General features: G+C 69.5%; 44 protein-coding genes and 1 tRNA gene. 27 read left to right on the plus strand and 18 right to left on the minus strand.

Going from position 1 to position 43,109, the window contains the following annotated elements; all coding sequences use genetic code 11:
• Both QZ500_RS00535 and QZ500_RS00540 read left to right on the plus strand, forming a co-directional pair.
• A partial coding sequence (locus tag QZ500_RS00535; protein WP_295849569.1) for a DNA cytosine methyltransferase occupies positions 1–1,437 on the plus strand: 1,437 nt, incomplete at its 5' end.
• Complete coding sequence (locus tag QZ500_RS00540; RefSeq protein WP_295849571.1) at positions 1,434–1,670, plus strand: hypothetical protein; 237 nt, start codon at positions 1,434–1,436, stop codon at positions 1,668–1,670. The genes QZ500_RS00535 and QZ500_RS00540, both read left to right, overlap by 4 nt.
• Here QZ500_RS00540 and QZ500_RS00545 read toward each other — a convergent pair.
• From QZ500_RS00545 to cysS, 7 genes are all read right to left on the minus strand, one after another.
• The gene (locus QZ500_RS00545; RefSeq protein WP_295849573.1) at positions 1,608–2,765 is read right to left on the minus strand and encodes an integrase arm-type DNA-binding domain-containing protein; all 1,158 of its coding nucleotides are present in this window, start codon (positions 2,763–2,765) and stop codon (positions 1,608–1,610) included. The genes QZ500_RS00540 and QZ500_RS00545 overlap by 63 nt on opposite strands.
• A gap of 175 nt (positions 2,766–2,940) precedes the next feature.
• Positions 2,941–3,033, minus strand: a tRNA-Ser gene (locus QZ500_RS00550).
• Positions 3,034–3,068: 35 nt separating this feature from the next.
• A complete protein-coding gene (locus QZ500_RS00555) occupies positions 3,069–4,337 on the minus strand; it encodes an aspartate kinase (RefSeq protein WP_295849575.1) in 1,269 nt (422 codons plus the stop codon).
• Between the two features lie 41 nt (positions 4,338–4,378).
• Positions 4,379–5,410, minus strand: coding sequence for a tRNA lysidine(34) synthetase TilS (gene tilS / locus QZ500_RS00560; protein ID WP_295849577.1), 1,032 nt, complete (start codon positions 5,408–5,410; stop codon positions 4,379–4,381).
• Positions 5,411–5,495: 85 nt separating this feature from the next.
• Complete coding sequence (locus QZ500_RS00565) at positions 5,496–6,476, minus strand: acetyl-CoA carboxylase carboxyltransferase subunit alpha (protein ID WP_295849578.1); 981 nt, start codon at positions 6,474–6,476, stop codon at positions 5,496–5,498.
• A gap of 55 nt (positions 6,477–6,531) precedes the next feature.
• Positions 6,532–7,221 carry a DNA-3-methyladenine glycosylase 2 family protein gene (locus tag QZ500_RS00570; protein WP_295849580.1) on the minus strand — a complete coding sequence of 230 codons (690 nt, stop codon included), beginning with the start codon at positions 7,219–7,221 and terminating at the stop codon, positions 6,532–6,534.
• A 17-nt stretch (positions 7,222–7,238) separates the two neighbouring features.
• A complete protein-coding gene (gene cysS / locus QZ500_RS00575; protein ID WP_295849582.1) occupies positions 7,239–8,615 on the minus strand; it encodes a cysteine--tRNA ligase in 1,377 nt (458 codons plus the stop codon).
• Between the two features lie 220 nt (positions 8,616–8,835).
• Here cysS and QZ500_RS00580 point away from each other — a divergent pair, with 220 nt between their 5' ends.
• The 6 genes from QZ500_RS00580 to QZ500_RS00605 all read left to right on the plus strand — a co-directional run bounded on the left by QZ500_RS00580 (position 8,836) and on the right by QZ500_RS00605 (position 14,146).
• Positions 8,836–9,948 carry a tetratricopeptide repeat protein gene (locus QZ500_RS00580; RefSeq protein ID WP_295849584.1) on the plus strand — a complete coding sequence of 371 codons (1,113 nt, stop codon included), beginning with the start codon at positions 8,836–8,838 and terminating at the stop codon, positions 9,946–9,948.
• Between the two features lie 70 nt (positions 9,949–10,018).
• The gene (locus tag QZ500_RS00585) at positions 10,019–11,353 is read left to right on the plus strand and encodes a L,D-transpeptidase family protein (RefSeq protein ID WP_295849585.1); all 1,335 of its coding nucleotides are present in this window, start codon (positions 10,019–10,021) and stop codon (positions 11,351–11,353) included.
• A complete protein-coding gene (locus QZ500_RS00590; RefSeq protein ID WP_295849587.1) occupies positions 11,353–11,943 on the plus strand; it encodes a peptidylprolyl isomerase in 591 nt (196 codons plus the stop codon). The genes QZ500_RS00585 and QZ500_RS00590 overlap by 1 nt, the downstream gene beginning before the upstream one ends.
• Before the next feature lie 55 nt (positions 11,944–11,998).
• Complete coding sequence (locus QZ500_RS00595) at positions 11,999–12,505, plus strand: peptidylprolyl isomerase (RefSeq protein WP_295849588.1); 507 nt, start codon at positions 11,999–12,001, stop codon at positions 12,503–12,505.
• Positions 12,506–12,530: 25 nt separating this feature from the next.
• Positions 12,531–13,298 carry a UDP-2,3-diacylglucosamine diphosphatase gene (locus tag QZ500_RS00600; protein WP_295849590.1) on the plus strand — a complete coding sequence of 256 codons (768 nt, stop codon included), beginning with the start codon at positions 12,531–12,533 and terminating at the stop codon, positions 13,296–13,298.
• An 8-nt stretch (positions 13,299–13,306) separates the two neighbouring features.
• A complete protein-coding gene (locus QZ500_RS00605; protein ID WP_295849646.1) occupies positions 13,307–14,146 on the plus strand; it encodes a zinc-dependent peptidase in 840 nt (279 codons plus the stop codon).
• A gap of 36 nt (positions 14,147–14,182) precedes the next feature.
• On the opposite strand, the gene QZ500_RS00610 is transcribed toward QZ500_RS00605, so the two are convergent.
• Positions 14,183–14,836 (minus strand): TetR/AcrR family transcriptional regulator, encoded by a 654-nt coding sequence (locus tag QZ500_RS00610; protein WP_295849592.1) that lies wholly within the window; start codon positions 14,834–14,836, stop codon positions 14,183–14,185.
• Positions 14,837–14,959: 123 nt separating this feature from the next.
• Here QZ500_RS00610 and QZ500_RS00615 point away from each other — a divergent pair, with 123 nt between their 5' ends.
• Entirely contained in the window at positions 14,960–15,835 is an 876-nt protein-coding gene (locus QZ500_RS00615) for a metal-dependent hydrolase (protein WP_295849594.1), read from the plus strand.
• Positions 15,836–15,880: 45 nt separating this feature from the next.
• Here the strand turns inward: QZ500_RS00615 and QZ500_RS00620 are convergent, their stop codons facing one another.
• Both QZ500_RS00620 and QZ500_RS00625 read right to left on the minus strand, forming a co-directional pair.
• Positions 15,881–16,405 carry a C40 family peptidase gene (locus QZ500_RS00620; RefSeq protein WP_295849595.1) on the minus strand — a complete coding sequence of 175 codons (525 nt, stop codon included), beginning with the start codon at positions 16,403–16,405 and terminating at the stop codon, positions 15,881–15,883.
• Positions 16,389–17,171, minus strand: a complete 783-nt coding sequence (locus QZ500_RS00625) for an SDR family oxidoreductase (RefSeq protein WP_295849597.1) — start codon at positions 17,169–17,171, stop codon at positions 16,389–16,391. Before QZ500_RS00625 ends, QZ500_RS00620 begins: the two co-directional genes overlap by 17 nt.
• A 152-nt stretch (positions 17,172–17,323) precedes the next feature.
• Here QZ500_RS00625 and QZ500_RS00630 point away from each other — a divergent pair, with 152 nt between their 5' ends.
• From QZ500_RS00630 to QZ500_RS00660, 7 genes are all read left to right on the plus strand, one after another.
• The gene (locus QZ500_RS00630; RefSeq protein ID WP_295849599.1) at positions 17,324–19,030 is read left to right on the plus strand and encodes an electron transfer flavoprotein-ubiquinone oxidoreductase; all 1,707 of its coding nucleotides are present in this window, start codon (positions 17,324–17,326) and stop codon (positions 19,028–19,030) included.
• Positions 19,031–19,174: 144 nt separating this feature from the next.
• Positions 19,175–20,161 carry a TRAP transporter substrate-binding protein gene (locus tag QZ500_RS00635; protein ID WP_295849600.1) on the plus strand — a complete coding sequence of 329 codons (987 nt, stop codon included), beginning with the start codon at positions 19,175–19,177 and terminating at the stop codon, positions 20,159–20,161.
• 86 nt (positions 20,162–20,247) lie between these two features.
• On the plus strand, positions 20,248–20,760 hold the full coding sequence (locus QZ500_RS00640; RefSeq protein ID WP_295849602.1) for a TRAP transporter small permease: 513 nt from the start codon (positions 20,248–20,250) through the stop codon (positions 20,758–20,760).
• Complete coding sequence (locus tag QZ500_RS00645) at positions 20,757–22,049, plus strand: TRAP transporter large permease (RefSeq protein WP_295849604.1); 1,293 nt, start codon at positions 20,757–20,759, stop codon at positions 22,047–22,049. Before QZ500_RS00640 ends, QZ500_RS00645 begins: the two co-directional genes overlap by 4 nt.
• A 94-nt stretch (positions 22,050–22,143) precedes the next feature.
• Positions 22,144–24,255 carry an ATP-binding protein gene (locus tag QZ500_RS00650; protein ID WP_295849607.1) on the plus strand — a complete coding sequence of 704 codons (2,112 nt, stop codon included), beginning with the start codon at positions 22,144–22,146 and terminating at the stop codon, positions 24,253–24,255.
• Positions 24,245–24,934, plus strand: a complete 690-nt coding sequence (locus QZ500_RS00655) for an RluA family pseudouridine synthase (protein ID WP_295849609.1) — start codon at positions 24,245–24,247, stop codon at positions 24,932–24,934. Before QZ500_RS00650 ends, QZ500_RS00655 begins: the two co-directional genes overlap by 11 nt.
• Before the next feature lie 31 nt (positions 24,935–24,965).
• Positions 24,966–25,730, plus strand: coding sequence for an SDR family NAD(P)-dependent oxidoreductase (locus tag QZ500_RS00660; protein WP_295849611.1), 765 nt, complete (start codon positions 24,966–24,968; stop codon positions 25,728–25,730).
• A gap of 22 nt (positions 25,731–25,752) precedes the next feature.
• Here the strand turns inward: QZ500_RS00660 and QZ500_RS00665 are convergent, their stop codons facing one another.
• The 3 genes from QZ500_RS00665 to QZ500_RS00675 form a co-directional block, all read right to left on the minus strand.
• Positions 25,753–27,198 (minus strand): NAD-dependent succinate-semialdehyde dehydrogenase, encoded by a 1,446-nt coding sequence (locus QZ500_RS00665; RefSeq protein WP_295849613.1) that lies wholly within the window; start codon positions 27,196–27,198, stop codon positions 25,753–25,755.
• 79 nt (positions 27,199–27,277) lie between these two features.
• Positions 27,278–27,715, minus strand: a complete 438-nt coding sequence (locus QZ500_RS00670) for a universal stress protein (RefSeq protein ID WP_295849615.1) — start codon at positions 27,713–27,715, stop codon at positions 27,278–27,280.
• Between the two features lie 61 nt (positions 27,716–27,776).
• A complete protein-coding gene (locus tag QZ500_RS00675; protein ID WP_295849617.1) occupies positions 27,777–28,523 on the minus strand; it encodes a 2OG-Fe dioxygenase family protein in 747 nt (248 codons plus the stop codon).
• 110 nt (positions 28,524–28,633) lie between these two features.
• On the opposite strand from QZ500_RS00675, the gene QZ500_RS00680 reads away from it, so the two are divergent.
• From QZ500_RS00680 to QZ500_RS00695, 4 genes are all read left to right on the plus strand, one after another.
• Positions 28,634–30,070 (plus strand): NAD(P)/FAD-dependent oxidoreductase, encoded by a 1,437-nt coding sequence (locus tag QZ500_RS00680; RefSeq protein WP_295849619.1) that lies wholly within the window; start codon positions 28,634–28,636, stop codon positions 30,068–30,070.
• A gap of 82 nt (positions 30,071–30,152) precedes the next feature.
• A complete protein-coding gene (locus QZ500_RS00685; RefSeq protein ID WP_295849621.1) occupies positions 30,153–31,124 on the plus strand; it encodes a tripartite tricarboxylate transporter substrate binding protein in 972 nt (323 codons plus the stop codon).
• 13 nt (positions 31,125–31,137) lie between these two features.
• Positions 31,138–31,566, plus strand: coding sequence for a DUF2721 domain-containing protein (locus QZ500_RS00690; protein WP_295849623.1), 429 nt, complete (start codon positions 31,138–31,140; stop codon positions 31,564–31,566).
• A gap of 13 nt (positions 31,567–31,579) precedes the next feature.
• The gene (locus QZ500_RS00695; RefSeq protein ID WP_295849625.1) at positions 31,580–31,840 is read left to right on the plus strand and encodes a hypothetical protein; all 261 of its coding nucleotides are present in this window, start codon (positions 31,580–31,582) and stop codon (positions 31,838–31,840) included.
• A 32-nt stretch (positions 31,841–31,872) separates the two neighbouring features.
• On the opposite strand, the gene QZ500_RS00700 is transcribed toward QZ500_RS00695, so the two are convergent.
• The gene (locus QZ500_RS00700; protein ID WP_295849627.1) at positions 31,873–32,148 is read right to left on the minus strand and encodes a hypothetical protein; all 276 of its coding nucleotides are present in this window, start codon (positions 32,146–32,148) and stop codon (positions 31,873–31,875) included.
• A 180-nt stretch (positions 32,149–32,328) separates the two neighbouring features.
• On the opposite strand from QZ500_RS00700, the gene QZ500_RS00705 reads away from it, so the two are divergent.
• The 6 genes from QZ500_RS00705 (at position 32,329) to QZ500_RS00730 (ending at position 36,888) form a co-directional block, all read left to right on the plus strand.
• Positions 32,329–33,096: a GntR family transcriptional regulator gene (locus QZ500_RS00705; protein ID WP_295849628.1), complete on the plus strand. Its 768-nt coding sequence runs from the start codon at positions 32,329–32,331 to the stop codon at positions 33,094–33,096.
• Positions 33,093–33,908 carry a transporter substrate-binding domain-containing protein gene (locus QZ500_RS00710; protein WP_295849630.1) on the plus strand — a complete coding sequence of 272 codons (816 nt, stop codon included), beginning with the start codon at positions 33,093–33,095 and terminating at the stop codon, positions 33,906–33,908. The genes QZ500_RS00705 and QZ500_RS00710 overlap by 4 nt, the downstream gene beginning before the upstream one ends.
• Before the next feature lie 39 nt (positions 33,909–33,947).
• Positions 33,948–34,610 carry an amino acid ABC transporter permease gene (locus QZ500_RS00715; RefSeq protein WP_295849632.1) on the plus strand — a complete coding sequence of 221 codons (663 nt, stop codon included), beginning with the start codon at positions 33,948–33,950 and terminating at the stop codon, positions 34,608–34,610.
• Between the two features lie 3 nt (positions 34,611–34,613).
• Positions 34,614–35,267 (plus strand): amino acid ABC transporter permease, encoded by a 654-nt coding sequence (locus QZ500_RS00720; protein WP_295849633.1) that lies wholly within the window; start codon positions 34,614–34,616, stop codon positions 35,265–35,267.
• On the plus strand, positions 35,251–36,036 hold the full coding sequence (locus tag QZ500_RS00725; protein WP_295849635.1) for an amino acid ABC transporter ATP-binding protein: 786 nt from the start codon (positions 35,251–35,253) through the stop codon (positions 36,034–36,036). Before QZ500_RS00720 ends, QZ500_RS00725 begins: the two co-directional genes overlap by 17 nt.
• A gap of 243 nt (positions 36,037–36,279) precedes the next feature.
• Positions 36,280–36,888, plus strand: a complete 609-nt coding sequence (locus tag QZ500_RS00730; RefSeq protein ID WP_295849637.1) for a DUF1439 domain-containing protein — start codon at positions 36,280–36,282, stop codon at positions 36,886–36,888.
• A 19-nt stretch (positions 36,889–36,907) separates the two neighbouring features.
• Here the strand turns inward: QZ500_RS00730 and QZ500_RS00735 are convergent, their stop codons facing one another.
• From QZ500_RS00735 to QZ500_RS00745, 3 genes are all read right to left on the minus strand, one after another.
• The gene (locus QZ500_RS00735) at positions 36,908–37,270 is read right to left on the minus strand and encodes a DUF1304 domain-containing protein (protein ID WP_295849639.1); all 363 of its coding nucleotides are present in this window, start codon (positions 37,268–37,270) and stop codon (positions 36,908–36,910) included.
• 37 nt (positions 37,271–37,307) lie between these two features.
• Entirely contained in the window at positions 37,308–38,207 is a 900-nt protein-coding gene (locus QZ500_RS00740) for an ion transporter (protein WP_295849640.1), read from the minus strand.
• A gap of 76 nt (positions 38,208–38,283) precedes the next feature.
• Positions 38,284–39,975, minus strand: coding sequence for a long-chain fatty acid--CoA ligase (locus QZ500_RS00745; RefSeq protein ID WP_295849642.1), 1,692 nt, complete (start codon positions 39,973–39,975; stop codon positions 38,284–38,286).
• Positions 39,976–40,228: 253 nt separating this feature from the next.
• Between QZ500_RS00745 and QZ500_RS00750 the strand changes: the two genes are divergently transcribed.
• Positions 40,229–40,387, plus strand: coding sequence for a DUF3309 family protein (locus QZ500_RS00750; protein ID WP_295849643.1), 159 nt, complete (start codon positions 40,229–40,231; stop codon positions 40,385–40,387).
• A 97-nt stretch (positions 40,388–40,484) separates the two neighbouring features.
• Here the strand turns inward: QZ500_RS00750 and QZ500_RS00755 are convergent.
• Positions 40,485–43,109 (minus strand): DUF3418 domain-containing protein (locus tag QZ500_RS00755; RefSeq protein ID WP_295849645.1); only part of this gene is annotated, 2,625 nt, incomplete at its 5' end.

Raw genomic sequence — 43,109 nt, forward strand, 5'->3', positions numbered from 1 at the left:
ATCACGCTGGAGAACGTCAAGCAGATCCTGCAGTGGGGCCCGCTGATCGCCAAGCGCTGCAAGGCGACCGGCCGGGTGGTGCGCCTGGACGGCACCGTGGCCGCCGTCGGCGAGCGCGTGCCGGTCGCCCAGCAGCACCTGGTGCCGGACCCGCGGCACGCCGGCCGCTCCTGGCGGCGCTTCGTCGCCGCGCTGCAGGCGCTCGGCTACGCCGTCGACTGGCGCGTGCTGTGTGCGGCCGACTACGGCGCGCCGACCACCCGGCAACGGCTGTTCATGGTCGCCCGGTGCGACGACGCGCCGATCGTCTGGCCCGAGCCGACCCACCATGCGAAGCCGGCGAAGGGTCAGCAGCGCTGGCGGTCGGCGGCCGAGTGCATCGACTGGAGCATCGAGGGCCGCAGCATCTTCGAGCGCGAGAAGCCCCTGGCCGATGCCACCCTGCGGCGGATCGCGCACGGCATGAAGCGCTACGTACTCGACAACGCCGACCCGTTCATCGTGCCGGTGACGCACAGCGGCGGCGTGCGAGTGCGCGACATCCGCGAACCGCTCCGCACGGTCACCACCGCACAGCGCGGCGAGTTCATGATGGCCGCGCCGGTCATGGTGCAGGCCGGCCACGGCCAGGGCACGCCCGAGGCGCCGCGCTGGAGCCACGGCGCGAAGGACATCCGCCAGCCGGTCGGCACGGTGACGGCCAGCGGCGGAGGCCAGGCGGTGGCAGTCGGCTCGCTGGTGCAGATGGGCTATGGCGAGCGGCCCGGCCAGGCACCCCGCGCGCTCGATGTCGGCCAGCCGCTCGGCACTGTTGTCGGCGCCGGCAAGTTCGCCGCCGTCACGGCATTCGTGGAACAGGCGAACGGCGGATTTAACGCGACGCCGGCGCGCGATGCGCGCGAACCGCTGTCCACCTCGACTGCCAGCGGCTCCCAGCAACGACTGGTGACGGCCCACCTGGCGACGCTGCGGCGGAACTGCATCGGGCGCGGCCTGGATGAGCCTGTGCCCACCTCGACGGCCGGTGCAGAGCACCACGCCCTGGTGGAATACCACCTGTCGCCGGACCATGAAGCGAGCGCGCTACGCTGCGCTGCCTTCCTGATCCGCTACTACGGCCAGGGCGGGCAGATCGGCGACCTGTCGGAGCCGATGGCGACCAGCACGACGAAGGACCGCCTCGCGCTGGTCACGGTGTGGCTGCAAGGCTCGCCCTACGTGGTGGTGGACATCTGCCTGCGCATGCTGACGCCGCGCGAGCTGTACAACGCCAACGGGTTCCCGGCCTCCTACATCATCGACCGCGGCCACGACGGGCGAGTTTTCAGCAAGTCCACCCAGGTGCGCATGTGCGGCAACGCGGTACCGCCCCCTCTCGGCCGGGCGGTCATCGCGGCGAACTGGAACAGCCGGCCGGCACTGCGGGAGGCTGCATGACAGAAGCAAAAAAGACCATCGAACCAACCACGCCCGACGTGGTGATCCACCGGCAGGAGCTGTGCAAGGCGCTGGGCGTCGTCAGCGACACACTGCGCCGCTGGATGGCCGCCGGCAAACTGCCGGAACCCGATATCCGCATGAGCCAGAAGACGGTCGGCTGGCGGCTTTCAACCCTTCGCGCGGCCGGCATCAACATCGTCGAGCCAGTCCGCCCAGGCTTGCAGCATTGATCGGCGCTCGGGCAGGTACGCGGCGCGGTTGTAGGCCGCCCGCGTCTTGTCGTCCGGCGCATGGGCGAGCTGCCGCTCGATCGCGTCGGGGTTGTAACCGCGCTCGTTCGCCCAGGTCGAGCCAACAGAGCGCCATCCGTGGCCCGTCATGCGGCCTTTGAATCCCATCCGGTGCAGCAGATAGAGCACCGCGTTTTCCGACATCGGGCGGTCGTTCCGGTGGTCCGCCGGAAACACGTAGTCGCTGCGCGATCGCGCCCTCATCTTCTCTAGCACGGCGAGCGCCTGGCGCGATAGCGGCACGAGGTGGTCGCGGCGCCGCTTCATCTTCCCTTCCGGGATTCGCCACAAGTCCCCCTCGATCTCGCTCCAGACCATATTGCGCAGCTCGACGGTGCGCACCCAGGTCAGAGCCAGGAGCCGGCAGGCCAAGACTGACTGCAGGTCGGGCGACTCCAGCCCGATCCGCTGCATGAACTCGGGCACCTCGGACAGCTCGAGGGCCGCGTGGCTCTCGACCTTCGCGCGACCGAACGCCTTTTCGGTGCGGATCGTCTGCGCGGGGTTGTCGGCGCGGTGGCCCTGCTCGACCGCCCAATCGAATACCTGCGACGCCCACACGCGCGCCCGCCGAACGTAGACATGCAGGCCGGCCGCGTCCATGCGATTCAGCGGGCGCAGTAGGTCATCGCGCGTGATCGTGTCGATGGGCATGCCGCCCAGGTCGGGCTCGATGTGCATGGCGAGTCCGCGCACCGCGTTAAGTCGGTAGCCGGCGCTGATGTCCTTCCGGCCCTCCCAATACGCCGACGCGCATTCCTGAAACGTGGGCACCTTGCGCGCCACCTTGGGCCGCGGGTCGATGCCGTCGAGCAACTTTCGCCGCAGCTCGTCGCGCTTCTGCCGCGCCTCGGCAAGGGTGAGCAGCGGGTACGGGCCGAAGGTGGCCGTCTGCGGCTTTCCGTCAAGCCGGTAGGCCATGCGCCAGGTTTTCGTGGTGGCCGTGACGTGCAGGAATAGGCCGTGGCCGTCGAAAGACTTGCCTGGTTGGGCTTTGCGGCAAGCCGCGTCGGTAAGGGTGTTTGTTGTAGGCATAGGCGGTAGGTTTGCAGCCCTTGCCTACATCGGCACCTACACGACAGCCACGGGAAATGGTGGCGAAATGTCGGAAACGGTGGTGGAACGTCGATCCGGCACGCTGCTAACCCGTTGATTTTGCAACGCCCATACGCAAAAAAGCCCCGAATGTCGGGGCTTTTCTGGGTACTACTGGCGGAAACGGAGGGATTCGAACCCTCGATGAGGCTCTACACCCCATACTCCCTTAGCAGGGGAGCACCTTCGGCCACTCGGTCACGTTTCCAGCAGCTGGCAATTATGCCATCAAGAATGGCCGGTTCAGAGCTTCGGCTGGTCCAAATCGAACGCGCGGTGCAGCGCGCGCACGGCCAGCTCCATGTACTTCTCGTCGATCACCACCGAGGTCTTGATCTCGGAAGTGGAGATCATCTGGATGTTGATCCCCTCCTCGCTCAGCACGCGGAACATCTTGCTCGCGACCCCGACGTGGCTGCGCATGCCGATGCCGACGATGCTGACCTTGCAGATCTTCGCGTCGCCAACCACTTCCGACGCGCCCAGGCTCGGCAGGACCTTGTCCTTGAGCAGGTCGATCGTCTTCGCATAGTCGTTGCGATGCACCGTGAAGCTGAAGTCGGTCGCGCCGTCCTTGCTCAGGTTCTGGATGATGACGTCCACCTCGATGTTGGCGTCGGCCACCGCACCCAGGATCTGGTAGGCGATGCCGGGCTTGTCGGGCACGCCCAGGACGGAAATCTTCGCTTCGTCGCGGTTGAACGCGATGCCGGATACGACGGCTTGTTCCATGTGTTCGTCTTCCTCGAAAGTGATCAGGGTGCCGGACGCGGCTTCCTCGGCGATGTCGATGTCCCAGGGCGTGAAGCTCGACAGCACCCGCAGCGGGACCTTGTACTTGCCGGCGAATTCCACCGACCGGATCTGCAGCACCTTGGAGCCGAGCGAGGCCATTTCGAGCATTTCCTCGAAGCTGACCTTGTCGAGCCGGCGCGCCTCGGGCACGACGCGCGGGTCGGTTGTGTATACGCCGTCCACGTCGGTGTAGATCAGGCACTCGGCCGCCTTCATGGCGGCCGCCACGGCGACTGCCGAGGTGTCGCTGCCGCCCCGGCCGAGCGTGGTGATGTGGCCGTGCTCGTCGATGCCCTGGAAGCCGGTGACGATCACCACCTTGCCGGCTTCCAAGTCCTTGCGGACCCGCAGGTCGTCGATCGATTCGATGCGTGCCTTGGTGTAGGCGCTGTTGGTGCGGATCGGCACCTGCCAGCCGGCGTAGCTCACCGACTCCAGGCCTTCGGTCTGCAGCGCGATCGCGAGCAGTGCCGACGAGGCCTGCTCGCCGGTGGAGGCGAGCATGTCGAGTTCGCGGCTGTACGCGTCGCCCGGCTTGGCCGGCGCGAGTTCCTTGGCGAGGCCGAGGAGCCGGTTGGTTTCGCCGCTCATGGCGCTCGGCACCACCACCATCTGGTGGCCGGCGCGCGCCCACTTGGCGACCCGCTTGGCGACGTTGCGGATGCGCTCGGTGGAGCCCATCGACGTGCCGCCGTATTTGTGAACGATCAATGCCATCGGAAGGAAGGAAAAGCAGGAGAGCGCAAGAAGCGCGCGCGTCAGGCGCGGGGCGCGACGGGACCGTCGTTTTGGGGCGCCGGGTCTTCCTGTGCAGGAGGGGAAGCCAAAACCGCGGGATTGTACCAACCGAGCCGGTCGCCCTCGCGATGCACCATGCCCACGCCGACCTTGATCGCGATGCGGTGGCCGCGGGTCGTGCAGGCGGCGATCTGGCGTTGCAATTCGGCGAGCTGAACCGTGTCGGGCGTGGTGCCGTGCGCCTCCCGCAGCCAGCGGCGCACGACCATCGCCTGTCGGGGAGCGGAGAGCCGCTGCAGCGCCTGAAGAATCGGAGGCGAGCCGACATGGGCCAGATCGGCCGCGGCCACCTCGTCGAGCACGGCCTGCGCCTCCGCCGCATGGCGCGCACTGCGGGCGAACGTGGCGCGGAACTGCGGCAGCGCGGCGGCGAGCGCCGGCAGCACCTGCGCGCGGATGCGGTTGCGGGTGAAACGGGTGTCGACGTTGCTCGGATCCTCGATCCAGTGCAGGCCCCGCGCCTCTGCCCATGCACGCACCCGATTGCCCGGCACGTCGATCAGCGGCCGGTGGTAGTCGATGCCGTCGCGCTGCCAGTGGCGCCGCATGCCCGCCAGTCCGGCGATGCCGCCGCCCCGCGACAGGGCCAGCAGCACCGTTTCGACCTGGTCGTCGGCATGCTGGGCCAACGCTATGCTTTTAATAGCTGGATGCGCAGGCTGCTCTTGCGCAAACCGGTCAAAAGCATCATAACGCGCCCGCCGCGCCGCATCTTCCGGGCTGGCGCCCGGCTGGGCCCGGGCATCGACATGCAACACCTGCAGCGGCACACCGAGCATCGCGCAGGTCTGCTCGCATCGCGCCACGAACCGGTCGGCGGCCGCCTGCAGGCCGTGGTGCACATGCACCGCCTGCACCTGCCCGGGCCAGCGGGCAGCGCAGGCCGCGAGCAGCGCGGTCGAGTCCGCACCGCCGCTGAAGGCCACGGCCAGCGGCAACGCGGGCGAAAAGGCCGCGATCGCCCGGTCGACGGGGTCTACGGGATGGGGCATCGGTGTGGATGGCAAGGTCCTGGAACGACAACGCCCGCGGGCCCGGAGCACGCGGGCGCGAAGAACCGGCCGGGGTCGCAGCGCCTTACTTGCTGCTTTCGGCCTTCACGTCGTTGAACCGGCCATAGCTCTGCAGACGCGCATAGCGACGGTCCAGCAGTTCGGCGGTCTTCAGGTCCGACACCTGGCGGAACGCCTCGCCGAGCCCGCGTTTCAGGAACGCGGCCATCTGCTTGTGGTCCCGGTGGGCGCCGCCGACCGGCTCGCTGACGATCTTGTCGACCAGGCCGAGCGCCTTCAGGCGATGCGCGGTGATGCCCAGCGCGTCGGCCGCATCCTGCGCCTTCTCGCTGGTCTTCCAGAGGATCGACGCGCAACCCTCGGGGCTGATCACCGAATACACCGAGTACTGCAGCATCAGCACCTGGTCGGCCACCGAGATCGCCAGCGCGCCGCCGGAGCCGCCTTCGCCGATGATGGTGGTGATGATCGGCACCTCCAGCTGCGCCATCTCGAAGATGTTGCGACCGATCGCCTCGGACTGGCCGCGCTCCTCGGCATCGATGCCGGGATAGGCGCCGGGCGTGTCGACGAAGGTGAAGACCGGCAGGCCGAACTTCTCGGCGGTCTTCATCAGGCGCAACGCCTTGCGGTAGCCCTCGGGCTTGCTCATGCCGAAGTTGCGCAGGCCGCGTTCCTTGGTGTCGCGCCCCTTCTGCTGGCCGATCACCATGCAGGCGTGGCCGTTGAAACGGGCCAGGCCACCGACGATCGACAGGTCGTCTGCGAAGTGGCGGTCGCCGTGCATCTCGATGAAGTCGGTGAAGATTTCCTTCACGTAGTCGAGCGTGTAGGGCCGCTCCGGATGCCGGGCGATCTTGGTGATCTGCCAGGGCGTCAGGTCGCTGTAGATGTCTTTGGTGAGCTGCTGGCTCTTCTTGCCGAGCTGGCCGATCTCTTCGGAGATATCGACCGCCGATTCGGTCTGGACGTAGCGCAGCTCTTCGATCTTGCTCTCGAGTTCGGCGATGGGCTGCTCGAAGTCGAGGAATGTTTTCTTGGCCAAAGCCTTGCTCCTAGGAAAGGGCGCGCATCCGGGAACCGGTGCGGCAGCGGTCGCGTCAGTAGGCGACGGGCAGCGGGTCGAGCGACCGCCAAATATACCAAGTCGCCACGCTGCGGTAGGGCGTCCAGGCGGCCGCGACCTCCCGTGCATCGCTGCGGCTGACCGGATCGCCCGAGAAATAGTTTCGGCTGATGCCGGCGATCAATCCGGCGTCGTCCAGCGGCAGGACGTCCGGCCGCATCAGGTGGAAGATGAGGAACATCTCGGCCGTCCAGCGGCCGATGCCGCGGATCGCGACCAGCTCCGCGATGATCGCCTCGTCGTCCATCGACTCCCAGGACTTCACATGCACCGCACCGTTGTCGAAGTGCAGCGCCAGGTCCACGATGTATTCGACCTTGCGGGCCGACAGGCCGGCCGCGCGCATGTCGTCGACCTTCAGCTTGAGCACGTTGGCCGCGGTCATGCGCCGCGGCAGTTTCGCGAAGCGCTCCCAGACCGCCTGCGCCGCCTTGACCGAGATCTGCTGGCCGACGATGCTGCGCGCCAGGGTGGTGAACGCATCGCCGCGCGACTCCAGGCAGATGTCGCCGAACTGCGGGATCAGCCGCTTCATCACCCGATCGCGGGCGACGAGGTGATCGCAGGCTTCGGCCCAGTACGCAGGGCGCTTCAGCACCGGCGCAGCGGGCGCTTTCTTCTTCGCAGGCGCTTCCACCGTCGGCTCCTCCTCCAGGGCAGGCATGGTTCCGCTGAAATCCATCACGCGGCTGCCTCCCAAGTGGTTCCGGCGCTCGTGTCTTTCAGCACGATACCCTGCCCGAGCAATTCCTGCCGGATCCGATCGGCTTCAGCGAAGTCGCGGGCCTGCTTGGCCGCGGCGCGCTGCGCTATCAGCGCCTGGATCGCCGCCGCGTCCAGCGCGGTGCCGCCCTGCAGGAACGCACGCGGGTCACCCTGCAGCAGGCCGAGCGTGCCGGCCAGCGCCTTCAGGAGCGCGGCCGACCCGGCCGCACCGGTGCGGTTCACCTCGCCGGCGAGGTCGAACAGCACCGCGATCGCCTCGGGCGTGTTGAAGTCCTCGTCCATCGCCGCCCGGAACCGTGCGGCCTGGGGCTGCGTCCAGTCGATCGCGGTATCGCCGGCCGGGGCTACGCGGTCGAGCGCGGTGTAGAGCCGCTTCAGCCCGCCGCGGGCGTCGCGCAGGTGGGCATCGCTGTAGTTGAGCGGGCTGCGGTAGTGGGTCCGCACGATGAAGAAACGCAGCGTCTCGGCGTCGAACTGCTGCAGCACCTCGCGGATGGTGAAGAAGTTGCCGAGCGACTTCGACATCTTCTCGTCGTCCACGTTGACGAAGCCGTTGTGCATCCAGGTCTTCGCCAGCGGCACGCCGTGGGCGCCCTCGCTCTGCGCGATCTCGTTCTCGTGGTGCGGGAACGCCAGGTCGGCACCGCCGCCGTGGATGTCGAAGGTCTCGCCGAGCAGCGCGCAGGCCATCGCCGAGCATTCGATATGCCAGCCCGGCCGGCCGGGACCGTAGTCGCTCGCCCACTGGACGTCCGCCGGCTCGGTCGGCTTGGCGGCCTTCCACAGGACGAAATCGAGCGGATCCTCCTTGCCCTCGGCGACCGCCACGCGCTCGCCCGCCTGCAGCTCGTCGAGCGACTTGCCCGAGAGCTTGCCGTAGCCGGGAAAACGGCGCACCGCATAGTTCACGTCACCGCCGGCGCGGTAGGCGAGCCCGCGGGATTCCAGCGTGCGGACCAGGTCCAGCATCTGCGGCACGTAGTCGGTGGCACGCGGATCGTGGGTGGGCCGTGCGATGCCGAGCGCGTCGAAGTCCTCGTACATCGCCGCGACCATGCGGTCGGTAAGCTGGCGCACCGTCTCGCCGTTCTCCACGGCGCGCCGGATGATCTTGTCGTCGATGTCGGTGATGTTGCGCACGAAGGTCACGCGCCAGCCCTGCACCTGCAGCCAGCGCTGCACCAGGTCGAACGCCACGTTGGCACGCGCGTGGCCGATGTGGCAGTAGTCGTAGACGGTGATGCCGCACACATACATGCGGACATGGCCGGGCTCGATCGGCGAAAACTCCTCCAGGGCACGCGACAGCGTGTTGTAGATGCGCAGGGTCATGGAATCTCGGGGAACGGCCGTGCCGTCCTGGTCGCAGGACGGAGGCCACTCCGGTACAACGGGAACGGACAGGAGAACGGTGGGGAATGCGGGGGACGTACCGGCTGCGCGACGCCTGCGTGGGCGGGGCCTACGGCTACAATCCGCCGCAGTATAAAGCCCCCTCAGGCCGCCGCGCCGGGCTTCTCGTCCCCTCCGTTGTCCCTTTCCCCGAGGCCGTATGAAACCTGGCGCAGCCGCCCCCCGTCCGCTTTTCCGAACCCTGGCTGCGGCTGCGATCGCCGGGATTTTTCTCGCGGGCCCGGCCCATGCGGACGACTACTCCGACGTCACCCAGCTGGTGCGCGCCGGCAAGCTCGCCGATGCCCAGGCCCGTGCCGACAAATACTTGGCCGGCAACCCGCGCGATCCGCAGATGCGTTTCCTGAAGGGCGTGATCCAGACCGAGTCCGGAAAGCAGGGCGACGCGATCGCCACCTTCACCGCCCTCACCCAGGAATTCCCCGAGCTGCCCGAGCCGTACAACAACCTGGCGGTGCTCTACGCCAACCAGAAGCAGTACGACAAGGCGCGCACCGCCCTGGAAATGGCGATCCGCACCAACCCCAGCTACGCCACCGCCCACGAGAACATGGGCGACGTGTACGCCAAGCTGGCGAGCCAGGCGTATGCCAAGGCGCTGCAGCTCGACGCCGGCAACACCGCGGTGCCGCCGAAGCTCGCACTGATCCGCGAACTGTTCTCGCCGGCACCGGCCCGCGCGACCCGCACCAGCGCCGCAGCGCCGGCCCCGACCACGAAGGCGCCCGCCGCAGCACCCACGCCGATGCCGGCACCTCCGCCGCCTGCCCCGCCGGCTCCGGCGCCTGCCCCGACGCCGGCTCCCACCCCTGCCCCTGCCCCTGCCCCGGCACCTGCGGCACCCGCACCCGCCCCGACCCCGGCGCCCACACCGGCTCCGGCGCCCGCGCCCGCTGCCGAAGCCCCGTCGCGTGCGCAGGCGGAAGAGGTGGAAGCCGCCGTGCGCGCCTGGGCCGCGGCCTGGGCCGAACGCGACATGAAGGACTATCTCGCCGCCTACGGCCGCGACTTCAGCCCGCCGGGCAAGCAGACCCGCGCAGCCTGGGAAGCAGAGCGCCGCGCCCGGATTCTCGGCAAATCGAAGATCAAGGTCGGCATCAGCGACCTGAACGTGAAGGTCGACGGCAGCAAGGCCACCGCCCGCTTCCGTCAGGACTACAGCGCCGACGCGCTCAACGTGACGAGCCGCAAAACGCTGGAAATGGTGAAGTCCGGGGGAACCTGGGTGATCGTGCGCGAATCCACTGGCTGACCGTCCCGTCCGTTTCCGGCTGCCGCCCGCCGACCCGGGCGGCATTTTCTTTTTCGTGACCGTTTCTTCTATGCTGTTTCGCGCCGCCACGCCGTGGCTGCCACGCCTGCCCGCCGGCCTGCTCGCACTGCTGCTCGCGGCCACGGCCCTGCCGTCCGCCGCCCGCGACGACGGGGCGCGCACCGCACGCAAGAAGGCAGCGGTCGCAGCGACGGCGGCGGCTGCCGCCGGTACGGCGATCGCCGCCCCGTCGTCCAGACGGACCCGCGCAGATACCGCCGGCGATGCCCAGAAGGACGGCGAAGCCGAAGCCCGGCTGATCGCCGTCTACCGGCTCATCGGCCAGGGCGACGGTGCAGGCGCGCTCGCCGAAGCGGAGAAACTGGCCCGCGACTATCCGACCTTCCAGCTCGGCCAGCTGGTCTACGGCGACCTGCTCGCGCTGCGGGTGCGGCCGGTCCGCATGCTCGGCGATATTCCCGACGATTCCAGCCGCGATGCGCCGGCCCTGGCCGCCCTGCGGCACGAGTCCGCGATGCGGCTCAAGGCGCTGCGCGAGCGGCCGCCGTCCGGCACGGTGCCCTCGCAGTTCGTGCAGATCGCCGGCAGCAGCCGCCATGCGATCGCGGTCGATGCATCGCGTTCCCGGCTCTATTTGTTCGAGAACGGCCCCCAGGGTCTGACGCTGCTCGCGGACTACTACATCTCGGTCGGCAAATCCGGCATCGAGAAGTCGCTGGAGGGCGACATGCGCACGCCGCTCGGCGTGTACTACATCACCGGCAACCTCAACCCGCGGTCGCTGAAGGCGTTCTACGGTGCCGGCGCACTGCCGATCAACTACCCCAACCCCTACGACCTGCGGCGGGGCAAGACCGGCAGCGGCATCTGGCTGCACGGCACACCGAACGAGCAGTTTTCCCGCGCACCGCTGTCGACCGACGGCTGCGTGGTGATCGCCAACCCGGACCTGCGCCGCATCCTGCGCACGGTGGAGCCCCGCGCCACGCCGGTCGTGATCGCCGAGCGGCTCAACTGGGTCGCGCCGCCTGCGGCGAAGTCGGCGGCGCAGGGATTCGAGTCGGCCTTCGCTGCCTGGCGCACCGCGAAATCCGGCGGCGACCTGGTCCGCACGATCGGCTACTACACCAGCGACTTCAACAGCTACGGCAAGACACTGACCGACTGGACAGCGGTGGTACAACAGGACATGGCCCGCGCCAAGGGGCAGCCGCTGCAGACCAAAGACCTCACCTTCCTGCGCTGGCAGGACGGCAGCTCCGAGACGATGGTCGTCACCTTCGGCGAAGTGCCCGAAGGCGCGAAGACCGGCCCGGTCCGCCGCCAGTACTGGCTGCAGCAGGGCGGGCAGTGGAAGATTTTCTTTGAAGGAACCATCGGCTGATGAACACACCGTTTTTCCCGTCCTCGCGCCGTGTGGCCGGTCTGCTGCTGCTCGCGGGCGCCTTGGCCGGCGCCGGCGCATCGGCCCAGACCGCATCCCCGCGCGTCAAGCTCGCCACCTCCGAGGGCGACATCGTGCTCGAGCTGAACGCGTCCAAGGCACCGAAGACGGTCGACAACTTCCTGCAGTACGTACGCGACAAGCACTACGACGGCACCGTGTTCCACCGCGTGATCGACGGCTTCATGATCCAGGGCGGCGGCTTCGGACCGACCCTGCGCGAGAAGCCCGCCCGCGCGCCGATCGCCTTCGAAACCACCGGCTTGAAGAACGACCGCGGCACCATCGCGATGGCCCGCACCAGCAACCCGAATTCCGCGACGGCGCAGTTCTTCATCAACGTGAAGGACAACGCGATGCTCAATCCGCCGAATCCGGACGGCTACGGCTACGTGGTGTTCGGCAAGGTGGTGTCGGGCATGGACGTGGTCGACAAGATCCGTACGGTCGCGACCGACAGCCGCGGGCCGCACCAGAACGTGCCGGTGCAGCCGGTGACCATCAACGCCGCGACCGTCGTGGCGCCCTGAGGGCTGCGGCCCTCGTCTCCTACCTCTTTTCCTCCTGTTTCTCCGAAGGATCTCCATGAGCCAACCCAAAGTCGAACTGCACATCCAGAACCACGGCGTGATCACGCTCGAACTCGACGCCGACAAGGCGCCGAAGTCGGTCGCCAATTTCCTGGCCTATGTCCAGAAGGGCCACTTCGACAACACGATCTTCCACCGCGTAATCCCCGGCTTCATGATCCAGGGCGGCGGCTTCACGCCCGGCATGGACCAGAAGCCGACCGATGCGCCCATCGAGAACGAAGCCAACAACGGCCTGAAGAACGAGAAGTACACCGTGGCGATGGCACGCACCAATGCGCCGCACTCGGCGACCGCCCAGTTCTTCATCAACGTGAAGAACAACACCTTCCTCAACCACACCGCGCCTTCGGCCCAGGGCTGGGGCTACGCCGTGTTCGGCAAGGTGGTCGACGGCACCGACATCGTCGACAAGATCGAAGGCGTGAAGACCGGCCGCAAGGGTTTCCACGACGACGTACCGCAGGAAGACGTGGTGATCGAGAAGGCCGTGGTGGTCTGACGCGTCGCGACGCGCCGCGTTTCCCATGCAGTCGACCGTGCCGCCGGTGGCCGAGCTTGTCGCTCCGCCCGCCTGGCGCACGGTCGATGTCGTTTCCGACATCCATCTGCAGGCCGGCGACCGCCGCACCGCGGACGCCTTCCTGCGCTACCTGCAGGACACCCCGGCCGATGCGCTGTTCCTGCTCGGCGACGTATTCGAGGTCTGGATCGGCGACGACGCGGCCACCCCCGGCAGCTTCGAAGCGGACTGCGCCGCGGCGCTGTGCACCGCCTCGGCCCGAGTCGCCCTCTTCTTCCAGCCGGGCAACCGCGACTTTTTGCTCGGCGCGGATTTTCTGGCGCGCAGCGGCATGGCACCGCTCGCCGATCCGACGGTCCTGGCCCTGCACGGCCGGCGGTGGCTGCTGACGCACGGCGATGCGCTCTGTCTGGGCGACATCGACTACCAGCGTTTCCGCGCCGATGTCCGCAGTCCGGCCTGGCAGCAGGCGTTCCTCGCCCGCCCCCTGGCGGAACGCCGCGCCATCGCGCGCGGCTTGCGCAGCGAGAGCGAGGCCCGCAAGGCGTCGGGCGCCGACTACGCCGATGCCGATCCGCTGGCGGCCGACGCATGGCTGGCCGCTGCCGGCGCCGATACGCTGATCCACGGCCATACCCACCAGCCGGCCGACCACCGCATGGCCGGCGGCCAGACCCGGCACGTCCTGCCGGACTGGGACCTGTCGGCCGACCCGCCTCGCGCCGGCCTGCTGCGCATCGAGCACGGCGTGGTGCGCCGTCTGGCGCCGTGAGCCCCGCCATGGGCCTGTGGCAGCGGCTGCGCGCGCGGTGGCAGGCGCCCGCCGTGTTGCGGGCGGCACCCGCCATCCCCGACGCCCTGTGGCACGAGACGCTGGCCCGCTGGCCGTTCCTGGCCGCGGCCACCCCGGACAGCGCACGGCTGCGCGCCCTCGCCGACGCTTTTCTCGCGCAGAAGGAATTCCATGGCGCGCACGGACTGGAGGTGACCGACGCGATGGCGGTGGCGATCGCCGCGCAGGCCTGCCTGCCGCTGCTGCACCTCGGCCCGCCGGCCGAAGCGCTGGGCTGGTACGACGACTTCGTCGGCATCGTCGTGCATCCGGGCGAGGCTGTGGCGCGGCGCGAGTTCACCGACGAGAGCGGCGTGGTCCACCACTACGACGAGGTGCTCGCCGGCGAGGCGATGGAGCGCGGCCCGGTGATGCTCAGCTGGCCCGACGTCGAGGCCGCGGGCGGGCCGGAGGCGGAAGGCTACAGCGTGGTGATCCACGAATTCGTCCACAAGATGGACATGCGCAACGGCCCGGCCGACGGCTGTCCGCCGCTGCCGCCCGGCTTCCTCGGCACGAGCGGTCCACGGGCGGCACGCGCTGCCTGGCTCGCCGTGCTGGAGCCAGCCCACGAAGCATTCCGCGAACAGGTCATCATCGCCGAGCGTTTCGGTGGCGCCGAGCCGTGGCTCGACCCGTACGGCGCCGAATCGCTGTCGGAGTTCCTGCCGGTGGCCTGCGAGGCCTACTTCGTGCGCCCCGCGCGGTTCGCACAAGAATTCCCGACGCTGCCGCCGCTGTTCGACGCCTTCTTCCGACCGGCGCGTCATCCGCTATCGAATAGATAGCAAGCTGCGCAAATCCCACCTGCGCAAACGGCACTTTTACGCCTCGATGGCCAACAATCCGCATACCAGGCGGACCAGCTCGTCCTCGAACGCCGGCGTGCCGAGCAGCGGCGAATCTTCCAGCGACGCACTGCGGATCACGCCCATGACCGCGCGCGTCGCGACGAACATCATCACCGGTGTCGGCGGGCGCACGCCCGGCGCATCACCGGCCGCGATCAGCTGCGCCAGCGCCGTCGCGTTCCGGTCCGCACCTTCGCGCAGCGCCTGCGTGATGTTGTCATGGTGGTCGATCCGCCAGGCCATGCGGATGAAGGCGCGCCGCGGCCGCGAGGTGCCGCCGAAGGCCTGCACCAAGAGCGCGACCAGTTCGCGCACCGCCTCGCGGACCGGCCAGCGCTCGGCCACCGCGCGGTCGAGCATCGCCTGCAGGTCCTGCTGGGTCCGGTCGCGCTGGCGGCCGATCATCGCGAGCAGGATGGCCTCCTTCGAAGGGAAGTACTGGTACAGCGTGCCGATGGAAAAGCCGGCCTTTTCGGCGATGCGGTTGGTGGTCAGGGCGCCCTCGCCGTCGGATTCCACAATCTGAGCAGTGGCGGCGAAGATGGTCTCGATCGTGCGCTGCGCCCGGGCCTGCACCGGCTGTTTGCGCATGCGGGGCGCGGGCTGCGCATCGTGGGGCGTCTTCATCGCAGGGCCTCCGAAAAACTGAGCACAAGGCGAGTAGCCGCCCTGCGCCAAAACTGAATAATGCTCAGAAACGGGCGCCGGCTCAAGCCCACGCCCTCGTCAGCCTCAGCCAGGAGACCCGCCATGCACGACCTGACCCCCGCCCCCGAACGCCTGCTGATCCGCAAGCTGGAGATCGACCTGAAGCGCGGCTTCGGCCGCCACTGGCACGGCGGCGACGTGTTCCGCACCCAGTTCTTCAATGCGCTGTCGATGAGCTTCCCGGTCGGCGAGCAGTTCTTCATCGACGCCGTCCGCGAGGCCGCCAAGCTGCTGCCCGACACGGCGGAAGGCGCTGCGCTGCGAGAGACCGTGAGCGGCTTCGTCGGCCAGGAGGCGACACACCGCCACATCCACGGCCTCTACAACGCGCACCTCGAGAAGCAGGGCCTGGACAACCAGTGGCAGCACTGGGCCGAGGCCCGCCTGGCACGGATGCGGGCGCGCTGGCCCGACATGGACAAGCGCCACGCGCTGGCCGCGACCTGCGCCTTCGAGCACCTCACCGCCCTGCTCGCCGACGGCACGCTGCGCCATGACCGCTGGCTCGAAGGCGCCGAGCCCGACATGCAGGTGCTCTGGCGCTGGCATGCGGCGGAAGAGACCGAGCACCGCGCGGTCGCGTTCGCCGTCTACCGCGCGCTCGGCGGCGACGACCGCTGGCGCCGCCGGTGGTACGTGTACGTCTGCCTCACCTTTCTGCGCGATGCGACGCGGCAGACGCTGCTCAACCTGCGCCGCGACGGCACCCTGTGGCGGCTCGCGACCTGGCGCGAGGCGGCGAGCCTGTTCTTCGGCCGCGACGGCCTGCTGTGGCGCACCTGGCGGCCTGCGCTCGCCTACTTCCGGCGCGACTTCCACCCCGACCGCGAGACCGCGCAGCCGACGGCCCAGGCGCTGGCACGCGACTGGCTCGCGGCCCATGCGATGCGCTTCCGGGTGGTCGGCGGGCCGCGCTGATCTGCTGCGGCGTCGGCCGCCGTGCGGACCGCCGGGCGCGTCCGTTCAGGGCCGCCGCACGGCGACGGTCTGCCGCACCCAGTACGGGGCATTCAGGCGGTCGAGCCGGACCGTGCCGCCGGTCGAGGGCGCATGCACGAAGCGTCCGCCACCGACGTAGATGCCGGCGTGGGTCGGCGTGACGCGGCCGAACAGCACCAGGTCGCCGGTGCGGGCTTCGGTCAGTTCGGCCGGCGCGCCGAAGCCGGCCAACTGGGCGGTAGTCCGCGGCGGCGCAAGGCCGGCACGGCTGCGGTACACATAGCCGATCAGGCCGCTGCAGTCGAAACCGCCCTCGGGCGTGTTGCCGCCGTAGCGGTAGGGCGTGCCGACCAGGCCGAGCGCATGGATCGCGATGTCGCTCGCCTGCTCCACGCTGAGCGGCGCATAGACGGTCTCCCGCGGTCGCCGCGGCGACGGTCCGGCGCACCCGGCGAGCCCTGCGGCGCCCGTGGTGAGCATGGCGAGCCACCGCCGCCGCGACAGTGCGTCTGCCGCGCCGATACCGCCGCACTCAGAGGGCGAATCCATCGTCCGCCGCGATCACCGCGCCGTTGACGAAATGGCTCTGGCCGCTCGCGAGCATCACCAGCAGCGCGTCCAGATCTTCCGGCGTGCCCAGCCGCTTGCGCGGCAGCATACCGATCAGCTTCCTGCCCTGTTCGGTTTCCCAGTGGTGGTGGTTGATCTCGGTGTCGATGTAGCCCGGGCAGATCGCGTTGGCGGTGATGCCCCAGCGGCCCCATTCCACCGCCATCGCCCGCGTCATCTGCACCACGGCGGCCTTGCTCATGCAGTACACGCCGATCTGCGGCAGCACCTTCAGCCCCGCCATCGACGCGATGTTGATGATCCGCCCGCCGGTGAAGCTGCCCGGTGCAGCGCCTTGCGCACGGGCCAGCATTCGCTTGCCGACCTCCTGCGCGACGAAAAAGGCGCCGCGCACGTTGGTGGCGAAGACGAAGTCGAAATCCTCCTCCCGCACGTCCTGCAGCCGCTGGGTGGTGGAGACGCCCGAGTTGTTGACCAGGATGTCGATCGAGCCGACCTCGGTCTCGGCACGCGCCACCGCCGCCTGGATGCTGGCGCGGTCGGTCACGTCGCAGGCGACCACATGGGCGCTGCCGCCCTCGCCCTCGATCCGTGCGCGCAGTTCCTTCAGCCGGTCGGTGCGGCGGCTCGCCAGCACCACGTCGGCCCCGGCACGCGCCAAGGTCTGCGCGAACTGCGCGCCGAGTCCGCTCGATGCACCGGTGACGAAGGCCACGCGGCCGGATAGATCGATGGTGTAGGCCATGGGGTTCCTTGTTGGAGGTCCGGCGCCGCCGCGAGGGCGCGGGCCGGCACGGGTCAGGTAGGCGGTACCGCCGCATAAAATCGGTCGCATATCCGACAGGCGCGCCGCGGCGTGCCGGTCAGAATTCATTATCACGATCGAGACTCTGCCGCATGACCCACGACGAAATCCTGAGCACCTATGGCCCCCGCGAAGCGATGGAGTACGACGTCGTCGTGGTCGGCGGCGGACCGGCCGGCCTGTCCACCGCGATCCGGCTGAAGCAGCTCGCCGCCGAGCAGGAAAAGGAGGTCTCGGTCGTCGTGCTGGAAAAGGGTTCCGAGCCGGGTGCGCACATCCTGTCGGGCGCGATCATGGACCCGCGTGCGCTCACCGAATTGATTCCCGACTGGAAGCAACGCGGCGCACCGCTGAACCAGCCGGTGACCGAGGACGCCTTCCTTTTCATGGGCGAGAAAAGCGCGATCCGCACGCCCAACTTCCTGCTGCCGCACTGCTTCCACAACGACGGCAACTACATCGTCAGCCTCGGCAACGTGACGCGCTGGCTCGCGCAGCAGGCCGAGGAGCTCGGTGTCGAGATCTTCCCGGGCTTCCCGGCGGCCGAAGTGCTCTACAACGACGACGGCTCGGTCCGTGGCGTGGCGACCGGCAACATGGGCGTCGGCAAGGACGGCGAGCCGACCGAGAATTTCCAGCTCGGGATGGAGTTGCACGCGAAGTACACCGTCTTCGCCGAGGGCTCGCGCGGCCACCTGGGCCGGCAGCTGATCGAGAAGTTCCACCTCGCCAAGGACAGCGACCCGCAGAGCTACGCGATCGGCATCAAGGAACTGTGGGAGATCGACCCGGCGCGCCACCAGCCGGGCCTGGTGCTACACGGCGCCGGCTGGCCGCTCGACGCCGATACCTACGGCGGCGGCTTCCTCTACCACGCCGAGGACAACAAGGTCATCGTCGGCTTCGTCGTGGGGCTGGACTACCAGAACCCGTACCTCAGCCCGTTCGAGGAATTCCAGCGCTACAAGACGCACCCGAACATCCGCTACTACTTCGACGGCGACGAGGCCCACGGCATCCGACCCGCCAAGCGGATCAGCTACGGCGCCCGCGCGATCACCGCCGGCGGTCTGCTCGCGCTGCCGAAGACGGTGTTTCCGGGCGGTGCGCTGGTCGGCTGCGAGGCGGGCTACCTGAACGTGAGCCGCATCAAGGGCAGCCACTCGGCGATCAAGACCGGCATGCTGGCCGCCGAGGCCGCGTTCGATGCACTGCAGGCCGGCAGGCAGCACGACGAACTCGTCGACTATCCGGAAGCCTTCCAGAAAAGCTGGCTGCGCGAGGAACTGGAGAAGGACCGCAACTTCAAGACCTGGTTCAAGAAGGGCCGCGCCGTCGGCAGCATCATGACCGGCATCGAGCAGAAGCTGCTCGGCGGCAACATCCCCTGGACGATCCACCGCCGCGAAGCGGACCATGTGCGGCTGAAGCCGGCCTCGTCGTTCAAGACGATCCGCTATCCGAAGGCCGACGGCGTGCTGACCTTCGACCGCCTCTCCAGCGTCTTCGTGAGCAACACGAACCACGAGGAGAACCAGCCGGCCCACCTGACGCTGAAGGACCCGACGGTCCCGACGCGCATCAACCTGCCGGTCTACGCCGGCCCGGAACAGCGCTACTGCCCGGCGGGCGTGTACGAATACGTGCCGGACGAGGCCGCGGGCGAAGGCAAGGAACGCCTGCAGATCAACGCGCAGAACTGCGTGCACTGTAAGACCTGCGACATCAAGGACCCGACGCAGAACATCGTCTGGGTCACGCCGGAAGGCGGCGGCGGGCCGAACTATTCGGGCATGTGATCGGCGGCCGACAGGCCGCGTTCGTCCCTACAAGCCGGATCGCACGATCCGGCTTTTTTGTTGCACCGCCGCACCCACGAAAACCCCGATGCCGTCGGACTGCGCTATCCAGATAATGCGACGACCTTTCATCCAGGAGATCGCATGACCCGCCTTCCGCGCGCCGCCCTCGCGGCCGCCATCGCCCTCGCCATGGGCTCCGCCGCCGGTGTGGCACAGGCCCAGACGACCACGCTCAAGATCGGCTACGCCACCTCCAAGGAATCGCACTACGGCGTCGGCTCCACCGTCTTCTGCGACGAAGTCGAGAAGGGCACGCAAGGCCGCTACAAGTGCCAGCACTTTCCCAATTCGGCGCTCGGCGGCGAGCGCGAGCAGATCGAGGCGATCCAGTTCGGCACGCAGGACCTGCTCAACACCTCCACCGGTCCGGTCGGCAACTTCGTGCCGGAGATGAAGATCGTCGACCTGCCCTTCCTGTTCCGCGACTACGACCACGCCCGCAAGGTCATGGACGGCCCGATCGGCCAGGACCTGCTGACCAAATTCCCGGCCAAGGGCATCATCGCGCTCGCCTGGACCGAGAACGGCTTCCGGCAGATGACCAACAGCAAGCGCGACATCGTCAAGCCCGACGATGCCAAGGGCCTGAAGATGCGCACCATGGAGAACAAGGTGCACATGGACGGCTACCGCACCTTCGGCATCCTGCCGACGCCGATGGCCTTCCCCGAACTCTTCGGCGCGCTACAACAGGGCACCGTGGACGGCCAGGAGAACCCGATCCCCGTGATCCTCTCGGCCAAGTTCTCGCAGGTGCAGAAGCACCTCTCGCTGACCAACCATGTCTACTCGCCCGCCCTGCTGCTGCTGTCGCCCAAGGTGTGGAACAAGCTGAGCGACGCCGACAAGAAGGTGTTCGTCGAGGCCGCTAAGAAGGGTGCCGCTGCCCAGCGCAAGAAGGTCAACGACGACGAGGCGAACGGCCTGGCGCAGCTCGAGAAAGAAGGCGTGAAGGTCACCCGCACCGTCGACGGCGCGGCCTTCCGCAAGGCGATCGAGCCGGCCTACGTCTCCTACGCCAAGGAATTCGGCGAAGCCAACATCAAGAAGATCCAGGACGTGAAGTAAGCGGCATCCGTGCCGCGTCCTGCCCGGCAGCCCTCCTGCGGCCGCCGGGCTTTTTCGCTTTTTCCACCCCCGTTTCGTTCCCCACCGTGAAGAAGCTCGAACACCTGTTCCTCTCCGCCAACCGCTGGGCGCTGATCCTGCTCCTGGCGTCCATGTCGGTCATCATCTTCGTCAACGTGGCGCTGCGCTACCTCACCAACGCCTCGCTCGAATGGGCCGAGGAGGTCGCCCGCCACATGATGATCTGGCTCACCTTCCTCGGCGCAGGCCCCGTCCTGCGCTACGGCGGCCACATCGCGGTGGAGAACCTGCAGGACGCCCTGCCCGCAGCCGGCGGCATCGCCCTGCGTGCGGTCGTCGCAGCGCTGCTCTTCGCCTTCTTCGGCTTCATGGTCTGGTACGGCTGGCTCTACATGCAGCGCACCATGTTCCAGATGACCGCCGTCACCCAGATCCCGTTCGCCTACATCTACAGCGCGATGGCGATCGGCGGCGTGCTGCTGATCGTGCACTTCCTGCTGATCGTGCGCGACTACGTGCTGTACCGTCGATTCCCGTCGGATGCCCACTTCGACGCGACCGCGAGTGCCTCGCTATGAACGCGAGCGTCATCCTCATCTGCTCGGCCTGCGCGTTCCTCGCGATCGGGGTGCCGGTGGCCTTTGCGCTCGGTCTCGCGACGGCCGTGACCCTGATCTTCGCCGAGAGCTATCCGCTCCTGGTGCTGCTGAAGGAGACCTTCACCGGCATCGACAGCTTCCCGCTGATGGCGGTGCCGTTCTTCATCCTGGCGGCAGAGCTGATGAGCGGCGGCTCGCTGACCGAGGTGCTGCTGCGCTTCGCGGGCCAGTTCGTCGGCCACAAGCGCGGCGGGCTGGGCTACACCAACGTGGTGTCGCTGACCTTCTTCTCGGGCATCTCGGGCTCGGCGCTGGCGGACGCGGCAGGGCCGGGCTCGATGCTGATCCGGATGATGGACAAGGCCGGCTACGGCCGCGCCTATGCGGCAGCGCTCACCGCGTCGACCGCGATCGTCGGGCCGATCATTCCGCCGTCGATCATCATGATCATCTACGCGCTGCAGGACGAGAGCGTGTCGGTGTCCTCCCTCTTCGTGGCGGGGATCGTGCCGGGCATCCTGATCGCGGTCGCCATGTGCATCGTGAACTACCGGGTGTCGAAGGCCCGCAACTACCGTGGCGACGGGCAGCTGCCTTCGCTGCGGGAGATCGCAGCGACGACCTGGAAGGCGCTGCCGGCGATCCTGCTGCCGGTGGTGATCCTGGGCGGGATGCGGGCGGGCTGGTTCACGCCGACGGAAGCGTCGGTGGTGGCGGTGTTCTATGCGCTCCTGTGCGGCAAGTACGTCTACCGGACGCTGCAGTGGAAGGCGGTGCCCGACATCCTGGCGCGCTCGGCGCTGCTGTCGGCCTCGGTGCTGATCATCATCGGGCTGTCGGCGTCGTTCGCCTGGGTGCTGACGATCGAGGGGATTCCGCAGATGCTGGCGGAGTGGCTGATCTCGATGAACCTGTCGCCGTGGATGTTCTTGGTGTTCGTGAACATCTTCCTCCTGCTCTTCGGGATCTTCATCGAGCCGCTGCCGGGGGTGATGGTGCTCGCGCCGATCCTCGCGCCGGTGGCGATCAAGCTGGGGGTGGACCCGGTGCACTTCGCGATGATCGTGATTTTCAACCTGACGCTCGGGATGATCACGCCGCCGGTGGGCGGGCTCTTGTTCGTGACCTGCAACGTCTCGAAGGTGCCGATGACGGACCTGGTGCGGGAGCTGGTGCCTTTCCTCTGGGCCCACGGCGTGGTGCTGGTGCTGCTGACCTTCGTGCCGGCGATCTCCACCTGGCTGCCCAGACTCTGGGGGTTCAAGTGACGGGCGCTCTCGTCCGCTGACACGCCGCGCCGTGCAGGCGCACAATCCGGCGACCGGCGCTCACCCAGCGCCTGTCGCCGTTTCTCTTTTTCCCATGGCCAAAGCATCGCAGCGCACATCCCGCACGCTCCCATCCCCGCGCCCTCCTGCGGCCGACGACCGGCAGACCGCGCTGGCCCGCCGGGTCGCGGAGCTGGAAGCCGAAATCACCGTGCTGCGGTACAGCCATGCCGCGGCCGAAGGGGCGTCCGAACGCTTCGAGGCCCTGTTCGCGAGCGTGCCGCTGGCCCTGATGGTGGTGGACGAGCACGACATGGTGGTCCAGGGCAACGCCATGGCCCACCGGATGTTCCAGCCGGGCGAGCGCGACCGGCCGCTGACCTCGCTCCTGCCCTTCGTCAGCCGCGGCCACGTCGCCAAAGTCACGCATGCCTTCGCCGAAGCGCGCCGGCAGGGGCACAGCGAAACATCGGAAGTCGTGTTCACCATCGGCGAGAACAGCACCATCACCGGCGACCTGCACATCCGCCGCGTCGACGACGCACCCGACCCGGACGGCGCGGTCGATGGCATGCAGTTCATCTGTGCGGTGGTCGACCAGGGTCCGCTGCTCGCCGAGCGCCGGGCATTGCAGCAAAGCGCGATGGCCCTGCACGAACGCAACGAACTGCTCTTCGCCGGCGAGCGCAGGCTGGAGGCCGTCATCAATTCGGCGCTGGACGCGATCATCTGCGTGGATCAGCACCAGCGGATCACGGTGTTCAACCCGACGGCCGCTGCGCTGTTCCAGTGCAGCGCCGCGGATGCGCTGGGCAGCCCGCTCGAGCGGTTTTTGCCGGATGCCGCGCAGGCACTCGCCTTCGCGCAGATTTCGACCCAGGCGATGCTCGGCGAGCGCTCGGCCCGCACCGCGAGCGGGCGGGAACTGTCGGTCGAGGTGAGCGTGTCCTTCGAGCGGCACAGCGCCGGAGAGACGACCACCGTCTTCGCGCGCGACCTGACCGGCCGCAAGAAAGCCGAAGCGCACCGCGCCCTGCTTGAAGCCCAGCTGCGCGAGTCGCAGAAGATGCAGGCGATGGGCACGCTCGCCGGCGGCATCGCCCACGACTTCAACAACATCCTGAGCGCGATCCTCGGCAACGTCGACCTCGCGCGTACCGACGCGGCCGACCGCCCGGCCGCGCTGGAAAGCCTGGACGAGATCGGCAAGGCCGGCCGGCGCGCGCGCGACCTGGTCCGGCAGATCCTGACCTTCAGCCGCAACGAGCCGACGCAGCGCGCGCCGGTCGCGCTGGCCGCGGTGGTGGACGAGACCGAGCGGCTGCTGCGCGTCACGCTGCCGCCGCAGATCGAACTGCGCATCGCGATGGCCGACCCGCTGCCGCATGTGATGGCCGACGCGACGCAGGTCGAGCAGGCGCTGCTGAATCTCTGCACCAACGCGATCCATGCGATCGGCGAGCAGCGCGGCACCGTGCTGGTCGAGGCCGCCGCCGCGCATCCGGACCCGCGGCTCTGCGAACGCCTGGGCCTGGCGCCCGGCGAATACGCGACCCTGTCGGTGCGCGACACCGGCTCCGGCATGGACGAGGCTACGCTGGCCCGCATCTTCGAGCCCTTCTTCACCACCAAGGTGGTGGGCCAGGGCACCGGCCTCGGCCTGGCGGTGGTGCACGGCGTGATGCGCACCCACCAGGGCGTGGTGGACGTGCAGAGCACGCCCGGCCACGGCAGTACCTTCACCCTGTATTTCCCGGCCGCTGCCGCCCCGCAAAGCGTGCCGCAGGCCCCCGATGCGCGGCGCGATCCGCCCGCGGCCGCCGGCGCCGGCCGGCATGTGATGTACGTCGACGACGACACCGCGCTGGTCTTCCTGGTCGAGCGGCTGCTGCGCCGCCGGGGTTTCCGGGTCACCGGCTTTTCCGATCCGCACCACGCCGAACAGGCGCTGCGCGACGATCCGGCTGCCTGGGACCTGCTGGTCACCGACTACAACATGCCCGGCTACAGCGGGCTGGATCTGGCCCGGCAGGCACGGGCGATCCGGCCCGACCTGCCGGTGGCGCTCGCGTCGGGCTACGTGACGGCCGAGATCGAGGCGGCAGCGCAGGCCGAAGGCGCCCGGGCGCTGATCCACAAGCCCAACGATGTGGAGGAGCTCTGCGCCACGGTGCAGCGGCTGGTGATGGGCGACGATGGCCGCTGACGCCGGTCCGGGCGACCCGGGCCACAAGGGCGACATCATCCTGTGGGCCGACGCCCATCTCTGCATCGTCGACAAACCCGCCGGCCTGCTCTGCGTGCCGGGGCGCGGCGAGGACAAGCAGGACTGCCTGAGCGCGCGTCTGCAGGCGCTCGATGCCGCAGCACGGGTGGTGCACCGGCTCGACATGGTCACCTCGGGACTCGTCGTGTTCGCCCGCAGCGCGGAAGCCCAGCGGCGACTGAGCGACGCCTTCGCACGGCGTGCGGTGGACAAGCGCTACGAGGCCGTCGTGCAGGGATGCCCCGTCGCCGACGGAGGGGACACCGACGGCTGGCACACGATCGACCTGCCGCTTGCGGCCGATTGGCCGCGCCGGCCGCTGCAGAAGGTCGACCCGGTGCATGGCCGACCCAGCCGCACCCGCTGGCGCAGCCTCGGCCACGATGCGGCGGCCGACCGCAGCCGCCTGCTGCTCGCGCCCGAGACCGGCCGCACCCACCAGCTGCGGGTGCATCTGCAGGCGCTCGGCCACCCGATCTGCGGGGATGCGCTGTACGGTCTGGCGGTCGCCGCGCAGGCGCCGGCCGACCCGCGGCTCCTGCTCCACGCCACGCGGCTGGACTTCGCCCACCCGATCACCGGGGCACCGCTGACGTTCGACAGTCCGGCGCCGTTCTGACGGCCGGGGGCCGACCGCCTACCATGCGACCATGACCTCCCCTGCTGCCTCCCTCACCATCCTCACCGGCGCCTCGCGCGGGCTCGGCCGCGCCCTCGCAGAACGTCTGCTGCAGCCCGGCCATCGCTTGATCTGCATGTCGCGCTCGACCGACGAGGTGCTGCGCGCATTGGCCGACACCGCCGGTGCGCCGCTGGAACAATGGACGCAGGACCTTGCCGATGCCGACGGCGCCGCACAACAGTTGCGGATATGGCTCGACCGTCAGTCACCGGACGTTTGGACCGACGCCACGCTGATCAACAACGCCGGCACCATCCCGCCGGTGGTGCCGCTGCGGGAAGCCCGGGCCGACGACACCCGGTTCGCGCTGCGGGTGGGATTGGAAGCGCCGCTGCTGCTGACGTCCGCGTTCCTGGGCGCGACCCGCGCATGGCAAAGCCGGCGCAAGGTCCTCAACATCTCGTCGGGTCTCGGCCGGCGGCCGATGGCGTCGCAATCGGCCTACTGCACCGCCAAGGCCGGCATGGACATGTTCACCCGCTGTGCGGCGCTGGACGAAGCGCAGCAGCCGAACGGCGCCCGCCTGTGCTCGCTGGCGCCCGGCGCGATCGACACCGACATGCAGGTGCAGCTGCGCAGCGCCGATGCTGCAGGCTTTCCCGACCGCAGCCGCTTCGAGGCGCTGCATGCCGGCGGCCAGCTGACCTCGCCCGCCGACGCGGCGGACCGGGTGCTGGCCTATCTGGCCCGCGCCGATTTCGGCGCCGAGCCGGTGGCCGACGTGCGGGGCTGACGCCGGCCCCGCGCGCCGCCGATCAGACGGCCATGACCGAGACGGCCTTGGTCACCAGGTAGCCTTCCATCGCCTCCGGACCGCCTTCGGAACCGTAGCCCGAATCCTTCACGCCGCCGAACGGCATCTCGGGCGTGGGCGCGGCCGGCTGGTTGATCCACAGCATGCCGACCTCGACCTGCTGCGACAGCAGGTGCACGTTGCGCACCGAGCGGGTGAAGGCATAGCCGGCCAGGCCGTACGGCAGGCGGTTGGCCTCGGCGATCGCCTCTTCCAGCGAGTCGAAGCCGCGCACCGCGGCGATGGGGCCGAACGGTTCGTTGTTGAACACGTCGGCGGTCAGCGGCACGTTGTCCAGCACGGTCGGCGCGAAGAAGTAGCCGTCGCTGCCGACGCGCTCGCCCCCGGTGGCGACCTGTGCACCGGCGGCGCGTGCATCGTCCAGCACCTTGGCCATCGCGGCCAGGCGGCGGTCGTTGGCCAGCGGGCCGAGCGTGGTGCCTTCGGCCAGGCCGTCGCCCACCTTCAGGTTCTCCGCGTGGCGCACCAGCGCCTTCACGAACTCGCCGCGGATGCTGTTGTGCACCAGGAACCGCGTCGGCGAAATGCAGACTTGGCCGGCATTGCGGAACTTGGCGCCGCCGGAGGCCTTCACCGCCAATTCCACGTCGGCATCCTCGGCCACGATCACCGGGGCGTGGCCGCCGAGCTCCATCGTCGCGCGCTTCATGTGCTGGCCCGCGAGCGCGGCGAGTTGCTTGCCCACGGGCGTGGAACCGGTGAAGGTGACCTTGCGGATCACCGGATGCGGGATCAGATAGCTGGAGATCTCGGCCGGATCGCCGAACACCAAGCCGACGGTGCCGGGCGGTACGCCGGCGTCGACGAAGGCCTGCAGCAGCGCGGCCGGCGATGCCGGGGTTTCCTCCGGTGCCTTGACCAGGAACGAGCAGCCGCTCGCGAGCGCCGCGCCCAGCTTGCGGACGATCTGGTTGATCGGGAAGTTCCAGGGCGTGAAGGCGGCGACCGGGCCGATCGGCTCCTTCAGGACCAATTGCTGCGCATTCAGGTTGCGCGACGGCACGATGCGGCCATAGACGCGGCGGCCTTCGTCGGCGAACCATTCGAGGATGTCGGCGCCGGCCATCACCTCGACCTTGGCTTCGGCCAGCGGCTTGCCCTGCTCCTGCGTCAGCAGGCGGGCGATGTCGGCCGCGCGCTCGCGCAGCAGGCCGGCGGCCTTGCGGATGGTGGCGGCGCGCTCGTTCGCGGGAATGCGGCGCCATGCCTCGAAACCGCGCTGGGCGGCGGCGAGCGCGTCGTCCAGGTCGGAGGTGCTGGCATGGGCCACGGTGCCGATCACGGCGCCGGTGGCGGGGTTGAGCACGTCCTGGCGCTTGCCGCCGGCGGCGTCGCGCCAGGTGTTGTCGATCAGGAGGCGGGTGTCGGGATAGGAAGCGGAAGCCATGGGATGTCCTGTAAGTGGAAAACGAAAAGCGTGAGCGAAAAATGAACGAAGGGAAGCGGGATCGGCGACCGCGGTGCGCTCAGTCGCGCACCACCAGCACCGGCACGGTCGCGTCGGCCAGCACGCTCTGCGTGACACTGCCGAGGACCAGCTTCTCCAGCCCCTTGCGTCCGTGGGAGCCGATGACGATCAGGTCGGCGCCGAGGCTCTCGGCCGTATCCACGATACCGCGGTGGATCGCATGGCCCTCCACGACCTGCGTCCCCAGCGCGACGCCTGCCGCCTCGGCGGCGGTACGGGCGGCATCCAGGGCAGCGGTCGCCTCGTTGGCGGCGGCGGTCAGGTACTGCTCCTGGGCGAATGCGATATCGGTGCCGACACCGGCGAAGGGGTACGGGTCGATCACGTAGACCGCCGATACGCGGGAACCGAAGGCCTGCGCGAGGCGGGCCGCGCGGCCGATCGCCGCCAGGGCGGTATCGGAGCCGTCGACCGGCACGAGGATCTGCTGGAACATGGCGCTACTCCTTGGGTGGGGGTGACAGGTCGGTGCGCTGGCACCGGCGACAGGACGGCCGTCAGGCGACGCCTTCGCCCTGGAACGCACCGGCGCGGCAGGTGACCACGAGCGTATCGCGGTGGCCGCCCGCGTCCAGCGGCTGGATCGGCGTGGACTCGTGAATCATGCGTGCATCGTCGAGCAGCAGCAACGACCACGGCTCGGTCAGGGTGAAGCGCTGGCCGGACGGGCCGTCGGCCGCGAAGACGCGGGTCTCGCCGCCCTTGATGCCGGCCCGGTCGATCAGGAACACGGCCACCAGATCCACCCCGTCGCGGTGCGCGCCTTCGGGTGTCGGGCGGCCGATGCCGTCGGTGGTGTCGATGCGGAACTGGTGCGCCTCCACGAACCACGGCTGCGGCCCGCGGACCGCCGACGCCAGCCGTGCCAGCGCGGTGATCAGCGCATGCCAGGCGGGGGCGGCGATGGTCTGCGCATGCATCGGCGCGAACCAGCGCTCCATTCCGCCGTGCAGCGCGTTGTACTCCACCGGCTGCCAGTGGGGCCGGTGCGGCACCGGCGCCATCGCGTCGCCCTCGACCACGAAGCAGGCGTGCCGGCGGCGGCGGTAGCGGCCGCCGTCCTTCAGGTATTCGTCGGGTTCGAGCGTGTCCCAGTCGGCGCGCAGCGCGTCGAGGGCGGCAGCCTCCACGCAGGCCCACGCGCACACCGACGTGGCGGACAGCACCGCGCAGCCCTCGCTGCGCATCGCGGGGACCAGCCGGTCCACGTCGGTATAGGGAGGAGCGAAACTGGCAGCGGTCATGCGCCGAGCTTACTGCCGGCGCCCTCATCCTGTGACAAGCGCTGCCGCGGGCATTTCCATAATCGGGCGGAGGCGCCCTGCCGCGCCTGCCGAGACCGCACGGAGGATCCATGAGCCCGCCCCCATCGCCATCCCCGGCCAGCGCCGCCGCGCCCGACGCCCTGGCCGCCGAACCCGCGCTGCCGGCGGCGCATCCCGCCGCGTCCGGCCACACGCCGCACCGCACCCATGTGGTGATCGTCGGCTGCGGTTTCGGCGGCCTGGAGGCGGCGCGTGCCCTTCGCCGGGCCGACGTCGACATCACGCTGGTCGACCGCAGCAACCACCACCTGTTCCAGCCGCTGCTCTACCAGGTCGCGACCGCCGGCCTCGCGGCACCCGCGATCGCGGCCCCGATCCGGCATCTGTTCCGCCGGCAGGCCAACGTCACCGTGCTGCTCGGCGAAGTGACCGACATCGACGTGCAGGCCCGGCAGCTCGCGCTAGCCGACGGCGGCCGGCTGCACTACGACGCGCTGATCGTCGCGGCCGGCGCCGGTCACAGCTACTTCGGCAACGACGACTGGGCGCCGTTCGCGCCGGGTCTGAAGACGCTGGACGACGCCTTCGCGATCCGGCGCCGGGTGCTGCTCGCCTTCGAGGGCGCCGAGAAGGAGCCGGACCCGGCGCGCCGTGCGGCATGGCTGACCTTCGCGGTCGTGGGCGGCGGCCCGACGGGGGTCGAGATGGCCGGCACGCTGGCCGAGATCGCGCGGCACACGCTGCCCGGCGAGTTCCGCAACTTCGACCCCGCCGGCGCCCGGGTGCTGCTGCTCGAAGGCGGACCGCGGGTGCTGGCGAGTTTCCCGGAGGAACTGAGTGAGCGGGCCCGTGCACAACTGCAGCGCCTGGGCGTGGAGGTGCAGACCGGCGCGCGCGTCACCACGATCGACGCCGACGGTCTGATGGTGAAAAAGGGCTCCAGCGCCGATGGGGCGGACGCGACCAGCTACAGAATCGATAGCAAGTGCATGGTCTGGGCCGCGGGCGTCGCCGGATCGCCGCTCGGCCGCCTGCTGGGCGAGGCGACCGGGGCGTCCGTGGACCGCGCCGGCCGCGTGGCGGTCGAGCCCGACCTGTCGCTGCCGGGCCATCCGGAGATCGCGGTGATCGGCGACTTGGCCGCCGCACGCAGCCATGCGCCGGGCCAGGAACCGCGGCCGGTGCCCGGCGTGTCGCCGGGGGCCAAGCAGATGGGGCGTGCCGCGGCCGCCAACCTGCTACTGCGGCTGCGCGGCGAGGCGACGCAGCCCTTTCGCTACCGCGACTACGGCAATCTGGCCACCGTCGGCCGCCGCGCTGCGGTGGTGGATCTCGCGTCGCCGGCCGGACCGGTCCGCTTCTCGGGCACGCCGGCATGGCTGTTCTGGCTGTTCGCGCACATCTACTTCCTGATCGGCTTCCGCAACCGGCTGGCGGTGCTGTTCGACTGGGCCGCCGCGTACTTCAGCTTTGCGCGGCCGGCCCGGGTGATGACGGGTGTGCGGCACGCGCCGGCGGAGGACTGAGCGCCGTATGCTCACGGGCTTTGCCGCGCGGCCCGCATCTGCGGCGCCCGGTAACCCCCTCCCTTCCGACGAGACAAGCACCATGTTCCGACGCCGCCTCCTCCCCGCCCTGCTGACCTCGCTGCTGCTGGCCGCCGCGCCGCACGCCCAGGCCGCATTTCCCGACAAGCCCATCAAGGTGGTGATCGGCTTCCCGGCGGGCGGCCCGCTCGACCAGCACGCCCGGCTGTTGTCGGACCGGCTGCAGGCCGTGCTCGGCCAGCCGGTGATCATCGACTACAAGCCCGGTGCCGGCGGCGCCGTCGGCGCGGACTTCGTCGCCAAATCACCGGCCGACGGCTACACGCTGGTGCTGGCCAATACCGGCGTGGCGGTGATCAACGGGGCGCTGTACCCGCGCCTGCCGTACGACACGCTGCGCGACTTCGTGCCGATCGCCCGCACCGCCCAGCAGCCGCTAGCGCTGCTGGTGAACAACGCGGTCCCTGCCCGCACGCTCGGCGAATTCATCGCCTACGCCAAGCAGAACCCCGGCAAGATCAACTACGGCTCGGCGGGCAACGGCGGCATTTCGCACCTGGTGCCCGAGATGTTCAAGAACGCGGCCGGCCTGTTCATGGTCCACATCCCCTACCGCGGCAGCGCGCCGGCCTTCACCGACCTGATGGGCGGGCAGGTGCAGTTCATGGCGGAATCGATTCCCCAGGCCGCGTCGTATGCCAAACAAGGGAAGGTGCGGGCGCTGGCCGTCACCAGCCGGGAACGCAACCCGGCATTGCCCGACACGCCGACCGCGATGGAATCCGGCCTCAAGGGCTTCGAGGTGGTCGGCTTCTACGGTTTCCTGGCCCCGGCCGCGACGCCGAAGGATGTGGTCGCCAGGCTGAGCGATGCCTTCCGGCAGGTGCTGTCGCAGCCCGACCTGAAGGCCCGCATGGTCAGCCAGGGCGCCGACCCGGCCTTCCTCGGCAGCGAGGAGTTCGCCACCTTCCTGAAGGCCGAGACGCCGCGCTGGCAGCAGGCCGTCAAGGCTTCCGGCGCGAAGATGGACTGACCATCCGCCGCCGATGATCACCCTGCACGCCGATACCTCGCACGTCATCCAGCTGGCGATCGGGCCGGCGTTCATGCTGGCGGCGATCGCCGGCACCCTCACCGTCCTGACCAACCGGCTCGCCCGGGTGAACGACCGCACCCACAAGCGCCGGGACGACCGCGGCGACGCCGATGCGTCGCTGCAGGCGGAGATCGACGTGGAACTGGCGACCCTGTCGCGCCGCGCCCGCGTCCTGAATGCCGCGATCTGCATGAGTGCGGCCTGCGGGATGATCGTCTGTCTGCTGATCGGCTCGCTGTTCGTAGCCAACGAGCTCGGGCTGGCGTTCGACCGGCCGGTGGCGGTCCTGTTCCTCTCGGCGATGGGTGCGCTGATCGGCACCTACCTGCTGATGCTCGTCGAGATCTTCGTGGCCCAGCACAGCATCAATCCGACCTGACCTTCCCACCACCATGCGCCTCGCCTGCCCGCTCCTGTTCGCCCTTCCGCTCGCCGCCCTGCTCGCCGGCTGCAATACCGTCGCCGAAGCCGATCCGGACCATGTGACGATCGAACACACCAGCCTGCGCAGCCGCACGGCGGTGTACGAAAGCGCGCAGAAGATCTGCAGCCGCCAGGGCCGGGCCAACGCGGTGTTCCAGTCGCAGGTCAACCAGGACCCGACGCGGCCGCCGGCGACCGGCCCGCAGCTCAGCACCTTCGCCTGCCGCTAGGCAGGCGCCTCACCCGGGGCGGCTGAAGAGCCTCAGTCGAGGCCGAAATACTCGGCGTCGCGGCGTGCGGCGATGTGCGTCGCCGGCTCGCCCAGCAGCTTGACCAGTCCGTCGCGCCCGCTGGCCGCGCGGAACAGGAAGGCGCCGCCGGCTGCGGCCGTCAGCACTGCGCCGAAGCGGCTGTCGCTGCGCATCGCCGCCAGCAGCAGCGCGGCGCCCAGTCCCGCCACCGCCAGATGTTCGCCCGGCGCACTCGGACGGCTCCGGTCGTAGGCCTGCCATTCCTCGACGACTTCCCTCAAGCTCATTGCATTCGCTCCTGATCAATACGCACGGCCGATCTTCGCCGACCAGACGCTACATGTTGTAAGAAGGTGCGGAAGCCGCCTGCGCATGCGCCGCCAGGCACCGTTTTGGTACGCCAGATGCCGTGATAGTGGTGCACACGGCTTGTATACCAGTGGCACGGAACCTGCTCACCCGCAGGCATGCCTTCGGCCACCGACATCAGCAACCGCATCATCGAAGCCGTGATGGCGCAGAAGCTCGCCCCCGGCACCCGCCTGGGCGAGCAGCAGCTCGCGATCCTGTTCGACTGCAGCCGCACCATCGTGCGCGAGGCGCTCACCCGCCTGGCCACCCGCGGCATCGTCACCGTCAGCGCCCGGCGCGGCTGGTTCGTCGTCGAGCCGTCGGAGGCGGAGGCCCGCGAGGCGTTCGCCGCCCGCCGGGTGATCGAGGTCGGGCTGATCCGCGAGATGCCGCCGCTCGACAAGGACGCCATCAAGCAGCTTCGCGCGCACCTGCAGCGGGAAAAAGCCGCGGTGCGCGGCGAGGACGTCGGCGCCCGCAGCTTCCTGCTCGGCGACTTCCACGTCTGCCTGGCCGAATGCCTCGGCAACAGCCTGCTGGCCGACACGCTGCGCGACTTCACCGCGCGCACCACGCTGATCGCGATGCTCTACCAGTCGTCGCACGACGCTGCCCAGTCCTGCGAGGACCACGTCCGCATCGTGAGCGCGCTGGAAGCCGGTGACACCGCCCTCGCCGAACGCCTGATGACCAAACACATCGGCACGGTGCAGGCCGCGCTGCGCCTCAAGCCCGCGCCCGACGGAGATGCGCTCGGCCAGCTGCGGCAGGCGCTCGCGCCGCTCGGCCCCGAAGCCGGCGACCGCCGCGCCGCACCGGCCCCCGCGTCCGGCGCGAACCCGATTTCTTCCGACCCCGCCCCCTACCTAGGAGCCCTGCTATGACCCGCCTGTCCCACCGCATGCCTGCGCGCCTGTCGCGCCGCCTCGCGCTCTGCGCCCTCGCCGCCGCCAGCTTCGCCGGCGGTGCCGCCCACGCGCAGGACGCGCTCGACGCGATCCAGAAATCGAAGACGGTGAAGATCGCCATCCCGACCGATTTCCCGCCCTACGGTTTCGTCGGTACCGACCTGCAGCCGCAGGGCCTGGACGTGGACATGGCGCGCCTGATCGCTTCCAAGCTGGGCGCGCGTGTCGAACTGGTGCCGGTCACCAGCGCCAACCGGGTGCCGTACCTGCAGACCCGCAAGGCCGACCTGGTGATCTCGACCCTCGGCAAGAACCCCGAGCGCGAAAAGGTGATCGATTTCACCGCCGCCTACTCGCCGTTCTTCCAGGCAGTCTTCGCCGCGAAGACCCTGCCGGTCAAGAGCTTCGCCGACCTCGCCGGCAAGACCGTCGGCGTGACCCGCGGCGCGATCGAGGACCAGGAACTCAGCAAGCTCGCACCGGCCGGCGCCGACATCAAGCGCTTCGAGGACAACAACGCGACCGTGGCGGCCTTCGTCGCCGGCCAGACGCAAGTCATCGCCACCGGCGCGTCGGTCGCCGGCAACCTGATGGCCAAGAACCCGCAGCTGAACACCGAATACAAGCTGCTGCTGAAGGACAGCCCCAACTTCGTCGGCGTCGCCAAGGGCGAGGACGCGCTGCGCACCAAGGTCAACGAGATCATCGCCGAGGCGAAGAAGTCGGGCGACCTCGACCGCCTGGCCAACCGCTGGCTCGGCCGTCCCGCCGGCGACCTGCCGCAGTAAGCCGGCCGCGACGATCTCCGACGACGAAGGACGCCGCCGATGCGCATCGAACTCGACTTCCCCGCGGTGCTGGCCCAGTGGCCGCTGCTGCTGCACGGCCTCGCGTGGACCATCGGGCTGACCGCCGTCGCCACGGCGATCGGCCTGGCGCTCGGCATCGCCTTCGCGTGGGCCCGCTCGGCAGGGCCGGCCTGGCTGCGCTGGGCGGTCGGCGCCTATGTGGAGCTGATCCGCAACACGCCGTTCATCGTGCAGCTGTTCTTCGTGTTCTTCGGCCTGCCGGCCGCGGGCGTGCGGCTGTCGCCCGAGGCGGCCTCGGTGATCGCGATGGTGGTCAACCTGTCGGCCTATGCCACCGAGATCGTGCGCGCCGGCATCGACGCCACGCCGCGCGGCCAGATCGAGGCCGCGCAGAGCTTGGCGCTCGGCCGGCTGCAGATCTTCACCCGCGTCGTGCTGCCGCCGGCACTCGCCAAGGTCTGGCCGGCGATGGTCAGCCAGATCATCATCGTGATGCTCGGCTCCGCGGTCTGCGGCCAGATCTCGACGCCGGAACTGAGCTACGCCGCGAACCTGATCCAGAGCCGCAACTTCCGCGCGTTCGAGTCCTTCATCGTCGCGACCGCGCTCTACCTGGTGCTCGCCATCGCCCTGCGCCGCCTGCTGCAGTGGGCCGGCCCGCGCTTCGTCTTCGGGAGCTGACCGATGGTCGAATTCACCCTCTGGGACATCTTCCGCAACCTGCTGCTGGCCGCGCGCTGGACGGTGGCACTGTCGCTGATCGCCTTCGTGGGCGGCGGCATCGTCGGGCTGGCGCTGCTGGTGCTGCGGCTCGCGCGCGGACCCTGGGCGCAGCGGGCCGTCGGCGCGTATGTGCAACTGTTCCAGGGCACGCCGCTGCTGATGCAGCTGTTCCTCGCCTATTTCGGCGTGGCGCTGCTCGGCATCGACACCTCGCCCTGGTTCGCCGCCGCGCTGGCCCTCACGCTCTACACCAGCGCCTTCCTGACCGAGATCTGGCGCGGCTGCGTCGCCGCCGTGCCGCGCGGCCAGTGGGAGGCCTCGTCCAGCCTGGCGCTAAGCTTTTCCGAGCAGCTGCGCCACGTGGTGCTGCCGCAGGCGGTGCGCCTGGCGATCGCGCCGACCGTCGGCTTCCTGGTGCAGGTGGTCAAGGGCACCGCCCTCGCCTCGGTGATCGGCTTCGTCGAGCTGACCAAGGCCGGCAGCATGATTTCCAACGCCACCTTCCAGCCCTTCGTCGTCTACAGCTGCCTGGCGCTGATGTATTTCGCGCTGTGCTTCCCGATCAGCCTGTACGCCAAGACCCTCGAGAGGAAACTCCATGCCGACCGTCGCTGACGCCCCCACCACCGCCCCCGCCCCGGTCGCCGGCGCACCCATCGTCCAGATCACCGGCCTGCGCAAGTCCTACGGCACGAACGAAGTGCTGAAGGGCATCGACCTGCGCGTCGCGCGCGGCGAGGTGATCGCCATCATCGGCAAGAGCGGCTCGGGCAAAAGCACGCTGCTGCGCTGCATCAACGGGCTGGAGGTGTTCCAGGAAGGGGCGCTCACCGTCGACGGCGAGCCGCTGATCTACGAGAGCGCGATGGCGATGCGCGACCTGCGCCAGCGGGTCGGGATGATCTTCCAGGGCTTCAACCTGTTCCCTCACCTGTCGGTCGGCCGCAACGTGATGCTGGCGCCGACGCTGGTCAAGAAGAAGTCGCAGGCGGATGCCGCGGCGCATGCCCGCAAGCTGTTGGCGCGGGTCGGCTTGGCGGAGAAGTTCGATGCACGGCCCGACCAGCTGTCGGGCGGCCAGCAGCAGCGCGTCGCGATCGCCCGCGCGCTGGCGATGGAACCGGCGGTGCTGCTGTGCGACGAGATCACCTCCGCGCTCGACCCGGAGCTGGTCGGCGAGGTGCTGCGCGTCGTGGAATCGCTGGCGATGGACGGCATGACGCTGCTGATGGTCACCCACGAGATGAATTTCGCCCGCAAAGTGGCCGACCGCGTGATCTTCATGCACCAGGGCCGGGTGCACGAGGCGGGGCCGCCGGACGCGCTGTTCGGCGATCCGCAGACGGCGGAGCTGCGGCAGTTCCTGTCGTCGCTGCACGACTGAGCGGCTGTGGCTGTGGCTGTGGCTGTCGGGATTGGCGGCTGAGGGCTCGGGTACGCCGGTCACGGCCGGCGCGTCCGCACAGCCGTTCTGCAGATCGATGGCGCCTGCAGCGTCGTACGCTCCCATTTTCATAGCACTTGGCGTAGGTGGCACGGGCGCCAAGTGCCAAAAATCATCGGATTCCGCTGGACGCCCCCTGCACCGGACGGGAACGTTCCGAAGCGGCCGGCGATCCGACAGACCATGCCGCACCGCCCTGCCCCTTCCTCCGCGCCCGCTTTCTCCCGCTCCACCCGTCGCCGCTGGCTGCAGGCGCTGGCCTGCTCGTCAGCGCTGCCCGCCCTGTGGCCTGCCGCCAGCCATGCCGGCTATAACATCTGGACCGGCGAATACACGCTCGACAAGGCCACACTCCAGGTCGGCATCGAGAAGCGCTTTCCGGTCAACCTGCGGTATGCGGAGGTGTTCCAGGTCCAGCTGACGCAGCCGCGCATCGCACTCGACGCGCAGGGCAACCGGCTCGGGATCGTGTCCGATGCGCGCATCACCAGCCCGCTGCTGCTGTCGGCGCCGATGACGGGGCTGCTCGCGGTCAGCAGCGGCCTGCGGTTCGACCCGGCCGCGCGCGCGGTGCGGCTGCACGAGCCGGCCGCCGACCGGCTGGAACTGCGCGGCATTGCCGAGCGCGACAGCCGGCGCCTGCAGGCGGTCGGCACCGTGGTCGCGCAGGAAGTGCTGCGGGACTATCCGATCCACACCTTCGCGCCGGAGGAATTGCGCTTCGGCACCCGCGACATCACCCTGGGCGACATCACCGTCACCGCCGATGGCGTGAAGGTGGAGGTGCGCTGACCGCCGTCCGCGCCGCGGATCAGCGGGTGGCGAGCAGCAGCAGCGCGATACCGACGGCAGCGGGCAGCGTCTGCACGAAGAGGATCTTGCGCCCGACGGTCGCCGCGCCGTATGCGCCTGCGACCGCCACGCAGCCGAGGAAGAACAGCATCACCGGCACGCCCTCCGTGCCGAGCCACAGGCCCCACAGCAGACCCGCCGCCAGGAAACCGTTGTAGAGGCCCTGGTTGGCCGCCAGCACCCGGGTCGCGCGGGCGGATTCCGGCGTCTGGCGGAAGACCTTCCGGCCCGCCGGCCGCTCCCACAGGAACATCTCCAGCACCAGGATGGCGATGTGCAGCAGCGCCACCAGGGCGACGACGACGGATGCGGCAAGGAACATGGGGACTCCTTTCGACGGATGACTGGTACGCGGCCCGTCAGCGGGGAGCGGGCGCTGGGGCAGCGGCCGGCAGGGCCGCACCGCACTGCATGCAGTAGCCGGCGTCGGCCGCATGGCCGAGCGCACCGCAGGCCTCGCAGCGCCGGCCGGGCGGCTCCAGCCGGACCCGGCGGGCGGTGAACTCGGCCGTCACGATGCCGGTCGGCACCGCCAGCGTGCCCCAGCCGAGCAGCATCATCACCGACGAAATCAGCCGGCCGATGTCGGTGCGCGGCGTGATGTCGCCGAAGCCCACCGTCGTCATCGTCGTGATCGCCCAGTAGATGGCCGTCGGGATGCTGGTGAAGCCATGCTCCGGCCCCTCGACCACGTACATCAGGGTGCCCACCACCAGCACGATCATCAGCACCGCCGACAGGAACACGAGGATCTTGCGGCGGCTGGCGTACAGCGCATGGCCGAGCGCCTGGAATTCCGCCACATAGGCCGCGAGCTTGAAGATCCGGAAGATCCGCAGCAGCCGCAGGATGCGCACATCGACCAGCGCATGCACCTCGGGAAAGAAGAGCGCCAGGTAGGTCGGCAACAGGGCCAGCAGGTCGACCATGCCGAAGAAGCTGCGGGCGTAGCGCCACGGGTCGCGCACGCAGACCAGCCGCGCCAGGTATTCCAGCGTGAACACCACGGTGAAGCACCATTCGGCGATGCCGAACAGCCGGTGGTGCCGCAGGTGGATGGCCTGCACGCTGTCGGCCATCACCACCCCGACGCTGAGCAGGATCAGGGCGATCAGCAGCTTGTCGAACATCCGGCCGGCGGCCGTGTCCGACTCGAAGATCACGCAATAGAACGCGAGCCGCCAGCCGCCCGCAGGCTTGCCGAAGGGATGGTCGGGCGACGGAGCGGCGAACGTGGAAGAAGCAGGCGCGGCGGGCATCGGCGCATTCTAGGAAGGCCGGAGCAAGGCCGACGCGGTACGCCGCGACCTGCGCGTCGGCCACGGGCGGCCGGCCTCAGCCCGCAGGCGCCTCGGCCTCCTGCAGTGCCCGCCACATCACCTTGCCGCTGCCGCTCTTGGGCAGCGCCGCCACGATCTGCACGCTGCGCGGCGCCTTGTAGACCGCCATGTGCTCGCGGCACCAGGCGACGATGGACTCGGGCGTGGTGGCTTCGTGCCCCGGCCGCAGCACCACCACCGCCTTGACGCTCTCGCCGCGATAGGCGTCGCGGGTGCCGATCACGCAGGCTTCCTGGATCGCCGGGTGGGCGAACATCAGCGTCTCGACCTCGGCCGGCCAGACCTTGAAGCCCGACGCGTTGATCATGCGCTTCAGCCGGTCGGTCATGAAGAAGTAGCCGTCCTCGTCCATCCGGCCGATGTCGCCCGAGCGGAAGAAGCGCTGGCCGTCGATATCGACGAACGCGCGGGCGGTGGCCTCGGGCTGCTTCCAGTAGCCGTGGAACACCTGCGGCCCGCGGATCACGATCTCGCCGGGCGTGCCGGGCGCAACCTCCTCCAGCGTGTCCGGGTCCACGACGCGTGCGTCGGTGCCGATGTAGGGAATGCCCAGGCACTGCTGCTTCGGCGCGTCGAGCGGATTGGCATGCGAGGGCGCGGCCGTCTCGGTCAGGCCGTAGCCCTCGCAGTAGCGCAGGCCGTACTGCGCCTGCAGCCGCGCGGCCACCGCCTGCGGCATCGCGGCGCCGCCGCCGCCGATATAGGTCAGGCCCGACAGGTCGTACTCCGCTACCCGCGGGCTGGCGAGCAAGTCGATCACCATCGTCGGTATGTTGGTCCAGTGGGTGACCTTCCAGGCGGCGATCAGCCGGCCCGCCAGGTCGCGGTCCCAGCGCGGCATCAGCACAAGCGTCGCGCCGCCGAAGATGCTCGCGTGCATCACGCTCACCATGCCGGTGATGTGGAACATCGGTATCGCGACCAGCGCGACGTTGTCCGCCGACGCCGCGCCCCAGTGGTGGCCCGCCACCGCGTTGGCCATGACCGTGCCGTGGGTGTGCATGCAGCCCTTCGGCAGGCCGGTGGTGCCGCTGGTGTAGGGCAGCAAGGCGAGGTCGTCCGGGCCGGCCGCGGGCGGCGGCAGCGTGCCGGTGCAGGCGAGCGCATCGGTCCACGCATGCACCTGCCCGCCTGCGAGCGGCGGGGGTGCGTGGCGGGTCAGCAGCCAGTCGTGCCAGACGGCGGGCGGCGCATCGGCACCGTCGGTGCCGGCATCGAACGCGTCGGTGAAGTGGGTGACGATCAGGTGCGCCAGCCCGGTGCCGGCGGGCAGCGCATCGCTCGCGCGTGCGAGCTCGCCCGCCAGGTCGGCGGTGGTGAGCGCGACGCGGGCGTCGGCATCGGCGATGTAGTGCTTGAGTTCTTCCGCCCGGTTCATCGGGTTGACCGGCACGATCACTGCATCGGCCCGCAGGATCGCGAAGTGCGCGACGATCAGCTGCGGGCAGTTCTGCATGTCGACGATCACCCGGTCACCGCGCCGAACGCCGCAGGCGACGAGGAAGGCGGCGAGCCGCTCGGCCTGTTCGGCCAGCGCGGCATAGCTCGTGCGCCGCCCGAAGAACGCCAGCGCGGTCTTCTGCGGATAGCGCAGCGCCGAGACGGCGAGGTTGTGCCAGAGCGACGTGGCGGGCAGCGTGATCCGGTGCGGCACGCGCGACGGCCAGAAAGCGAAATGGGGGCGCATGGGACTCCTTTCGCCCGACAGGCTAACGCCGTGCCTACCCCACAGCATCGGGAATGGCCCCCGAAAAAGGCCTGCAGCGTCGCATCGGCGACGCCTGCACCGATTGTGGGATTCGCCTGACGAGCCCACGCGCGTGCCGCCTGCGAACCGGCCCCAGCCCGCGCATCACGATGCCCCTCAGACGCCGGAGATGGCGTCCGGCTCCCGCAAGGGAGGTCTGAGCACCATTCCAAAATTTTTCGAGGAGCTTGTCATGTCCCTTTCCCTCATCCTGCTGATCGTTCTGATCCTGATCCTGATCGGCGCACTGCCGACCTGGGGCCACAGCCGTTCGTGGGGCTACGGTCCCAGCGGCGGCATCGGGCTGGTCGTCGTGATCCTGCTGGTCCTGCTGCTGATGGGCCGCATATGACGGCACGGCCACGGCCGACAGGCTGCGGCTGACGCTCTCCCAAAACAACCGGCGCCCGCGGGCGCCGTTTGTTTTTGGTTGGTCGCAGAGGAACCGCTCAGGCGTTCATCAGCGCCCAGGCCTTGTCCAGCCGCTTGATGCTGACCGGTGCCGGCGTGCGCAGCTCCTGCGCGAAGAAGCTGATGCGCAGCTCCTCCAGCAGCCAGCGTTGTTCCTGCATCCGCGCATCGACCTGCCCCTTGCGCTCGGCGACCAGCCGCCAGTAGCGCTGCTCCTGCGGCCGCAGTTCGGCCATGCGCTGCGCATCGCGCGCCGGGTCGGCCCGCAGCTTGTCGAGCCGCAGCACGATGCCCTGCAGGTAGCGCGGCAGATGCTGCAGCTGCGCCCACGGCGTCGTCGCCAGGAAGGTCTTGCCGACCAGCCGCTGCAGCTGATGCTGAACGTCGGCCACCGCATCGGACTGGCCGCGGGTGTCCTTGATCTTGCGCACCGCCGTCGCGTAGTCGCCCAGGATGCGCGATGCCAGCCGGGCCACCTCGTTGGCGATCAGCGTCAGCCGCGCGCGGCCCTCGGCCAGGCGCTGGCGGAACGCCTCGGCGTCGGTCGGCAGCGGGTCGAGCAGAAAGGCGCGGTCGATCGCCAGGTCGAGGATCTGCTGGCGCAGTTCGTCCTGTGTGCCGAGCGGCATGAAGGCGACCGCCATCTTCTGCAGGTCCGGCAGGTTCTTCTCCAGGTACTTGAGCGCGTCGCGGATCTGCAGGGCGAACAGGCGCCGTAGGCCGGCACGGTGGCGCGCGGCGGCGGCTTCCGGCTCGTCGAACACTTCGATCCGCACCGCGTCGCCGGCATCGACCAGCGCGGGGAAACCGACCAGCGTCTGGCCGCCCTTGCGGATTTCCATCAGCTCGGGCAAGGCGCCGAAGGTCCAGTCGGTGTAGCGCTGCTCGGCCGGGGCGGCGGACGGTGCCGGGGCGGGGGCAGGCGCCGCCCCACGCGACGCTCCTTTTTTGATAGCTTCTTGCGCAGGTGCAGCGGGCGCTGGAGCCGCTTTTGCCTCCGAAGCCGGCGCACCGGCGACCCGCAGGGCCGCCAGCGCCTGGAAGGCACCGCGCGCCTGTGCGCCCAGCTCCGCCTTGAGCGCGGCCAGGCTGCGGCCGGCGCCGCGCTGGCGGCCGTGCTCGTCGGTCACGCGGAAGTGCATGAACAGGTGCGGCGGCAGCATGTCGGGCTTGAAGTCCGCGCGCTTCACGTCGAGCTGGGTGATCTCCCGCACCTGCCGCACCAGCGCATCGAGCAGCGCCCCGTGGCCGAATGCTTCGGGCGCGGTCAGCGCCTCGGCGATGCGCGTGGCCGATTCGGGCAGGGGCACCAGCCGGGCGCGCGGCTTCTGCGGCAGGCTTTTCAGCAGCGCCTGGATCTTGTCCTTCAGCATGCCGGGCACCAGCCATTCGGCGCGGTCCTCGCTCACCTGGTTGAGTACGAAGATCGGGACGGTCACGCTCACACCGTCCTTCGCATCGCCCGGCGCATGCAGATAGGTGGCGCTGCAGTCCACTCCGCCCAGCTTCACCGTGCGCGGAAAGGCGCTGCCGGTGATGCCGGCCGCCTCGTGGCGCATCAGCGCATCGCGGGTCAGCACCAGCAGCTCGGGGTTGCCCTGCGACGCCTCGCGGTACCAGCGCTCGAAGTCGCGGCCGGTGGCGATCTCCTGCGGCACCTGCTTGTCGTAGAAGGCGTAGATGAACTCGTCGTCCACCAGCACGTCCTGCCGACGCGCCTTGTGCTCCAGCTCCTCCACCTGGCGGATCGTGCGGCGGTTGGCGGCGAGGAACGGCAGCTTCGTCTCCCACTCGTCGCCGACCAGGGCCGAGCGGAGGAAGATCTCGCGCGCGCCCTGCGGATCGATGTGGCCGAACGGCCGGCGGCGGTTGTTGTAGACGACGAGGCCGTAAAGCGTCGCGCGTTCCAGCGCCACCACCTCGGCGCTGCGCTTTTCCCAGTGCGGATCGAGCAGCTGCTTCTTCAGCAGGTGGCCGCCCACCTCCTCCAGCCACTGCGGCTCGATGTTGGCGATGCCGCGGCCGAAGAGTCGTGTGGTCTCGACCAGCTCGGCCGCCACGATCCAGCGGCCGGGCTTCTTGCTCAGGTGGGCGCCCGGATGGCGGTGGAACTTGATGCCGCGGGCGCCGAGGTATAGGTCCTCGTCGTCCGGCTTGAAGCCGATGTTGCCGAGCAGGCCCGACAGCATCGCCTTGTGCAGCTCGTCGTAGCCGGCCGGCTGCCGGTTGAAGACCCACTTCTGGTCGTTGACCACCGTCAGCAGCTGGCTGTGGATGTCGCGCCACTCGCGTACGCGGCGGATGCTGATGAAGTTCTGCCGCAGCAGCTGTTCGTACTGGCGGTTCGACAGCTTGTGCTGCGGAGCGGGAGCCGCGGCGCCCGCGGGCACCACGACCGGCACCACCGGCGCGGCCTGCACGCTGCGCTGCGCGACCGGCAGCGCCGCGAGGTTGCGCGGCGCACGCGGCCCGGGCGATTCCTGCGTGCCCATCTGCCGCCGTGTCAGCGCGACCGGCGCGCCGCCGCGCGCATCGGCCAGCCATTTCCACAGCCGCAGGTAGCCGCTGAACTCGCTCTTCTCGTCGTCGAACTTGGCATGCGCCTGGTCGGCCTGCTGCTGCGCTTCCAGCGGCCGGTCGCGCACGTCCTGCACCGACAGGGC

The organism is uncultured Xylophilus sp. (assembly GCA_913776965.1).
In the GTDB taxonomy this organism is placed as follows: Bacteria; Pseudomonadota; Gammaproteobacteria; order Burkholderiales; family Burkholderiaceae_C; genus Xylophilus.

Bases quoted from the DNA above. Each gene is read 5' to 3' on its own strand.
- QZ500_RS00540 (WP_295849571.1), top strand. From the start codon at position 1,434: ATGACAGAAGCAAAAAAGACCATCGAACCAACCACGCCCGACGTGGTG.
- QZ500_RS00545 (WP_295849573.1), bottom strand. From the start codon at position 2,765: ATGCCTACAACAAACACCCTTACCGACGCGGCTTGCCGCAAAGCCCAA.
- QZ500_RS00555 (WP_295849575.1), bottom strand. From the start codon at position 4,337: ATGGCATTGATCGTTCACAAATACGGCGGCACGTCGATGGGCTCCACC.
- tilS (WP_295849577.1), bottom strand. From the start codon at position 5,410: ATGCCCCATCCCGTAGACCCCGTCGACCGGGCGATCGCGGCCTTTTCG.
- QZ500_RS00570 (WP_295849580.1), bottom strand. From the start codon at position 7,221: ATGCCTGCCCTGGAGGAGGAGCCGACGGTGGAAGCGCCTGCGAAGAAG.
- cysS (WP_295849582.1), bottom strand. From the start codon at position 8,615: ATGACCCTGCGCATCTACAACACGCTGTCGCGTGCCCTGGAGGAGTTT.
- QZ500_RS00580 (WP_295849584.1), top strand. From the start codon at position 8,836: ATGAAACCTGGCGCAGCCGCCCCCCGTCCGCTTTTCCGAACCCTGGCT.
- QZ500_RS00585 (WP_295849585.1), top strand. From the start codon at position 10,019: ATGCTGTTTCGCGCCGCCACGCCGTGGCTGCCACGCCTGCCCGCCGGC.
- QZ500_RS00590 (WP_295849587.1), top strand. From the start codon at position 11,353: ATGAACACACCGTTTTTCCCGTCCTCGCGCCGTGTGGCCGGTCTGCTG.
- QZ500_RS00595 (WP_295849588.1), top strand. From the start codon at position 11,999: ATGAGCCAACCCAAAGTCGAACTGCACATCCAGAACCACGGCGTGATC.
- QZ500_RS00600 (WP_295849590.1), top strand. From the start codon at position 12,531: ATGCAGTCGACCGTGCCGCCGGTGGCCGAGCTTGTCGCTCCGCCCGCC.
- QZ500_RS00605 (WP_295849646.1), top strand. From the start codon at position 13,307: ATGGGCCTGTGGCAGCGGCTGCGCGCGCGGTGGCAGGCGCCCGCCGTG.
- QZ500_RS00610 (WP_295849592.1), bottom strand. From the start codon at position 14,836: ATGAAGACGCCCCACGATGCGCAGCCCGCGCCCCGCATGCGCAAACAG.
- QZ500_RS00615 (WP_295849594.1), top strand. From the start codon at position 14,960: ATGCACGACCTGACCCCCGCCCCCGAACGCCTGCTGATCCGCAAGCTG.
- QZ500_RS00620 (WP_295849595.1), bottom strand. From the start codon at position 16,405: ATGGATTCGCCCTCTGAGTGCGGCGGTATCGGCGCGGCAGACGCACTG.
- QZ500_RS00625 (WP_295849597.1), bottom strand. From the start codon at position 17,171: ATGGCCTACACCATCGATCTATCCGGCCGCGTGGCCTTCGTCACCGGT.
- QZ500_RS00630 (WP_295849599.1), top strand. From the start codon at position 17,324: ATGACCCACGACGAAATCCTGAGCACCTATGGCCCCCGCGAAGCGATG.
- QZ500_RS00635 (WP_295849600.1), top strand. From the start codon at position 19,175: ATGACCCGCCTTCCGCGCGCCGCCCTCGCGGCCGCCATCGCCCTCGCC.
- QZ500_RS00645 (WP_295849604.1), top strand. From the start codon at position 20,757: ATGAACGCGAGCGTCATCCTCATCTGCTCGGCCTGCGCGTTCCTCGCG.
- QZ500_RS00650 (WP_295849607.1), top strand. From the start codon at position 22,144: ATGGCCAAAGCATCGCAGCGCACATCCCGCACGCTCCCATCCCCGCGC.
- QZ500_RS00655 (WP_295849609.1), top strand. From the start codon at position 24,245: ATGGCCGCTGACGCCGGTCCGGGCGACCCGGGCCACAAGGGCGACATC.
- QZ500_RS00660 (WP_295849611.1), top strand. From the start codon at position 24,966: ATGACCTCCCCTGCTGCCTCCCTCACCATCCTCACCGGCGCCTCGCGC.
- QZ500_RS00665 (WP_295849613.1), bottom strand. From the start codon at position 27,198: ATGGCTTCCGCTTCCTATCCCGACACCCGCCTCCTGATCGACAACACC.
- QZ500_RS00670 (WP_295849615.1), bottom strand. From the start codon at position 27,715: ATGTTCCAGCAGATCCTCGTGCCGGTCGACGGCTCCGATACCGCCCTG.
- QZ500_RS00675 (WP_295849617.1), bottom strand. From the start codon at position 28,523: ATGACCGCTGCCAGTTTCGCTCCTCCCTATACCGACGTGGACCGGCTG.
- QZ500_RS00680 (WP_295849619.1), top strand. From the start codon at position 28,634: ATGAGCCCGCCCCCATCGCCATCCCCGGCCAGCGCCGCCGCGCCCGAC.
- QZ500_RS00685 (WP_295849621.1), top strand. From the start codon at position 30,153: ATGTTCCGACGCCGCCTCCTCCCCGCCCTGCTGACCTCGCTGCTGCTG.
- QZ500_RS00690 (WP_295849623.1), top strand. From the start codon at position 31,138: ATGATCACCCTGCACGCCGATACCTCGCACGTCATCCAGCTGGCGATC.
- QZ500_RS00695 (WP_295849625.1), top strand. From the start codon at position 31,580: ATGCGCCTCGCCTGCCCGCTCCTGTTCGCCCTTCCGCTCGCCGCCCTG.
- QZ500_RS00700 (WP_295849627.1), bottom strand. From the start codon at position 32,148: ATGAGCTTGAGGGAAGTCGTCGAGGAATGGCAGGCCTACGACCGGAGC.
- QZ500_RS00705 (WP_295849628.1), top strand. From the start codon at position 32,329: ATGCCTTCGGCCACCGACATCAGCAACCGCATCATCGAAGCCGTGATG.
- QZ500_RS00710 (WP_295849630.1), top strand. From the start codon at position 33,093: ATGACCCGCCTGTCCCACCGCATGCCTGCGCGCCTGTCGCGCCGCCTC.
- QZ500_RS00715 (WP_295849632.1), top strand. From the start codon at position 33,948: ATGCGCATCGAACTCGACTTCCCCGCGGTGCTGGCCCAGTGGCCGCTG.
- QZ500_RS00720 (WP_295849633.1), top strand. From the start codon at position 34,614: ATGGTCGAATTCACCCTCTGGGACATCTTCCGCAACCTGCTGCTGGCC.
- QZ500_RS00725 (WP_295849635.1), top strand. From the start codon at position 35,251: ATGCCGACCGTCGCTGACGCCCCCACCACCGCCCCCGCCCCGGTCGCC.
- QZ500_RS00730 (WP_295849637.1), top strand. From the start codon at position 36,280: ATGCCGCACCGCCCTGCCCCTTCCTCCGCGCCCGCTTTCTCCCGCTCC.
- QZ500_RS00735 (WP_295849639.1), bottom strand. From the start codon at position 37,270: ATGTTCCTTGCCGCATCCGTCGTCGTCGCCCTGGTGGCGCTGCTGCAC.
- QZ500_RS00740 (WP_295849640.1), bottom strand. From the start codon at position 38,207: ATGCCCGCCGCGCCTGCTTCTTCCACGTTCGCCGCTCCGTCGCCCGAC.
- QZ500_RS00745 (WP_295849642.1), bottom strand. From the start codon at position 39,975: ATGCGCCCCCATTTCGCTTTCTGGCCGTCGCGCGTGCCGCACCGGATC.
- QZ500_RS00750 (WP_295849643.1), top strand. From the start codon at position 40,229: ATGTCCCTTTCCCTCATCCTGCTGATCGTTCTGATCCTGATCCTGATC.